Genomic DNA, 57,671 nt, shown 5'->3' with positions numbered 1-57,671 from the left:
CAGGTTACGCAGGAGCATCCTGTTAAAGAACAGCCTACTGCAACTGGCGACGGTTATGCGGATTATGTCTTGTGGGATGAAGCGCATAAACCGCTGGCGGTGGTGGAAGCAAAAAAAACCAGCGTCAATGCCGAGCAGGGGCGAGTTCAGGCCCGGTTGTATGCGGACTGGCTGGAAAAAGAATATGGTCAGCGCCCGGTTATCTTCTACACCAACGGCTACGACATTTGGCTGTGGGACGACCATAAAACTCATGGTTATCCCCCGCGTCGGGTATTTGGCTTCTACAGCAAGGAAAGCCTGCAATATCTTATTCAGCAGCGAGAAACCCGTCTGCCACTGAACAGTGTGCCGCACGTTAAAGATAACGAAGGTAAGGCCGTTGCCGGACGTTTGTATCAGCTTGAAACCATTGCCCGCGTCAGCGAACGGTTTACCAATAAGTATCGACAATCGTTAATTGTACAGGCTACCGGTACAGGTAAAACCCGCGTGGCAATTGCACTAAGCAAACTGATGATTGATGCCCGCTGGGTAAAACGTGTCCTGTTTCTTTGCGACCGCAAAGAGCTACGTAAACAGGCGGCGAATGCCTTTAATCAGTTCACCAATGAGCCGCTGTATGTGGTCGGTAAATCTAAAAAAGCAGACAGGCAGAACGCCAGGATCTATATCGCCACCTATCCCGGCATGATGAAAATCATGGATCATTTTGATGTTGGTTATTTCGATCTGATCATTGCCGACGAATCCCATCGTTCTATCTACAACGTCTACGGCGATCTGTTTAAGTATTTTGATGCCCTCCAGATTGGCCTGACAGCCACGCCAATCGACATGGTGAGTAAAACCACTTTCGGCCTGTTTGGTTGTGAAGGACGTATCCCTACCGCCAACTACAGCCTGGAAGATGCCATCGCCGATAACAATCTGGTTCCCTATGAGGTTGTCACGCACACCACAGAATTCCTGCGCGAAGGCATCAAACGGGAGAAATTAAGCGACGCACAAATCCGCGAACTTGAAGAACAGGGTATCGATCCTAATACGCTGGAATTTGATGGCAAGGCGCTGGATGAGGCAATTTATAACAAAGACACCAACCGCTATATCCTGCGTAACCTGATGGAAAATGGCCTGAAAGATCGGGACGGCCAACTGCCAGGTAAAACCATCATTTTCGCCCGTAACCACAAACACGCGCTGCTGTTGAATGAATTGTTCGACGATATGTACCCGCAGTTTGCCGGACGCTTCTGCCAGGTCATCGACAACTACGATCCCCGCGCCGAGCAACTGATTGACGATTTTAAAGGGCTGGATGAAAGCACCAACAAAGAGCTGACCATCGCTATCTCTGTTGACATGCTTGATACCGGTATTGATGTTCCGGAAATTGTGAATCTGGTCTTTGCCAAGCCGGTCAAATCGAAAGTGAAGTTCTGGCAGATGATTGGCCGTGGCACGCGCCTCTGTTCGGGACTCTACGGCTACGATGAAAATGGCAAACCGCTGGATAAACAGAAATTCCGCATCTTCGATCACTGGGGCAACTTTGAGTATCACGAGCTGCATACTGAAGAGGCCGAAGTCACAGCTACTAAATCGCTGGCACAAAAACGCTTCGAAGCGTGGGTTATGCTGGGGGCCGCTGCGCAGCGTAAGTTCGACAAACAGGCGGTGGATTTAGTCGCTCACCAGCTCCGCGAGCAAATCAACGCGCTGGATGAAAAGTCGATTGCCGTGCAGGAAAAGTGGCAGCAAAAAGCGCAGTACAGCGATGAAAAAGTGCTGCGCCAGCTTTCCCCGAAAACACAGCAGGATCTGCTATCTGTCCTGGCCCCTCTGATGCAGTGGCTGGACGTTCGCGGGCAAAGCGATGCCATGCGCTTTGATATGGATATTCTGGCGGCGCAAACTGCCCGTTATACCAACCCGGAAGAGTTGGATGTGCTCTGGCCGGTCATCATCGAGAAAGTGGAACGTCTGCCGCCGCATCTGACTCAGGTGCAGCAACAGGGACAACGGATTAATCAACTTCGTGATTTAGGCTGGTGGAAGCAAGCCAGCCTGGAAGAGCTGGAGGATATCCGCATTCATCTGCGCGGTATAATGCACCTGATGGAGAAAGATGCGACGCCAAAATTTGGTTCGATACAGGTGGATATTACCGAAGATGCAAACCTAATCCAGACGGAAACCCGCAAAACCAACATCCGCTCAATTGATTTCAAACTGTATCGTCAGCAGGTTCAGGGAGCGCTGGAGCCGCTGTTCCAGCAAAATCCGGTGCTGAAGAAAATCCGCAACGGCGAGCCGGTGACGCAAAGCGAGCTGGATGAACTGGCTAAGCTGGTGCTGATCCAGAACCCTAACGTTGATATCCGGGCGCTGAAAGAGTTCTACCCGCAAGCGACCGCCAGCCTGGATAAACTTTTGCGTACCATTATCGGGATGGACAGCGATGCGGTTGAAGTGCGTTTTGCCCAGTTCGCCGCTGACAACAGCCTGACCAGCCAGCAACTGCGCTTCCTGTCATTGCTGAAAAACCACATCCGCGATTACGGCACCATTGAAATGCGGCAACTTTTTGAACAGCCGTTTACGCATATCCACAACGAAGGCGTTACTGGCGTATTCCCGGATCTAGAGCAGATCGTCCGGTTGCAAAAGATAGTCGAAGAGCTGGGTGTTGTGACCGACGCAGCGACGGTATAATACACACATGACAAGCCCCGGCAGCGGGGCTTTTATATTTATAACAGGGTATAGGCGTTAACAATGATCACCGGTGACTTAAAAAGTAAAATCGACGGGCTGTGGGAAGATTTCTGGGTGGGTGGTATCACAAACCCGCTGACCGTTATCGAGCAGATCACCTACCTGATGTACTCCAGGATGCTGGATACCCAGGAACAACGGGACGAGAAGCGTAAGCAAATCGCAGGCGTTGATTTTAAACCACGCTTTGCGCCTGAGCAGCAGGAGTTCCGCTTCAGCCACTACAGCAACCTTGGCTCGGACGAGATGATGGAAGTTGTGCGCGACGGCGTGTTCCAGCATTTCCGTCAGCTTGGGCAAGCTGAAGATACGAAAGTGACGTTGCTGGGCAACTTTATGAAAGATGCTCGCCTGGAGATTGTTAAACCGTCACTGCTGACCAAAGCCGTGGAGGTGATCAAAAACCTGCCGCTGGATCGTGGCGACACCAAAGGCGATCTCTACGAATACTTGTTAAGCAAGCTGACCACCGCCGGGATCAACGGTCAGTTCCGCACGCCACGCCACATTATCCGCACAATGGTTGAAATGATGGAGCCAAACCCGGCACGTGGTGAAACGATCTGCGATCCGGCCTGTGGTACGGGCGGTTTTCTGGCAACCAGTTATGAGTACCTGCTGGAGAAATACAGTTCACTGGAGTCCATTCATACCGAGATTGGCACCAACGAACGCGGCGAATTAGAAGAGCAAAAAATCTTTACCGGCGATCTGCTGACGCCGTGGCGTGACCATGTGGATAACAACATGTTCCACGGTTACGACTTTGATACCACCATGCTGCGTATTGCCGCCATGAACCTGATTATGCACGGAGTTGAAGAGCCGGATATTCATTATCAGGACACCATGAGCCAGAGTTTCAGTACCAACTTCCCGCAGGCCAGTAAAAACGCATTCAACCTGATTCTGGCGAACCCGCCGTTTACTGGTTCTCTGGATGAGGAAGATATCGACTCCACGCTGTCGGCGATGGTGAAAACCAAGAAAACCGAGCTGCTGTTCCTGGCGCGTATTCTGCAAATGTTAAAAGTGGGCGGGCGCAGTGCCACTATCGTGCCGCAGGGCGTATTGTTTGGTTCCAGCAAGGCGCACCAGTCGCTGCGTAAAACGCTGGTGGAAGATAACCAACTGGAAGCGGTGATCAACCTGCCTTCCGGCGTATTTAAACCTTACGCGGGTGTAGCGACGGCGATCCTGATCTTTACCAAAGGCGGCCAGACGGATGAGGTCTGGTTCTACGATCTACAAAACGACGGCTACAGCCTGGATGACAAGCGTAACCCAATAAAATACAACGATTTGCCGCATTTATTAGCGAGCTGGAAGCATTACCGTATTTTGCGAGGGCTACCAGTTGATAATTTTATGGGCGAGAGATCAGCCTCGTTGCTTAAGCAGCAATATCCGGAAGGGATTGATGCTGGTGTTGATTTTAAAGATCGCACTCAGGCGGCGTTTGTAGTACCGAAAGAGGATATTGCGGCGCAGAAATACGATCTCTCTATTAATCGTTATAAAGAGGTGGTGTATCAGGCTGAGGTATATGAAGATCCGAAGGTGATACTAAAGCGGTTAAAAGATTTGGAAAAAGAAATTCTGGCGGATTTGGATGAGCTGGAGGGGATGCTGTGATTGACAGTAAATTAGTAGAATTTGTCGAGAAAGATTTTTGTAGTGTTGTAAAAGACCTTACTTCAGGAAATCCTAAGATAGGAAGTAAAGATTACCTTACAGAAGGAAGATTTCCAATAATTGATCAAGGAAGCAACTTTTGCAGTGGTTATACAAACTCTAAAGAGCTTTTATGTAATATAGAGCTACCATGTATCATTTTTGGAGATCATACCAGAGTATTAAAGTATGTTGATACCCCATTTGCTCTTGGAGCTGATGGGGTAAAAGTTCTGAAGCCAATAAAGGGATTAAGCGAAAAATATCTTTTTTATTTTTTAAAAAATTTAGATATTCCGTCAGCGGGATATAGTAGGCACTTTAAATTCCTGAAAGAAAATAATATTAAGTATCCGTTACAGCTAAGTGAGCAAAAACGTATCGTATCTATTCTTGATAAAGCCGATGGTATACGCCAAAAACGCGAGCAAGCTATTAAACTGGCTGATGATTTTTTACGTGCTACGTTTTTGGATATGTTTGGCGATCCTGTTGAAAACCCAAAAAAATTAAAAAAATCCCCTATTACTGAATTGGCTGATATCATCACAGGATTTGCATTCAAAAGTAATGATTACGTTGGTGATTCATCAGAATCGGTACGGCTTTGCAGAGGGGCAAATACGCTTACGGGGTATTTAGATTGGGCTGATACAAAATTCTGGCCAAAAAATAAACTAGAAAAACTAGATAACTATTTAATTAAGGCAGGTGATATTATCCTTGCTATGGACCGTCCGTGGATATCCAATGGGTTAAAAGTATGCATATTTCCTGAAAGTCAGCGAGAAACGTACTTAGTTCAGCGTGTAGCTAGGTTACGTCCTCGCAGTGAATCTTATGTAAATTATATTTATAGTTGCATTAAATCGCCTGCTTTCGAAAACCATTGCTGCCCAACAGAAACAACGGTGCCACATATATCTCCAGTTGAACTTAAAAACTTTGAAGTTTTAATTCCACCCGACAAACTCATGGATAAATTCCATTCGATTGCATCAACAATCAATAATAGCTTAAATAAAATGGCATCAGGCGATATTAGTAGCGACGCTCTTTTATCTAAGTTAAGTCAGCAGGCTTTTTCAGGACATCTTAAGAGGTAAGTACATATGGACTTATTTGACCTGTTAACAATTAAATTTACCTTTCCCGCGAAAGCTGCACCTGCAAGAAAAGTGGGTCGGAATTTAGTTCATAAGTTACTTTGCCGCTCAACAACAGTATCGGCTCAAGTCAGAAATGCAAGTTTCCCAGGATATTTTGAACTTGTTACGGGTCTAAAGCCTCCTCTAGACTATATCTATTTGAAAGATCCAAATTCCAGAGGGAAATGCTCAGATGGTGTAGCTTCTCTTAAAGCTAAGGAACCATTTACATTCGAAAAATGGCGAGAAGATACTGAATTAATCTGGGAGCAATTTCCAGAGCAGGTATTTAGCACTTCACCTGATGAAATTAATGAACAATGGCATCATCAATTTCAGTTTAGAGAAGACGATCCAGAGCGCCATTATCCAGGTCTTAGAAAACCCCAACTGGGTGCACTTCATGCAATCGCAGGCTATTTCGCTACTGATTTGCAGGTAGAACCAGCTACCGTCGTACTGCCCACTGGAACGGGAAAAACGGAAACAATGCTGGCTACCATGATATACCAGCGATGCGAGCGAATTTTGCTCATAGTCCCATCTGACTCCCTCCGAACACAAATATCCAAAAAGTTCATAGATTTAGGATATTTACCAGAGCTAACAGTCGTTCCGCCTAACATTGCACTCCCTAATGTAGCTATTATTAAGAAGGGAATTCAGGTAGCGGAAGAGGCTAAGCAATTAGCTTTAGAATCAAACGTCTTGGTTGCTACGACCAGCGTTTTGTCTGCCTGCTCCGAAGCAGCATTAAATACACTTTGCGAGTCGTGTAGCCATCTTTTTGTTGATGAGGCTCATCATATCTCAGCCTCATCATGGCAGACAATTCGTGAACGATTTAAAGACAAACGTGTTGTGCAGTTTACAGCTACCCCCTTTAGGAATGATAAGAAGTCCCTTGGTGGAAAAATTATCTATAACTACACGATGGGGGAAGCCCAACGAGCTGGCTATTTTACAAATGTAAATTTGCTGCCTGTAGAAGAGTATTACTCTGACCTTATGGATCACGCAATCGCAGATACAGCCGTTGGTCAACTGCGCATAGACTTAAATAATGGCCTTGATCATTTGATTATGGCCCGTACCAGCAATAAGCAGCGAGCAGAACAAATATTTACTATTTATCAGAATATTGTACCGAATTTTAATCCAATCGTTGTTCATTCTGATTATCCTAAAACGGAAATAAAAAAACGTCTTAATAAATTATTATCAAGACAATCAAGAATCGTTATTTGCGTAGACATGTTGGGAGAAGGTTATGATCTACCCAACCTGAAAATTGCAGCTTTACATGATCATCATAAGTCTCTTGCAGTAACTTTGCAGTTCATTGGCCGTTTTACTCGTGTCAATAAAGCACAGAAAATCGGTCAAGCCAGTGTAGTCATGAATGTTGCAGACCCTAATGTTGAAGGTGAATTACAGCATCTATATTCAACAGATGCCGATTGGGATAACGTATTAAGACGACTCTCTGAAGGACGAATTGCCAGGGAGATTAGGTTGCAAGAGGTCGTGGATGCCTTAAAAAGGAAAGGTGATTTACACGATCAGATTTCTCTCTGGAATATTGAGCCAAGTTGTTCTGTCATGTTATTTAAAACGTACTGTGACAATTGGGAGCCTGAAAGATACAAGGAGAAACTGCCTAGATTCGATGAATCCTGGCATGCAATAGCTGAAGATGAGAATTTGCTTGTTGTGCTAGCTGTCCAGGCAACTTCAGTCCGATGGGGAAACTACAAAGATCTTAAAGATACCAATTATAAAATTCTAATTGCTCATTGGGATCAAGACAGATCCGCCTTGTTTGTATTCTCAAATGACTATAAAGCATTCCGAGTTGAGAATCTAGTCAGTACTATTTGTGATGATAAATTTGAAGTTGTCAGTGGTGAAAAAGTCTTTAATGTATTTAATGGTATTGAATATCCTTTGGCAAGAAATTTAGGCGCATCCCAAATTGGGGCAATCAGCTTTACTCAATACTTTGGCCCAAATGTCACTGAGGGGCTATCACTAATTGAAGCATCTCAATCAAGCTTAAGCAATATTGCTGCATTAGGTTATGAATCCGGAAACCGTGTAATCTGGGGATGCTCGCAACGCAGAGGTAAAGTCTGGTCACCACAAAAAGGTGGCAGCATTGCTGATTGGTGCAACTGGGTTAAGAAAGCCTGGGACAAGATTTTTAGTTCTGAACCGGATCCAAACAATCTTACGCGTAACTTTTTGCGTCCAGTCCCATTACTTGAACCCTATAATGAATATCCAATATCAGCTCAATGGGGTGAGTATTTGCTTACTGCGTTCGAAGATAAAGTTATTTTTCATTTTGATGCTGTATCTGCGCATTTATATTTAGTAGAGGTTAGGACTGCTGGAAAGTTTGACGATGGTAATGTACGACTCATTTTCTCTACAGATGAAACGTCATCTGAATATAAATTATCTCTCACGGGAAGTGCTACAGCAAAAGGTTATGCCTATCAGTTGATATCTGGCCCTGAAGTTTTTGTACAGCGTGGTGAATCTGAACCGGTATCACTATCAGAGTATATGGAAATTGATCCAGTAATGATTCATTACTCCGATGGTTCATTTTCATACAACGCTCATATAGTCCATGTAAGCCAAAATATTGGCCTTTATGACAAAGACGAAATTGTAGCTTTTGATTGGCAAGGAACTGATGTTCGAGTGGAATCAATGGGCTATACTCGTGATCCATCATCCATCCAATGGCGTTGGTACTGTGAAATTAAAGATAATTACGATGTCATTATTAATGATGATGGGAAAGGTGAGTCAGCAGATTTAGTGGGGTTGAGAATAGTTGATGACTGTATTGTTCTCTCCTTAATCCATTGCAAATATTCAGGTTCAGAAGAAGCAGGAGCCAGACTTAAAGACCTTTACGAAGTATGTGGGCAGGCACAGAGATGCATTCGTTGGAAACACTTGAATCTTTCCTATTTATACCACCACATTAAGCGTCGCGAGGAACAGTGGCGATCGCGTGGTCATTCTCGCTTTCTGAAAGGCACTATAAAAGACCTTGCTGCTATGAAAGAGCGCTCCAGAATCACACCTCTTAAATTCCAAGTTGTTATTGTTCAACCTGGGCTTAGAGTAAGTAAAATTAGTGAAGAAGGCCTTAAGCTACTTGGCAGCACGGCGCTGTTTATCAAAAAAACAACGATGGCAGATTTAGTTGTCATTGGTTCTAAATAAAATGGAAAAATGATGATGATCGACCTAAAGACTATAAAAAAAAGAATTGAGCATGCTATAAAACCGATGGAAAAAGCAGGAGTAGATGAATACTTCTGGGGAATCCGCTCGGAGGCAGGAGACTCTCTACCTCCCTATTACCTAGTATATTTTCTTTTAGTAGACTTGCTTGACTTTAATTTTAATGGCCCAGAGGAAAAGGTGGCCTTTTCAATACCTGTAAAAATAGAAAACACAACTCTCATTGTAGAATATAGAAAAATGGGGTTAGGCATTTTTATAAAAAATAAAAACGATGAGGATAAAGCAAAAGTTATTTTGAAATGTATACAATCTGGAGTTAAAGCAGGCACGGAATATTTTAATTATATTGCCGATGAAGCAGCCAAAACTTCTAACTTGAATGTTAATAATAATAGCAATGAGCTTTATGATCGCTTCTGCCATTTTTTTAATTGCTACGATAACATTAACAAACAAATTATAGGAATAGAAGCCAAACCAGAGGTACACGTACAAAACACCCCTACCTTAACTCTTGATAATAAGAATTCATTTTCCATTCAGACTAGTAATATTTTTGAAAATCATAATAAAATAGCTCATCTTCGTAAAGAGGCTATTTGGTATGCAATATCTGCTATAGAATCTTTTTTCAATTGGACGGAACATGTTTTCATTTTAATAGCAATTTTAAATGGAAAAATAAAAACAGGTGTTGATGTTTCTGATAAAATTGGAGAAGAGTGGAAAACAAAGTTTAAACTAGCTATCGATATTAACACTCCCGAAATAAAAGTTTTTTATGATCGTTTGATCATACTTAGACAGAAAATAAGAAATTTTGTTTCTCATGGCTCATTTGGAAAAGATGGACAAACATTGGAATTTCATTCTCCGGTTGGTGCTGTACCACTTTTGATGCCACATCGTCAAAACAAAGAACATTTTAAATTTGGGAACGGTGTTGATTTTGTTGCCCCTGAAGCTATGGAGCTATTACAGGAATTTGTAAAAAATATGTGGAGTGGTGATTTATTACCCGCTAAAATTTATATTGAGTCAGGAAATCCATTAATTCTTTCTTATGCGATTAACGGTAAGTATGCTAATGCGATGTCATCCGAGGATGACATGAACAATTTTGTCGAACATTTGACACGTATATTTGATGATGCCTCTAATATGGACTGGTGATGAATAAATAAAAATCGCTTTACTTCTCCTTAGATGAAGAGATAGTAAACACCACGTTCTTCGACTGACTATCCCCACGGACCATAGAGAGAAGTTTAAGAGAATTTGATGCAACGTCTGTACAAGAGAATATCCTCATAGCCCTATTAGGCATAAATATTCTATTCGATAGAGAGTAAATTATGATTCTATTATTTTATCCCTACATCATGCTTTGCTACAGTGCTGGATACGCTTTATTGCAAACTCTGGATGGGATGGGATTGATTAGTACCAACTTTATAGAATTGAGCACAGAGGGTGTTCTTTTAAGCAGTTACTGGTCTCCAAATAAAGTTGCTGTAGTCTTAGGCGGTTCTATTTTTGGGTTCTTTATTTTATTATTACCCTTTATTTTTTTGAGTTCATGGGTACTTGCCAGAAAAATGGGCTCATCATTTCCTTTGTGCTTCTTATAACCCCAGGACTACTATCACTGTGTCACCTTCTTCCTGTTATTCAGTGGTTGCCATTGACCTATGCAATAGGGGGGACAGGTGTAACGGGTAACGCAGCTGGACTCGCAAGTCTGAGTTTCATAGGACTATTGTGCGGATGGATATTGGCTATAATCATTAGTGATGTTTTTGCTACAGGAGAGAAATTCAGACAGTGGACAGATATTTCCCTCATCTTAACAGCAGTTGGTAACGGTATTTTCTGGGTATCAGACAGAGAGGTAGCTGTCGGTAAAACAGCATATGAGGAAACAATTACAGATATTAATGATGCAGCCAAATATCTTCTTGTTCAGGTGAAAGACTACAGCCGCATGTGTGACAATAGCGGGCTTTCCGAAATGTCATCTTATCAGTGGGCATCGTACATTCAAGAAACGCTAGAAAATATTGCCAGTACGAAATCATCTGTTATTGAATATGTAATGCCTGAAAACCTTGACACCTTTTACAGAATTCCTGAGTACTATAGCAATCAAGTATCTCCGGATAAAATCAGACAGGAATTTCAAAACTACAATAAAAAACTATGTCCAAATAAGTCTCTTTCAAAAGCAATAACACAATTGCCACCACCTTCCCGATGGTGCCAAACTCCCCCTCCAGCGTACTGTAATGCCATTCAAGAGGGGAAATTTAAAACAGGCATGTCAGACCGTTTCGCTGTCGCCAATGAATGTGTAATTACATCATTATTAATGTACCGCCAAGGTTTATTGAAAAAACAAGCTCGTTTATCCTTAAGTAAAATGCCCCTCATTATAGATGGATGTGATTTATTGCTATGTCTTTTTTTATTGGTGGGAAAATTGCCAATGTAATGACAAAAATAGGCAACTTAGAGAATCGTAGCATAACTGAAAAACATAGAGTTAAATTTATCCTTTTAAAAATACTTGGCTTTATTGTGCGTACATTAATAAGATGTATCGCCGCATCTCAAAAAATACTTGTTCCAACGACCAATTTTATCAAAAAATTAAAGAGAACAAAGCATGATACTAAAATAAAATAGTGACAAATGTTCAACTGCAAGGTTAATCTTGGTGTTACAAGGAATAAATAACAAGGGGTACTTTTCCCTGTACCCCTAGAGTTTAAGTTGGATGATACGTATGAATCTACTGTGGAAATTCACGCTAGTGGCAACAGCGTTTTGTACTCAGCCGTTTATACATTAGCACCCATAGTTAATTGAGCGTGAAGCTCAGTAATCTTATTGATTATCTACTTGTTGGAAGATCTCGCGGATCGCTCTTGCCGATGAAATCAGTGAGCATATTGCTCTTAGTGATAATGCCATTGGGAAAAATTACCAACCGGCTACCCCCTTAAGGCGTGTCGATTAACTTTAATTAAACGAATATGGCATTCAACTCACTCTCCATTACCCCGGTTGATCTTCGCATAGTCAAACGGCGTAATCGCTCTCTCCCGATTCGCATCCAGAAAGTCCGCCCACCACTGCAACATCAGCTTGCGCTCATCCAAGTGTTCCGCTTTATGGATATATGCCGCCCGCACCGAGTTACGTTCCATATGGCTCATCTGCCTTTCAACCGCATCCTTCGACCATAGTCCTGACTCAATTAACGAACTACAGGCCATTGTACGGAAGCCGTGGCCGCAAACCTCAATCTTAGTGTCATATCCCATCACCCGTAGCGCACTGTTTACGGTGTTTTCACTCATTGGCTTACGCGGATCATGATCGCCAATAAAGATCAGCTCATGTTCGCCACAGAACTGTTTTATCTGCTTCAGGATCGCCAGCGCCTGCTTTGAAAGCGGCACCAGATGAGGTTGTAAATAGACCCGTTTTAGTTCCATGCATTTTTTGAGATCCCGGCCAAATGATTGTGTTGCCGATATTCCTCCGGCGTCATATTGTTCAGTGATTCATGAGGGCGTTCACAGTTATATTCTGACACCCATCTTTCCGTGATTTCCCGCACTTCATTCAGCGTTCTGAACAGATAAAAATCGAGTATTTCTGTACGGTATGTTCGGTTAAAGCGCTCAATAAAAGCGTTCTGCGTCGGCTTACCCGGCTGAATAAACTCCAGTTTTACTGCATGTTGCTCTGCCCATTCATCCAGTGCAAGTGAGATAAATTCCGGACCATTATCCATGCGTAGCATGACCGGATAACCGCGATTTGCCGCGATCCTGTCGAGTACTCGGACCACGCGCGGAGCTGGCAGATTCAGATCGATTTCAATCGACAACGCCTCACGGTTAAAGTCATCAACGACATTGAACGTGCGAAAACGACGGCCACAGACCAGGGCATCATGCATAAAATCGACAGACCAGCTCTGGTTCAGCGCTTCTGGTGTTGCCAGTGGCGATGGATTACGCACTGGCATCCGTTGTTTGCCTTTACGGCGAAAATTCAGCTTCAGCAGACAATAAATACGATGGATCCTTTTGTGATTCCACGGGTATCCCTGCCGCCGCAGAACCTGGAAAAGTTTTGGAAAACCGTACCGTGGGTATCGCTCTGCCACTGCCTGCAACGCGACAATAACGGGTTCGTCACGCGTGGTATCCGGACGGTAATGGTAAACCGTTCTGCTCAGGTTCAGACTCCGGCAGGCCTGACGGATACTGAGTCCAAATGTCGTTATCAGATGAGTGACCAGCTCACGCTTAAAGGCTGGTTTTAAAGCTTTTTTTCGATAACGTCTTTCAGCGCCCGGTTCTCAAGGCTCAGGTCGGCAAACATCTGTTTGAGACGCCGATTCTCGTCCTCAAGATCCTTGATCTTTTTAATATCAGAAGCCTCCATGCCGCCGTATCTGGACTTCCAGTTGTAGTAGGTGGCTTCAGATATACCGGCCTCCCGGCAGACATCTTTAACAGTTCGTCCGGCTTCAACCGATTTAATTACGGCAATGATCTGATGCTCAGTAAAACGGGCTTTACGCATAGCGATCTCCTTTGTTGGCAGATTGATTATGCCGGAGGATCTCTAAATGTGAATGGCACGATTATGCGGGATACTTACAAGGTGTACGCATCTTTGATCCTCGCTGAGAATGTTTCACGCCGGGAATAGGCTCTCGCTCAGGCGGAATGGTCCACATTGACGTTTCAAAATCGAGCTCTGACCAGCGAGCAAAACGTAGCTCACTGGATCGAATAAAGATAAGCAGGGTAAGTTCAGTTGCCCAGCGGGTTAGCGGCCTGCCGGTATAGCCGTCTATTTTCTGGAGTAATTCAGGGATGCGCTTTAATTCCAGAGCCGGACGATGCTGTCGATTGCTGGAAGCAACCGCCCCCGCCATCTCTTGCGCCGGGTTATAATCAATTAGACCGCTTTGCACCGCATAACGCATGATGGCCGTGGTGCGCTGTTGAAGACGGGAAGCCACTTCAAGACGTCCAGATGTCTCTACGGCTTTAATGGGAATTAACAGATCGCGGGTACCCAGTTCAGTAATATTGCGAGTGCCAATTGCCGGGAAGATATTGTCCTCAAGGCTCCTTTTTACGCGATTAGCATGATCTTCCGACCATTTCTGATTGGTAATGAGCCACTCTCTGGCAACCTTCTCGAAAGTAATAATCTCTTTCGTCTGCTCTTCTTTCACAGCACGTTTATGCTCACGAGGATCGATACCAGCAGCTACCAGCTTTCTGGCTTCTTCCCTTTTCTTCCTGGCATCCGCCAGCGAAACATCCGGATAAACGCCGAACGCCATCAAATGCTGTTTACCGCCAAAACGGAAACGAAATCGCCAATACTTTGAGCCGTTAGGTTTTACAAGTAAGGACATGCCGTCGCCGTCAACAAGTGAATACTCTTTCTCCTCAGGTTTTGCAGAACGAACTTTAGTATCCGTTAGGGCCATAATGGGCCTCCTTCCATTGGTATCTCGTGAGTATACAAACAATATCGAATCGGCAAATATACTCATTAGTATACTCACAAGTTTGTTGATGTGGGTTGAGTTAGGTTGACTTCAGTTGAGGAGAAAATCGTGGAAAGCCTTGTGTGGCGCGGATTTTAGACATAAAAAAAGACCTCAATTGAGGTCCATTTACATACTTATGGTGCCGAAGGCCGGAATCGAACCGGCACGCCCGTGGGCGGTTGATTTTGAATCAACTGCGTCTACCAATTCCGCCACTCCGGCACAGAAGTGTGTTCTGGAAAACGTCGTTATTATACTTGCGGCACTCTGTGGTGCAACAACTATCACTGAGGCGGTTTGCTGAGTGGTTAAAAAGACGGCGTTTCAGCAGGATGCGGGATTTGTGCGGTGCCCGGAGGGTTCTGCTTTATTTCCGCACTGAATAATAATATTTTTTTATTTACCGCGATTGTGCCCCGGATGAATAGACATCAATACAATTGCTTATATAATCCTCTCCGGTTCCCGATAAATGTGAGGTGGGTATGGGCTTTGCCGGATGGGTTGCGACAGGTATTTTTATTGGTATCGTCATTGGTATCCTGTTACGTATCTTCAAAAAATAACTGACTTACAGTGTCATATTCCTGTGTCTGCATGGAAGGCTGTTGAATTATCATGAGTAAATTACACCGTCATATTGTGCGCCTGATGCCGTTATCGCTGCTGGCTATTGCGCTGTCCGCCTGTTCTTCGCAGCCGGAGAAACACAGTACAGCGTCTGCCGAACGTCCGCCGCTTGACTGGTCTATTGTTGAAAGCAATCCGGAAGCACTGAAGCTGGCACCACAACTGGTCGATGAGATCGGTGAGAAGATTTTCTCCGAAACCGATGCCCGCGGTATGTTTATGGTGGTGATTGATAATAACGAAGTTTTTCACCGCAGCTACGGCGAGACCCGTCCCGGAAATGGTATTAAGCCACGGACGGATTCGCTGATCCGCATTGCGTCCGTCAGTAAGCTGATGACCAGTGAAGTGATGGTAAAGATGGCGGATGATGGCCTGGTGAATCTCAATGATCCGCTGCAGAAATACAGTTATAAACAGTCCTCCGTGCCGTCCTATAACGGCAAGCCGATCCGCCTGTTCCACCTGGCAAGTCATACCAGTATTCTGCCGCGTGAGCAGCCCGGCGGGAAATGGGGTCGTCCGGTATTTACCTGGCCGAGCCGCGATCAGCGCTGGACCTGGCTGAAAACTGCCAAACTGACGGCCCAGCCGGGAACAGAAGCTGCGTATTCCAATCTGGCCTATGATTTACTGGCAGATGCCCTGGAAAAAGCCGGGAATCGTCCGTATACCGAGCTGTTCCGCCACTATGTGACACAACCGGCGGGTATGAAAGATACGACCTATAATCCGTCTGCCGCGCAGTGTAAGCGGCTGATGGTCGGGTTTAAACCGAGTGATTGTTACAGCACGCTGGCGGCTATCGGCAGCGGCGGTGTGTATTCCACCCCGGCGGATATGCAGAAGTGGATGCAGCGCTTCCTCTCTTCCGGCAATACACAGCGCAAAGCGACAGCCACCAAAGAGCAGACCATCTATTTTAAACGTGGGCACCTGAATGAGATCAAAGGGATGGATGTTGCCGGTGAGGCCGATGGTCTGGGTCTCGGCTGGGTGTATCTGGCACCGGTCGGGGATATTCCGGCGATTTATCAGAAAACCGGCGGCGGCGGCGGATTTAATACCTATATGGCGATGATACCGGAGAAAAATATCGGTGTGTTCGTGGTGATGACCCGCAAAGACGGCAGTAAATTCAGTCCGTTACCAAATGGTGTCAATGACCTGGTCCGCTCACTGGCAGATCTGCATACCCGTAATTACCTGTGATACAAAAGAACATGCCCGCATCAGGTGCGGGCATGCTCTGTATATGCAGTGCTGTTTCCTTACCCCTTCACACACACCACCTGACGCAGTGTATGCACAATTTCCACCAGCGATGACTGTGCGGTCATCACCGCATCAATATCTTTGTACGCCATCGGAATCTCATCAATCACATCGCTATCCTTACGGCACTCCACATGAGCGGTGGCGCGCTGCTGGTCTGCTACTGAGAAGCGTTTTTTTGCTTCGGTACGGCTCATCACGCGGCCTGCGCCGTGGCTGCACGAGCAGAAGCTTTCTTCGTTTCCGCATCCGCGCACAATGTAGCTTTTCGCCCCCATAGAGCCCGGGATGATCCCCATCTGCCCTTTTTGTGCCGATACAGCCCCTTTTCGTGTTACCAGCACTTCCTCACCAAAATGCTGTTCTTTCTGTACATAGTTATGGTGGCAGTTTACGGCTTCCTGCTGTGTGGTGAACGGTTTGGTAATTTCGCGGGACAGGGCTTCCAGCACGCGGTGCATCATCACTTCACGGTTATGACGGGCAAAATCCTGCGCCCAGCCGACTGCTTCCATATAATCGTTAAAATGCACGCTTCCTTCTTCGAAATATGCCAGGTCGCGATCCGGCAGATTGGCAATGTGCGTCTGCATATCTTTTTGTGCCAGCGAGATAAACAGGTTGCCGATGGCATTACCTACCCCGCGTGACCCGCTGTGCAGCATCACCCAGACAAAGTCCGCCTCATCCAGACACAGTTCAATAAAGTGGTTCCCGGTTCCCAGTGTTCCCAGATGTTTATAGTTGTTGGTGTTACGCAGTTTCGGGTATTTATCACAGATACGGCGGAACTGCTCGTCCAGCTGCATCCAGTGGTTATCAACAATATCCGGGACATTTTTCCAGGTTCCCTTATCCCGTCCGTGGCGTTCAGTAGTTCGTCCGTGTGGTACAGCCGCCTCAATGGCAAAGCGGATATTTTGCAGGCTGTCCGGCAGATCAGACGTAGTCAGCGAGGTTTTCACCGCAATCATTCCGCAGCCGATATCCACCCCGACAGCGGCCGGGATAATCGCGCCTTTGGTCGGGATAACACTGCCGATAGTCGATCCCTTACCGACATGCACATCCGGCATTACCGCCAGGTGTTTAAAAATAAAGGGCATTTTTGCTGTATTCTGCAATTGCAGCACTGCCTTCGGATCAACCGGCACACCGTTTGTCCACAACTTTACCGGCGCGCTGTTTTCCTGAATCAGTTCATTAAAATCACGATTTATCATTTTTACATTCCTTTCGTTTGGTACCGGTAGTATTGCGATAAGTGTGCCAGTTTTGTTTAATCAGAAAATATTCATTTATCCCCATGATATTTAGTGAATAATTTATTACATCTATTTTTAAGATAACATCCTGCCCTGAAATCCCGTATGCTGATTTTATCTTTTAATATCGTCTTTTATCCGGAAATATAAATCATGTCATCCGCAAAGAAAAACGTTGTGATTGGTGTTCTCGGCACGGTACTCGACCGGCGCGGCAAGAAAGCCAACCGCTGGCATAAATGGCGGCCGAGTATCGGGCTGTGTCAGCAGCCGGATCTGCATATTGACCGCTTCGAGCTGGTTTATCAGCCGGGTGATATGCAGACCGCAGGCCGGGTAAAAGAGGATATAGAGCAGGCCTCCCCGCAGACTGAAGTGATACTGCGAGAGGTGGATATTGCCGACCCGTGGGATTTTGAGCAGGTATATACCGCATTGCTGGATTTTGCCACTCACTACCCGTTTGATACTGAAAATGAAGAGTATCTGGTGCATATCACCACCGGCACCCATGTGGTGCAGATTTGCTGGTTCCTGCTGACCGAAGCCAGCTATCTGCCCGCGCGTCTTATCCAGACTGCCCCGCGCCATGATGCGCGGGATAAAGATCCTGCCGGGGTATATACCATTATTGATCTCGATCTCAGCCGCTATACACAGATCACCGGACGCTTTCAGAAAGAGCAGCAGGCACAGGTCGCGTTTCTGAAATCCGGCATCGCCACACGTAATGCCGGATTTAATACCATGATCGATAAAATCGAGCGTGTTGCTCTGCGCTCCGCCGCACCTGTTCTGCTGACCGGGCCGACCGGTGCCGGAAAATCATTCCTGGCACGGCGGATTTATGAACTGCGCCGCAGCCGCCATCAGGTAAAAGGGCGTTTTGTGGAGGTGAACTGCGCGACACTGCGCGGTGATAATGCCATGTCCGCCCTGTTCGGCCATGTGAAAGGGGCATTTACCGGAGCGGTTCAGGCGCGCGGCGGACTGCTGAAAGAGGCGGACGGCGGGATCCTGTTTCTGGATGAGATTGCCGAGCTGGGTACCGACGAACAGGCAATGCTGCTGAAAGCCATTGAGGAAAAACGCTTTTTCCCTTACGGCTCGGATCATGAAACAGAGAGTGATTTTTCTCTGATCGCCGGCACACACCGCAATCTGGCACAGCGGGTCAGCGAAGGGCTGTTTCGTGAGGATTTATACGCCCGCATCAATATGTGGACCTTTGCCCTGCCGGGGCTGGCGCAGCGGCGCGAGGATATTGAGCCGAACGTGGATTATGAGCTGGCAAAATACAGCCGCGACCAGCAGACCCGTGTCCGCTTTGATACCGACGCCAGGCAGCACTATCTCGCCTTTGCCTGCTCACCACAGGCTTTGTGGCGCGGTAATTTTCGTGAACTGAGTGCCTCTGTCACGCGGATGGCAACCTTTGCAGAGAACGGGCGGATCACCACCGCGCTGGTGCAGGAAGAAACCGGACGGCTGAAGAATCAGTGGCACAGCGCGGAAACAGCGGTGACGTTGCCTGCCGGGGTGAGTGAAATTGATTTATTTGATCGTCAGCAGCTGGAAACAGTAATTGCCGTCTGCCGCCGTTCACAGACACTTTCTGATGCCGGGCGCACACTGTTTGCTGTTTCCCGTCAGCAGAAGAAACAACCCAATGATGCCGACCGGCTGCGGAAGTATCTGGCCCGTTTTAATCTCAGCTGGGAACAGATTACCGGCTGCTGAAATGACAGAGCCGGTCAGCATACACTGACCGGCTCCGGATTCGGATGTCCGTAACTGCTTACTTACGTTTGATCAGCATATATAAACTGATCGCCAGGAACAGCAGGCTCGGCAGCAGTGCACCCAGCAACGGCGGGAACTTGTAGGTCAGGCTGAGAGAGCCGAAAATCTCATTGGAAACGTAGAACACGAATCCGCAGGCAATCCCCGTCACAACCCGCACGCCCATCGCTACCGAACGCAGCGGCCCGAAGATAAACGACAGCGCCATCAGCATCATGACTGCCACAGAAAGCGGTGCGAATACTTTTTTCCACAGGTTCAGCTGATAACGTCCCGAATCCTGCCCGCTCTGCTGTAAGTAATCAACATACTGATACAGCCCGCTTATTGACAATGCTTCCGGGTCCAGTGCGGCCACACTCAGTTTTTCCGGAGTCATCTGCGTCTGCCAGGTCATCGACAGTTTCTGCTCACCGGCAATCACATAGGTATCCTGCAGAATGGACTCCTGCACCTGACTCAGTGTCCAGGTATCGGAATCAGAATTGTAATCCGCCGCCGCCGCACTGAGGATGGATTTCAGTTTGTGGTCGTCGTTCATCCGGTACAGTGTGATGCCCTTAAGCTGGGTTTCGCTGTCAACGCGCTGGATATAGATAAAATCACTGCCGTCTTTGGCCCACATACCACGGTTGGTTGCCAGCAGAGACGCGCCGCTTGTTTTCTGTGCACGGTAGTTACGTGCCCACTGCTCACCGGACGGCGCGAGCCATTCACCGACAATCATGGTCAGGATCACCAGAGGGATAGCGGTTTTCATCACCGAACCCGCCACCTGGAGGCGGCTGTAACCGGAAGCCTGCATGACCACCAGCTCACTGCGGGTCGCCAGTGCGCCCAGTCCCATCAGTGCCCCGAGCAGTGCTGCCATCGGGAAGAAAATCTGAATATCCTTCGGGATACTCATGATGGTATACAGCCCGGCATCCCAGGTGGAGTATTCCCCCTGGCCGACTCTGCGCAGCTGATCGACAAATTTGATAATCCCGGATAATGACACCAGCATAAACAGGGTCATCATGATGGATTGCAGAATCGTCCGCCCGATGTAGCGGTCAAGAACAAGTACTTTAAACATCAGGCAACCCCCTGAACACGGGCAGAGCCAAAGCGCAGACGGCGGACGGCTGTGGTATTCCACAGATTCAGTACCACCGCGAGAGCCAGATAACTGAGATTAACCACCCACGGCCAGACCATCGGATCCAGCTTGCCCTTCTCGCCGCTTGAACGCAGCGAGCTTTGCAGCAGGAAGAAAATCAGATACAGCAGCATCGCCGGCAGCATACTCAGTACGCGCCCCTGACGCGGGTTTACCTCGGAGAGCGGTACTACCATCAGCGCCATCACCACCACGGAGAAAATCAGAGTCAGACGCCAGTGGAATTCCGCGCGGGCACCTTTATCTGTCTCTTTCCACAGTTCAGACAGCGTCATCTGCTGGTAGTTACTGTCACCGGTTTTTGCATCACGGTGATCAACAATCGCCTGATAATCGGTAAAATCCGTGATACGGAAATCACGCAGATATGCGGTTCCCTCATAACGGGTGCCTTTATCCAGTATCACCACCTGATTACCGTTCTCTTTTTCGGTCATATGACCGCCGTCCGCCACCACAATGGACGGACGCTGTTCGTTTCTCGCCCAGAGCTGGGCAATAAAGACATTACTGAACTTATTGCCGTCAACATCCCCGAGATAGAGCACCATACTGCCGTCATCAGAGACTTTAAACTGCCCGCCGACCATCGCGGTCACACCAGGGTTAGCTCTGACTTCCTCCAGGACCTTTTCCTGATACTGGGATGACCACGGCATCAGCCAGACCACGTTGACAGCAGCCACAACAGCGGTAAAGAACGCCAGGATCATAGCGGCTTTCACCAGCACATTATTACCCAGACCACAGGCATGCATCACGGTGATTTCGCTTTCGGTATAGAGCTTGCTGTAGGTCATCAGCAACCCGAGGAAGAGACTCAGCGGCAGAATGAGCTGCGCCATCTCCGGGATACCCAGCCCCAGCAGTGACACGACGAGTCCGGCCGGGATGCTGCCTTCAACGGCGGCACCCAGGACTTCAACCAATTTTTGACAAAAGAAGATAAGCAACAGGATAAACAGAATCGCAATCTGTGCTTTTAATGTTTCTCTTACCAGATATCTAATAATGATCACGCTTAATACGCCTGTGAAAACTTGTGTTTTTGCATGAAAATAGCTAACTTCGTTCTGTGTTGACTATTTGTGTGCATTATTTTGCCGGCCTGAGGATGATTCCGGTATCAGACTACGCTTTTTCCTTCCTTTCCGGAAAGAAACGGAATTTTCATGAGATTCAGGACTCATAAAGTGCGCACACAGCTTATCATAAACTGTTTATAATCGATGGTGCAGATTAGTGCGAACGCTACATTTTAGCGGCAGCAGTTGTCTTTGTCTTTAAGATTCAGGAGAGCGCATGGAGTTTAGTGTAAAAAGCGGCAGCCCGGAAAAGCAGCGCAGTGCTTGTATTGTGGTCGGGGTTTTCGAACCGCGTCGTCTGTCTCCTGTGGTGGAGCAGCTCGATAAAATCAGCGACGGCTACATCAGTGCTCTGCTGCGCCGCGGCGAGCTGGAGGGCAAGGTCGGGCAGTCTCTGCTTCTGCACCATGTCCCTAATGTCCTGTCCGAGCGTATCCTGTTAATCGGCTGCGGGAAAGAACGTGAACTGGATGAACGCCAGTACAAACAGATTATCCGGACGACCATCAATACCCTGAATGAAACCGGGTCAATGGAAGCCGTCTGTTTTCTGACCGAGTTACATGTCAAAGGCCGCAATAACTACTGGAAAGTCCGGCAGGCGGTTGAAACAGCCAAAGAATCTCTCTATGTCTTTGATCAGCTGAAGAGTAACAAAACCGAATTACGCCGTCCGCTGCGCAAGCTGGTCTTCAATGTACCGACCCGCCGCGAACTGCCGACCGGCGAGAAAGCTATCAGCCACGGTCTGGCGATTGCCGCCGGTATCAAAGCTGCGAAAGATCTGGCCAATATGCCGCCGAACATCTGTAATGCCGCTTATCTGGCATCTCAGGCACGTCAGCTGGCAGACAGCAACTCTCCGGTGCTCAGTACCCGTGTCATCGGCGAAGAGCAAATGAAAGAGCTGGGCATGCTGGCGTATCTGGCCGTCGGCCAGGGGTCACGCAATGAATCCCTGATGTCGGTGATTGAATATAAAGGTAATCCGGATCCGGAAGCACGTCCGATCGTGTTAGTCGGCAAAGGCCTGACCTTTGACTCCGGCGGTATTTCCATCAAACCGGCTGACAGCATGGATGAGATGAAATACGACATGTGCGGCGCGGCAACCGTTTACGGCGTGATGCGCGTGGTGGCTGAGCTGGGTCTGCCGCTCAATGTGATCGGGATTCTCGCGGGCTGTGAAAACATGCCGGGCGGCAATGCCTATCGTCCCGGGGATATCCTCACCACCATGTCCGGCCAGACGGTGGAAGTGCTCAATACCGATGCGGAAGGCCGCCTGGTACTGTGTGACACCCTGACCTACGCCGAGCGTTTTGATCCGGAAACCGTGATCGACATCGCCACACTGACCGGTGCCTGCATGGTTGCACTCGGTAACCACTTCAGCGGCCTGATGGCAAACCACAATCCGCTGGCACACGAGTTACTGAATGCCTCTGAACAGGCGGGTGACCGCGCATGGCGTCTGCCGCTGGCAGAAGAGTTCTACGAGCAGATCGAGTCCAATTTTGCGGATCTGGCAAACACCGGCGGCCGTCTCGGCGGCGCTATCACCGCGGGCTGCTTCCTGTCCCGTTTTGCCACCCGTTATAACTGGGCGCATCTGGATATCGCCGGAACCGCATGGCGCTCCGGAAAAAACAAAGGTGCGACAGGTCGTCCGGTTGCACTGCTGTCACAATTCCTGTTAAATCGTGCGGGTATCAGCACCGACGACTGACCGGAATTACCGGGCCTTTGCGGCCCGGAAAAAGCATAAAGGTAACGGGGGATTGTGCTATCCTGAGCAATCCCCTTTTCTGCTATCAGAGATATTATGAAAAACGCCACCTTCTACCTGATGGAACAGCCATCCCCTTTTGATGACCTTGAGGCCCACGAGTGGCTGACCTGTCATCTGGCGGGTGAAGCCTGGCGCAGCGGGAAACGGGTGCTTATCGCCTGTGAGTCACAACAGCAGGCGGAGAAACTGGACGAAGCCCTCTGGGCGCGGGAGCCCGATGCCTTTGTTCCGCATAATCTGGCCGGAGAAGGCCCGCGTTACGGCGCACCGGTTGAACTGTGCTGGCCGCAGAAACGCGGAAATTCCCCGCGTGATTTGCTGATAGCCCTGCTGCCGCAGTTCACAGATTTTGCGACAACCTTCCGTGAAGTGATAGACTTTGTGCCTATCGATGAACACTTAAAACAGTTGGCGCGCGAGCGATATAAAATCTATCGCAGCGTCGGCTTTACGATGACCATGGCCACGCCGCCAGCTTACTGATAAACAAAGATTAAAAATGGAAAAGACAACCGACAACCAACAGGCCTGCGAGCCGTCCCTGGATAAAACCTATAATCCAACGGAAATCGAAGGTCCTCTTTATACCCACTGGGAAAAAAGCGGCTATTTCAAACCGAACGGCAGAACAGACAAAGAAAGCTTCTGTATCGTGATCCCGCCGCCGAACGTCACCGGTAACCTGCATATGGGCCATGCTTTCCAGCAGACCATTATGGATACCATGATCCGCTACCAGCGCATGCAGGGTAAAAACACCCTGTGGCAGTCAGGGACTGACCACGCCGGTATCGCGACACAGATGGTTGTTGAGCGCAAAATCGCCGCAGAAGAAGGCAAAACCCGCCACGATTACGGCCGTGAAGGCTTTATCGATAAAATCTGGGAATGGAAAGCGGAATCCGGCGGTAATATCTCTAACCAGATGCGCCGTCTGGGTAACTCCGTGGACTGGGAGCGCGAGCGCTTCACCATGGACGACGGCCTGTCAGCTGCCGTAAAAGAGGCGTTTGTCCGCCTGTATAAAGATAACCTGATTTACCGTGGTAAACGTCTGGTGAACTGGGATCCGAAACTGCACACCGCAATTTCTGACCTGGAAGTGGAAAACCGTGATGTCAAAGGTTTCATGTGGCATATCCGTTATCCGCTGGCGGACGGCGCGAAAACCGCAGACGGTAAAGATTACCTGGTGGTCGCCACCACGCGTCCGGAAACCATGCTCGGTGATACCGGCGTGGCCGTTAACCCGGAAGATCCGCGTTACAAAGATCTGATCGGCAAAGAAATCATTCTGCCGATCGTCAACCGCCGCATTCCGATCCTCGGTGATGAACACGCGGATATGGAAAAAGGCACCGGTTGTGTGAAAATCACCCCGGCACATGACTTCAACGACTATGAAGTCGGTAAACGCCACCAGCTGACCATGATTAACATCATGGACTTCGACGGCAACATCCGTACCGAAGCCGAAGTGTTTGATACCAACGGCGAAGTGACTGACGCCTGCAGCAGTGAAATCCCGGCCGCATACCGTGGCATGGAGCGTTTCGCTGCCCGTAAAGCGATCGTCAAAGAGTTCGAAGAGCTCGGCCTGCTGGAAGAGATCAAACCGCACGACCTGACCGTACCTTACGGCGATCGCGGCGGCGTGGTTATCGAACCGATGCTGACCGACCAGTGGTATGTGCGCACTGCCCCGCTGGCAAAAGAAGCCATCAAAGCGGTGGAAGACGGTGATATTCAGTTCGTGCCGAAGCAGTACGAAAACATGTACTTCTCCTGGATGCGTGATATTCAGGACTGGTGTATCTCCCGTCAGCTGTGGTGGGGTCACCGTATCCCGGCCTGGTATGACAATCAGGGTAACGTGTATGTCGGCCGCGACGAAGACGAAGTCCGCCGCGAAAACAATATCCCGGCAATGGTTGAACTGCGCCAGGACGAAGACGTGCTGGATACCTGGTTCTCCTCCGGTCTGTGGACATTCTCCACCCTGGGCTGGCCGGAAAATACCCCGGAACTGAAAGCATTCCACCCGACCAGCGTGCTGGTCAGCGGCTTCGACATCATTTTCTTCTGGATCGCCCGCATGATCATGATGACCATGCACTTCATCAAAGATGAAAACGGCAAATCGCAGATCCCGTTCAAAACCATCTACATGACGGGCCTGATCCGTGATGAGGAAGGTCAGAAGATGTCGAAATCCAAAGGGAACGTCATTGACCCGCTGGATATGATCGACGGTATCTCTCTGCCTGAACTGCTGGAAAAACGCACCGGTAATATGATGCAGCCGCAGATGGCGGAGAAAATCGCCAAACGGACTGAAAAACAGTTCCCGGAAGGGATTGAAGCCCACGGTACCGATGCCCTGCGCTTTACCCTGGCGGCGCTGGCCTCTACCGGCCGCGATATCAACTGGGATATGAAACGTCTGTCCGGCTACCGCAACTTCTGTAACAAGCTGTGGAACGCCAGCCGTTTCGTGCTGATGAATACCGAAGAGAAAGACTGCGGTCAGAACGGCGGTGAGATGGAATTCTCCCTGGCCGACCGCTGGATACTCGCAGAATACAACAATACCGTGAAAGCATACCGCGAAGCGCTGGATACTTACCGCTTTGATATTGCATCCAATATTCTGTATGAATTCACCTGGAACCAATTCTGTGACTGGTATCTTGAGCTGTCCAAACCGGCCGTTCATAAAGGGACCGATGCACAGAAACGTGCGGCGCGTCATACCCTGATCACCGTGCTGGAATCCCTGCTGCGTCTCGCACACCCGATTATTCCGTTTATCACGGAAACTATCTGGCAGCGCGTGAAAGTTGTCACCGGCGCGGAAGGCGATACCATCATGCTGCAGCCGTTCCCGGAATATGATGCCTCTCTGAACGACGAACAGGCACTGCGTGACCTGGAGTGGATCAAAGAGACAATCGTTGCGGTACGTAATATTCGTGCTGAAATGAATATCGCACCAAGCAAGCCGCTGGAAGTGATGCTGCGCGGGGCAAGTGCTGATGCACAGCGCCGTGTTGCAGAAAACAGCAACTTCCTGAAAGCAATGGCGCGTCTGGAATCCGTCCGTGTGATGACCGAAGGCGAAATCGCACCGGTTTGTGTGACCAAGCTGGTGGAAGGCGCAGAAATCCTGATCCCGATGGCTGATCTTATCAATAAAGACGACGAACTGGCGCGTCTGGATAAAGAGCTGGAAAAAACGGAGAAAGAGATCGCGGCTATCGAAGGCAAACTGGCGAATGACGGCTTTGTCAGCCGTGCGCCGGAAGCCGTTGTGGCCAAAGAGCGCGAGCGTCTTGCGGCAAACCGCGAAGCGAAAGAAAAACTGATTGCTCAGAAAGCGACGATCGCTGCATTGTGATCCTGACCTTATGAGTTATAAAACCAGCCTCCGGGCTGGTTTTTTTATCTCTTATTTCGCCTGTTTACTTTGCGTGATAATTATTTATTATCATATTTATCGTTTCATACGATATCCACAGTAATCGCCCCTCAGGTTTATTCCCCCGGCTTTACTTTTCACAATAAAAATAATGAGATAATGATATCCATGACAAGCAGCACAACAGAAAACTACACCCTCCGTCTGATCCGTCCGGAAGATAACCCCGGTATCGCACAGGTTATCCGTGAAGTCTCTGCCGAACACGGCCTGACCGCAGACAAAGGCTTTGCGGTCGCTGACCCGATTCTTGATTCGTTATACGAGGTTTACAGCCAGCCGCGTGCTGCATACTGGGTCATTGAGATGGATGGGGAGATCCTCGGCGGCGGCGGCGTTTCCGGCCTTGCCGGTGGTGACGGGAAAACCGCTGAATTACAGAAAATGTATATCTCTTCCCGCCTGCGCGGCAAAGGTCTGGCGAAAAAAATCGCCCTTCAGGCGCTGGAATTTGCCGAAGCGGAAGGTTACAGCCAGTGCTACCTGGAAACCACCGCAGATCTTCAGGCCGCCATTAAGCTGTATGAAAAACTCGGGTTTATCTTCCTTGATGCCCCGCTGGGTGACACCGGCCACAGCGACTGTGAAGTCCGGATGCTGAAAGTCTTTACTGCCTGATCCCCTGACCGGCCGGATCCCGGTCGGTATCCGCCTTTCCGGTGAAAATTCCCGGCGCTTTTCTGATAGTTTCTCTCCGCTGTTTCTCTTACAGTCACTGCATATGTGATAAATATCACATTTTGTAACTGACAGACAGGAGATCAGGATGATCACTATTATTCAGGGAATGCATGACCTGCTGTATACCGCTGCACCACGGCAGACACCGGCCAGAGAGCCGATCTGCCGCGATGAGCAGACCGAAATACAGCAGCAGGGCCGGCAGGGAGAGAGTCGCAGCCCGCAACTCAGAACACAGCAAGGCCCGGTACTTTATCAGACCATTGAGGCGATGAAAGAGGCGGAAGATGATATCAATATTCAGGATATTGAATTTTTGGGCTGTGCACCGCTGCGTCCGGTGATACGCGACAGTCAGAGCGACCTGCGGCGTGAACGCGCTGCCCCGCTGAAGCCCCGCTTTTCCGTCACCGCCTGATATACAGACACAAAAAAACCTGCCGCGGCAGGTTTTTCAGTCATGGCAGATGATTAGTGTAACGGCGCCTCATCAGCATCGTCGTCATCATCTTCATCTTCGGCATCCGGGTCTTCGAAATAGGTGCCCCAGCCGTCGTAATCCACATCCATTTTTTCTGCCAGACGCGCCAGCTGCTCTACCTGAGCATCGATATGTTCCGCCGTCAGCCCGCATTCACTGATGATATCGCAACATAACACCACCTGGCCGCCTTCCACTTCCAGCTCCTCGGCATCTGTCACTTCATAACCCAGTTTGAAAGCTTCAACTGCCGCTTTTTCCAGCTTATCGTAATTCTCACTCGAAAAATGGTGTTCAATGGTGTATTGCGCATCAGGATCGCTGCCGTCTTCCAGCAGTTCTGCAATAATCGCACGGGTTTCTTCGCGCTGTTCTTCTAAAAACGCATCTAATTCTGACATGGCCATGTCCTCTGATAAGTGATACCCGCGCATTCTCCCACAGCCGCGCCAATTGAGCCACCCATAATAAAAAAGAATTTCCCGCCGGTGTTGCAATTGAATTTTTATTGATTTATGTTGAATATAAATTCATCGGAGATACGGATATGAACCCATTTTATCAACAGTCATTTTTGCGGTTGCTTGACTATAAACCTGCCGACATCGAAGAACTGCTCAATCTTTCTGCTTATCTGAAACATGCCAAAAAAACCGGCTCGGAACAGCCGCTGATGAAAGGCAAAAATATTGCGCTGATTTTTGAAAAAGACTCCACCCGGACCCGCTGTGCCTTTGAAGTGGGTGCTTACGATCAGGGCGCACAGGTGACATACCTGGGCTCATCCGGCAGCCAGATAGGCCATAAAGAGTCGATCAAGGATACCGCCAGAGTACTGGGCCGGATGTATGACGGCATACAGTTTCGCGGCTATTCCCAGAAATCCGCCGAAGCGCTGGCGCAATATTCCGGTGTTCCGGTCTGGAACGGGCTGACTGATGAGTTTCATCCGACACAGCTGATTGCGGATTTACTGACCATTCAGGAACATGTGAAAAAACCGCTGTCCGAAGTGAAATTTGCATATTTAGGCGATGCCCGTAATAACATGGGCAATACCATCGCTGAAATGGCTGCCGTAACCGGGATGGATGTCCGCCTGGTCGCGCCGGCCGGGTGTCAGCCATCAGAAGCCCTTATCGCGCAGTGCCGCAAAGCCGCTGAACTTACCGGCGGTAAAATCACCCTGACCGCCGATGTGGCAGAGGGCGTGAAAGATGCGGATGTGCTGTACACCGATGTGTGGGTCTCCATGGGCGAAGCGAAAGAAGTCTGGGCAGAGCGGATTAAACTGCTGACGCCGTATCAGGTGAATCAGGATGTGGTGGATAAAACGGGCAATCCGGATGTTATCTTTATGCACTGCCTGCCGGCGTTTCACGATACGGAAACCACCATGGGGCAATCCCTCGCGGAAGAGTATGGTTTTACCAGTGGTATTGAGGTCACCAACGATGTGTTTGAATCAAAACACAGTGTGGTATTTGACCAGGCAGAAAACCGGCTGCACTCCATCAAAGCAGTGATGGTTGCATCTCTTTCAAAAAACATACAATTTTAGATTCACCGGCAGCGTTGCATAAATTTCACGCAAAAAAGTGATACCAAACGCTTGCGTCCGCTTGCAGGTTACGTATAATGCCCCGCAATTTTGTCGGGAGGAAACAATGGTCATTGTGATTATCAGCACCGTAAAACCGGTGCCGGACAATGTGACATATCACGGACAGCCGCAGCGCGGCAATGTCTGCCATTCCCCCGTATTTATTTCAGAACCCCTCATTTGAGGGGTTTTTTTTTGCCTGGCCGAAACATGAGGAGACCCCAATGGCAAATCCGTTATACCTGCGCGATATCATCTCGATTAACGATCTCAGTCGTGATGAGCTGGAACTGGTATTAAACACTGCCGCGGCGCTGAAACAACGCCCTCAGCCTGAATTACTGAAGCAAAAGGTGATCGCCAGCTGCTTCTTCGAGGCCTCAACCCGCACGCGGCTCTCTTTTGAAACCGCCATTCAGCGCCTGGGCGCGTCTGTTGTCGGTTTTTCAGACAGCAGCAACACCTCGCTGGGCAAAAAAGGCGAAACCCTGGCGGACACCATGAGCGTGATCAGTCAGTACGCGGATGCCATCGTGATGCGCCACCCGCAGGAAGGGGCAGCGCGACTGGTGTCTGAGTTTTCCGGTAAGGTGCCGGTGATCAACGCCGGTGACGGTGCGAACCAGCATCCGACACAAACCCTGCTCGACCTGTTTACCATTCAGGAAACCCAGGGCCGCCTGGAAAACCTGCATATCGCCATGGTCGGTGACCTGAAATACGGCCGCACTGTACATTCACTGTCACAGGCACTGTCAAAATTCAGCGGCAACCACCTGCATTTTATTGCCCCGCAGGCACTGGCAATGCCGAATCACATTCTGCATATGCTGGATGAAAACGGCGTGGCGTACAGCGAACATCATTCTATTGATGAGGTACTTCCGCAGCTGGATGTGCTGTATATGACCCGCGTGCAGAAAGAGCGCCTCGACCCGTCGGAATACGCCAATGTCAAAGCTCAGTTTGTGCTGCGTGCGGCTGATCTGGCCAATGTGAAGACGAACCTGAAAGTGCTGCACCCGCTGCCGCGCATCGATGAGATAACCCCGGATGTGGATAAAACGCCTTACGCGTACTACTTCCAGCAGGCCGGTAACGGGATCTTTGCCCGTCAGGCACTGTTATCTCTGGTGTTAAACGAAACTTTCCCGGCTTAAGGAGCACATCATGACTCAGGATCATAAATTACTGGTTGAAGCCATCAAATGCGGCACCGTTATCGACCATATCCCGGCAAATGTGGGATTTAAACTGCTCTCCTTTTTCCGCCTGACTGAGACGGACAGCCGTATTACTATCGGGCTGAACCTGCCTTCCAACAATATGGGCCGTAAAGATTTGATTAAACTGGAAGATACCTTCCTGACACCGGAGCAGGCCAACCAGCTCGGTTTTTATGCTCCTAAAGCCACAATTAATATTATCGAAGATTATCAGGTGGTTAAAAAACTGCCGATTAACCTGCCGGAACGCATTGAAGGGGTGATTGTCTGCCCGAACGGCAACTGCATCAGTCACAATGAGCCGGTGGAAAGCAGCTTTACTGTTAAGTCCATTGCACAGGAAATTGTGTTAATCTGTAAGTACTGTGAGAAAGAATTTGATCACCACGCAATCATTAATAACCAATAAGATAGATCCAGGTCAGTTGTCCGGGAAAATCAGACGATTATAATGATGGCGTTTTTAAAAGCTTAACAGCAATAATCATCCTACAGGAGTCCGTAATGACTAAAGTAATCGCAACAGAAAACGCACCAGCAGCAATCGGCCCGTATGTACAGGCAGTAGACCTGGGTAACATGGTAATGACTTCAGGTCAGATCCCTGTTGATCCGAAAACAGGTGCAGTTGCTGACGATGTTAAAGCTCAGGCACGCCAGTCACTGAACAACATCAAAGCTATCATCGAACAGGCTGGTCTGAAAGTTACGGATATCGTGAAAACAACTGTTTTCGTTAAAGATCTGAACGACTTTGCTACTGTGAACGCAGAATACGCTGCTTTCTTTGATGAGCACAAAGCAGTATACCCTGCACGTTCTTGCGTTGAAGTTGCGCGTCTGCCAAAAGACGTTAAATTAGAAATCGAAGCAATCGCAGTCCGTAAATAATCACTGCGCTTTCTGAGAACGATAATGAAAACCCTGCCAGGTGCGGGGTTTTTTTATACCCGTAAATTTTCCAGAAGCTGATCAAAAGAGACTCTGACCTTTTCATAAGTGGCCTGCGGATCATCACTGTGCACAATCCACATCGCACATTCATACAGCCCGCCATTAATAAACAGTGCCAGCACATCCGGTGCCACCTGTTTTATCCATCCGGTTTCCATCAGGTGTGTCAGACGCCGGGTGATCCCCTGCACACAGGCCAGTTCGTGGGATTTGAGAATGGAAAAATCCAGTACCGAGGCCGCATCACGGAACATAATCCGCTGAACTTCCGGCTCCAGACTCATTGCCAGATAGCCCTGACAGCGGAATTTAAAAGCGGACCACTCATCAGCTTCATCTTTTTCTGCGGTATCCAGGCGCACATCGAGTTCACGATCCAGATCCTGCAGCACCGCCAGAAACAGCCCTTTTTTATCACCAAAGTGATGATACAGCGCCCCCCGGGTGAGACCCGCCTGAGCCGTCAGATCATCCATCACAGTCGCGGCGTACCCGGCCTTACCAAACTGCTGGCGTGCAGCACGGATAAGCTTGGTCCGCGTTTCTTCTATCATCTCTGCACGTGGCTTGTGGCTCATTTCATTACTCCTGCGGTCAGCTCTTTCAGCCGGGGATTATAGCACTTTTTTATTGACATACATTGCGTATGTCAATAGATTCACATACGCAATGTATGTTAATTGCATTACAGCCGGCTATCTCCGGCAGTTAAAAATTATATCCGTCTGTAATATAACGGATATCTGTGAGGTTGTTATGTTCAGCTCTTATCGCGTCATCTTTCAGCATCCCGGCACCAAAGCCTTTTCAGGGGCGGGATTTATCGCGCGGATGACCGTCTCCATGATGGGGATTGGGATCATTACTATGATTGCCCAATTGCGTGATTCTTTCTTTATGGCCGGGGTGACTGCGGCTGTTTATACCTTTTCGGCGGCATTCTGCGCCCCGCTGATCGCCCGGCTGGTGGATCGCTACGGACAGAGCCGGATCCTGCCGAAAACGCTGGTGATCAGTGTTCCTGCGACTGCCGCCCTGCTGTTATGTACGGTTTATGATGCTCCTGACTGGGCAATCTGGCTGTCTGCTGTTTTTGTCGGGGCGATCCCGAGCATGCCTGCCATGATCCGCTCCCGCTGGACACATATCTACAAAGGTGACCCGCGTTTACAGACCGCCTACTCCTTTGAGTCGGTGCTGGATGAAATCAGCTTTATTATCGGGCCGCCGCTGTCAGTCACGCTCTGTATCGCGCTGTTCCCGCAGGCAGGTCCGCTGGCGGCAATTATTTTTCTGGTAATCGGTACCGCGCTGGTGGTCTGCCAGAAACGAACTGAACCACCGGTGCACAAACGCGACGGGCTGGCAAAAGGCACCGTGCTGCGTCTGCCTGCGATTCAGCTGCTGATGGTGGTTCTGCTTGCGCTCGGGGTGATTGTCGGGACGGTGGATGTACTGGCTGTCGCTTTCGCCAATGCACAGGGGTATCCGGAGGGTGCCAGCTACGTTCTGTCTGTCTATGCTGCCGGTTCCTGTATCGCCGGGTTTATCTTCGGTGCTATCCGGCTGCCGTTCAGCTACACAAAACAGTTCGTCTTTACCGCCGCCGCCACACTGCTGACCACCCTGCCGCTGCTGCTGGTCACCAACCTGACCGGGCTGGGGCTGACCATGTTTGTCGCCGGTTTCTTCTTCTCACCGACCATGATCCTCGCTATCGGCTTTGTCGAGCGTGAAGCACCACCTAATATGCTGACAGAAGGCTTTACCTGGCTCATCACCGGGCTGGCGGTCGGTGTGGCACTCGGCTCTGCCGGAGTCGGTATGATCATTGATACTTACGGCATTGATGCCGGGTTCCTGCTGGCTATCGCTGCGGGGATCTGCGTACTGCTCACCGCCTGCATCGGTTATGTTTTCGTCTTCAAAGACGATAAAAACAGCGCTGATAAGTGACAGAAATAACTTTTAATATAATTTTCAGCAATCAAACCGCACATTTTTACACTTAACCGGAGTGTGCGGTTTGCCTGATGTCGCCAGAATTCTTTGACTTAAATCAATTTCAATCGCCTTATTCCGGAGGAAATCTATATCTAGTGCTATATAATACAAAGCACACTAGATATAGTATTTATTCACAGTGTTATCCACAACGCCATGAAGCCGCATTATGACAGGTTTTGCCCTGTGGATAACCAAACTGCCGGAGAGAAGCAAAGTGCACACTATCGTGATTAAGCGTGATGGATGTCAGGTAAATTTTGATGAATCACGCATCCGGGATGCCATTAAAAGAGCCGCCAAAGCCGCACGTGTTAATGATGATGACTACTGCTCTCAGGTTGCCTCCCGAGTAGCCTCTTTGCTGGGTGACCGGAAAAAGGTCGATATCGGTGAGATCCAGGACGCTGTCGAAAACCAGTTAATGTCCGGTGATTACAAAGAGTTAGCCAGAACCTACATCGAATACCGTCATGACCGTGACGTGGCGCGTGAACTGCGCGGCCGCCTGAATAACGAGATCCGCGGGCTGGTTGAACAGAGTGATATGTCCATTCTCAACGAGAATGCCAATAAAGACAGCAAGGTGATCCCGACACAGCGTGACCTGCTGGCGGGTATCGTTGCTAAGCACTACGCAAAACAGCACATTTTACCGCGTGATGTTGTAATTTCGCACGAACGCGGCGAAATTCACTATCACGATCTGGACTACGCGCCGTTCTTCCCGATGTTTAACTGTATGCTGATCGATTTAAAAGGCATGCTGACTCATGGCTTTAAAATGGGTAATGCCGAGATAGAACAGCCTAAGTCCATCTCCACCGCAACGGCGGTAACAGCACAGATTATTGCCCAGGTGGCCAGCCATATTTACGGCGGTACCACCATTAACCGTATCGACGAAATCCTCGCCCCGTTTGTCACGGCCAGCTATAACAAACATCTGAAAACTGCAAAAGAATGGCAGATTCCGGATGCGGAAGGCTACGCCAATGCCCGTACAGAAAAAGAGTGTTACGACGCCTTCCAGTCACTGGAATATGAAGTCAACACACTGCACACCGCCAACGGGCAGACACCGTTTGTCACCTTCGGCTTCGGGCTGGGCACCTCAAAAGAATCCCGCATGATCCAGCAGGCAATTTTACGTAACCGCATTGCCGGTCTGGGTAAAAATCACAAAACAGCGGTATTCCCGAAACTGGTTTTCGCCATTAAAAAAGGTCTGAACCACCAGTACGGCGATCCGAACTATGACATCAAACAGCTCGCATTAGAGTGCGCCAGCAAGCGGATGTATCCGGATATCCTGAACTACGACCAGGTAGTGAAAGTGACCGGCTCCTTTAAAACCCCGATGGGCTGCCGCAGCTTCCTCGGTGTCTATGAAGAGAACGGTGAAATGATCCACGACGGGCGTAACAACCTCGGGGTTATCAGTCTGAACCTGCCACGCATTGCCATTGAATCACAGGGCAGTGAAGCGGATTTCTGGTCACTGCTGGATGAGCGTCTGGTGCTTGCCAAAAAAGCCCTGATGACCCGTATCGCACGGCTGGAAAATGTCAAAGCCCGTGTCGCGCCGATCCTGTATATGGAAGGTGCCTGCGGCGTGCGTCTGAAAGCGGATGACTCCGTCACCGAAATCTTTAAAAACGGCCGCGCCTCGATTTCACTGGGTTACATCGGCATCCATGAAACTATCAATGCCCTGACCGGCACTGAAACGCACATGTATGACGACGAACAGCGCCGCGCCCTCGGTGTCGCCATCGTGGAACGTCTGCGTCGTGCAACCGACGAATGGAAAACCGAAACCGGCTACGGTTTCAGCCTCTACAGCACCCCGAGTGAAAACCTGTGTGACCGTTTCTGCCGCCTGGATACCGCCGAGTTCGGCATTATCCCGGGTGTGACTGACAAAGGCTACTACACCAACAGCTTCCACCTGGATGTGGAGAAGAAGGTCAATCCGTACGATAAACTGGATTTCGAAGCACCGTATCCGCCGCTGGCGAACGGCGGTTTCATCTGCTACGGCGAATACCCGAACCTCCAGCACAACCTGAAAGCACTGGAAGATGTCTGGGATTACAGCTACGACCGCGTTCCGTACTACGGAACCAACACACCGATTGATGAGTGTTATGAATGCGGGTTTGCCGGTGAATTTAACTGTACCAGCAAAGGCTTTGTCTGCCCGAAATGCGGCAACCACGATGCTTCCCGCGTCTCTGTCATCCGCCGTGTGTGCGGTTACCTCGGCAGCCCGGATGCCCGTCCGTTTAATGCCGGGAAGCAGGAAGAAGTGAAACGCCGTGTTAAGCACCTGAATAACGGACAATTAGGCTGAGTTGTGAATTATCATCAGTATTACCCCGTTGACGTGGTCAACGGGCCGGGTACACGCTGCACCCTGTTTGTTTCCGGCTGTGTTCATCAGTGCCGCGGCTGCTATAACCAGAGCACCTGGCGCACTGATTCCGGTGTGCCGTACACCCGGGAACTGGAAGATACGATTATCGCCGACCTCTGTGATACCCGCGTAAAACGTCAGGGGATCACACTGTCCGGCGGTGATCCGCTGCATCCGCACAATGTGCCGGAGATTCTGGCACTGGTGCAGCGCATCCGCCGCGAGTGCCCGCCGGAAAAAGATATCTGGATGTGGACAGGTTATAAACTGGATGAACTGAATGATGCCCAGCGGGAAGTCACTGAGTATATCAATGTGTTAGTCGACGGGAAATTTGTGCAGGATCTGCATGACCCGATGCTGATCTGGCGCGGCAGTGCAAATCAGGTTATTCACTATCTGCGCTGAACCGCGACCAGTGCAGTTTCTTTCCGAACCCCAGCGTATTATTCACCATCTTTATCTCATCCAGCCGCAACCCCCACAACGGGGTTTTGGCGGCGACAGCCACCGGAAAGTGGCGGCAGTAAACGGCTCTCGCCTGTTTTTCCTCTTCCGCTGACAACGCTGTCACCTCACCTCTGAACTGGATCCCGCGGATTTTTGCCACGGTAACCGTCTGTGCGGAAATGGTTCCCGCCACCAGCGGGTTCTGCTGCATCAGGGTGCCGTGCCGGGTATGAGGTTCAGTGAGGAAATAAAGCATCATTGCGCCGGTGTCCGCGACATAAAAGCAGGAAGCGCACCACAGGTCATCACCAGCAGTGGTACACAGCGTAACGACATGATTTTTCTTCAGATAAGACAGGATTGAATCGTGCGGTAATTCCATACAGTACCCCCAATAAAACCACACCGGCTGATAGAGTATATCATCCGGTGCTGGTTCAGACAGTCCCGTCATACGGGCTGTATTGTATGGCAAATCTCAGGGATTATTTATAGAGTTCTGCTGTACCGCCCATCAGGTTTTCACCACCGGCAGAGGTGATACGGAAAGAAGTTGCACCAGCTTCATCAGCTTTTTTGGATAAAGCAGCAGTCACGTCAGCCAGGGTATCAACGTCACTGACAGAAACAACACCGACAGGTGCCTGTGTGCTATGCTGAACTTCAGTTGCAGCAAAAGAACCAAATGAAACAGCACTTAACGCTAAAACAGCAGGGATGATTGCAGAAATTTTCATAATTTTATTCCTCAGAATATCGTTAGTATCATGAGACGTTTTTGTCTCTCTTTGTGATGTGAGTCATACTATGCGCTTTCCGGCGGAAAGAAAATTAGCTATTTTTGCCATACTTATTCAATTATTTTGATAATAAAAATTTTAATTAATCACCGGGAAGAACTATCATGTGAAATACTACTGATTAATTAGTTACTTGCGTGACTATTACCCGATTAAAATCAACAAAATATTCGCCTTTCATACAAACATAAAAAGGCACGATTAAACAAAAATGACGATATCATCAGACAAAAACACGTGGTTTCTTTACATAATCAGGACAGAATCCGGATATCTTTACACAGGAATCACCCGTGATGTCGCACAGCGCGTTGCGACACATCAGTCCGGAAAAGGTGCGAAATATCTGCGGGGGAAAACAGGGCTGCATGTGGTATATCAGGCCGCTCTGGCGGATCGCTCAATCGCATCAAAAGAAGAATACCGGGTCAAGCAACTGACAAAACAAAAAAAAGAAAGGCTGGTCAGTGACCAGCCCTCCGATTTGACGACATACCTTAACGGTAATGGTTATTCACAGCTGTCAAAATGATGTGAGAAATTAACCAGCCCGTGATAACGGTCTGCGGCATCATTTTCCAGCGGATAGATCAGGAAATACGGTGCGGTATCCGGCCATTTGCAGTGCAGATCAAACTCTGCTGCCGGTTTAAAACCCCACTTACCGTAGATCTCAGGATCGCCCAGCACCACAACCGCGCCGTAACCGAACTCATTGAGGCTGTCCAGCCCCTCATAAACCATCTGCTTCGCAATGCCCTGACCCCGGTAAGCCTCTGCCACCGCAAGCGGTGCCAGTCCGACCCACTGACAATCCTCGCCTTCCACATCCACGGGCGTGAAACCGGCGTAACCGACCACCTGACCTTCATCATCAGTGGCAACCACACCCAGGGTCAGCAGACCGTCTTCCCGCAGTGCATGCAGAAGATCGGCTTCGTTGTCACGCCCGAATGCGCTGCGCAGCAGTGCATCGATACCGGCAGCATCAACCGGAATTTCTGTGCGGATCAGCATGAGGTCACCACTGCCTGCGATTTATCCCCGTCTTCCGCCAGCCCGGCCTGAATAAACTCAGCCAGCTGCATTAATGCGCTGCGCAGCAGCGGCGGCATACCGTCGAGGTCAATCGAGTCCATCAGGTTTTTGACATACAGACCCAGCTCGGTATCCCCTTCAATACGCAGACGGCGCTGGAAGAACAGGGTATCCGGGTCCTCTTTGCGGGCCGCGATCAGCACCAGATCATTAGCATTACCGCTGAAGCTGACATCCTCCTGTTCATCCGCACTGACCACCAGACGGCCGTCACGGTTACTGATATACCAGTGAAGCGCCAGGTCACGGACTTCCACCTTCAGCCATTTATTTTCCAGAAAATCGAGATCGCCTTCTGTCAGCGCCTCTTCAAACTGACGCGCCAGAACCTGCTGAAGAACCTGTTTTTGCAGGGTAAACGGCGTTAATTTCAGCGGGAACCGCAATAACGCCGGCCCGTTGTGTACGAGCGAGGAACGAATTTTGGCAAACACCGTACTGACTCCTTAATCTGAATTACTGCGCCATTGTGCCAGAATCTGCAGAAATAACTCAGGATTCCGGTCAATTTTTCGTGTCATTGTTTCTATTATATACCCGATTTTCTTCCTGCCGCAGAGAACATCCCGCTTTTATATCCGCAAACCGGGTGATTTTTTGCGGTAAATGTTCACTAACCTGCCTCAGGTCAATACCTTTTTTAGCCTGCCATTTACAATTTCCGATCATTTTTATTATTCAGTCTGAGAGTCTCACCATGGAACTATTGTGTCCTGCCGGTAATTTACCCGCACTGAAAGCCGCCATTGATAATGGCGCAGATGCGGTTTATATCGGCCTGAAAGATGATACTAATGCCCGTCACTTCGCCGGTCTGAATTTTACTGAAAAGAAACTCGCCGAGGCGGTGGATTATGTTCACAGCCACCGGCGTCACCTGCATATCGCGATTAACACTTTTGCCCATCCGGACGGTTTCAGCCGCTGGCAGCGGGCGGTGGATATGGCCGCCCAACTGGGGGCGGACGCCCTGATCCTCGCGGATATCGCCATGCTGGAATATGCTGCGGAGCGTTATCCGCACATTGAGCGTCATGTCTCTGTACAGGCATCCGCTACCAATACCGAAGCTATCCGTTTCTATCAGCGCAACTTTGATGTGCACCGTATTGTGCTGCCGCGTGTGCTCTCTATCCATCAGGTAAAACAGCTGGCACGCACCAGCCCGGTGCCGCTGGAAGTCTTTGCTTTCGGCAGCCTGTGCATTATGGCGGAAGGCCGCTGCTACCTCTCCTCCTACCTGACCGGGGAATCCCCGAATACCGTCGGTGCCTGCTCTCCGGCACGGTTTGTCCGCTGGCAGGAGACCCCGCAGGGGCTGGAATCACGCCTGAATGATGTGCTGATTGACCGCTACGGCGCGGATGAGAACGCCGGTTACCCGACACTCTGCAAAGGCCGTTACTGCGTGGACAGCAAGCCTTACCATGCCCTGGAAGAGCCGACCAGCCTCAACACCCTGGAATTGCTGCCGGAACTGATGGCGGCGAATATCGCCTCAGTGAAAATTGAAGGCCGCCAGCGCAGCCCGGCCTATGTGACTGATGTGGCGAAAGTATGGCGTCAGGCGATTGACCGCTGCAAAGCCGATCCGGACAACTATACGCCGGATGCCGCGTGGATGCAGACCCTCGGCGGCATGTCAGAAGGACGCCAGACCACACTCGGTGCCTATCACCGCAAATGGCAGTAACGGAGAGAAAAACGATGCAATTTTCATTAGGTTCAGTCCTCTATTACTGGCCGAAAGCAACACTGGAACAGTTTTATCAGCAGGCAATGCAAAGCAGTGCGGATATTATTTATCTCGGCGAAACCGTGTGCAGCAAGCGCCGGGAAATGAAACCGGATGACTGGATAAATCTCGCTAAAACAGTTGCCGGAAGCGGCAAGCAGGTGGTTATCTCCACGCTGGCACTGTTACAGGCCCCGTCCGAGCTGAAAGAGATCGCCAAACTGGTGGATAACGGCGAATTTATGATCGAAGCCCATGATTTCGGTGTGATTAATATGCTGCACGAGCGCGGGCTGCCGTTTGTCGCCGGACACGGCCTGAACTGTTATAACGCCCCGGCGCTGAAAATTCTGCAAAAACAGGGGATGACACGCTGGTGCATGCCGGTGGAGCTGTCCCGTGACTGGCTGGTGAACCTGCTGAAGCAATGTGAAAAGCTGGGGATCCGCGACAAATTTGAAGTGGAAGTGATGAGTTACGGCCATCTGCCGCTGGCCTATTCCGCCCGCTGCTTCACTGCCCGTTCGGAAAACCGCGCCAAAGATGACTGCGAAACCTGCTGCATCAACTATCCGCAGGGGCGCAAAGTCCTCTCGCAGGAAAATCAGCAGGTCTTTGTCCTTAACGGGATCCAGACCCAGAGCGGTTACTGCTATAACCTCGGCAATGATCTGCGTTCCATGCATGGACTGGTGGATATCGTGCGGATCTCCCCGGATACACCGGACGATCTGGCGGTCATTGACCATTTCCGTCAGAATGAAACCGGCGCACAGCCGCTCGATCTGGCACAGGCACAAAACTGCAACGGCTACTGGCGTAAAGTGGCGGGCCTGGAACTGGTGGAATAACGGAAGGAAATAACCATGACTGATGTTTATGCCCGTTTAAAAGCACTGAATATTGAACTGCCGCCGGTCGTTGTACCGGATGCAAAATTTCAGCCGTACGTGATTTTTGATAACACCATTACCCTCTCCGGCCATTTATCCAAAACCGGGGAACAGTTAGACACCGGTAAGTTCGGGGCGGATCTGACCATTGAGCAGGGTGAGAAAATTGCCCGTCAGCTGGCTGTTAACCTGCTCGGGACACTGCAGGGCGCCGTTGGTGACCTGAATAAGATTAAAAAGATCATCAACCTGAACTGTATGATTAACGGTACACAGGATTTTACCGATCCCCATGTGGTGGCGAATGCCTGTTCACAGGTTTTTCATGATGTTTTCGGTGAGAAAGGCTATCACAGCCGCAATGCACTCACTGTGGCACAACTGCCGTTCGGCGCCTGTATGGAAATATCCCTGATCGCGGGTATTGAGTAACAAAACAGAACGGGCGCGATATTAGCGCGCCCGTTTTTACCGGCGTTATGCCTCACGTTGCGTACCTTGATCCTCTTTTCCCACAAAAACCGTGAGAACGGGATTTCCTTTATTTAACGGGCTCTGTTTTTCCGCCGGAATAACCGTCGCAGGGAATGCGTAATACGCCGTAATTCCCCGTCACGCAACATACCGATAAATACCCCGAGAAGCGTATAAATAATCCCGAGCACCAGCATCATAATAATATCGTTCTGCACGCTGCTGAACGGTAAATCCATCTGGTTGATACCTGCAATCGCTTTGGTCGCCCAGGTGGACGGCAGTGCGGAAGCAATAAACCGCACCCAGTCCGGCATAGCCTGTAACGGCCAGATGGTGCCTGACATATAAAAGACCGGTGTGGTGACAAAGGCCAGTGTCAGGTAAATCATCTCCACACTGCGCAGACATTCAGTAACCAGTTTGCCCAGTCCCAGTACTCCCAGCAGGAACGGGAATGTCAGCAGCCATAGTTCATACATCGGCGCTTCCTGGCGGTATCCCAGCACCCACGGCCACAGGGCAAAGAAGACCGTCGAGAGAAACAGCCAGATAGGCAGCAGCGCACTCAGTGCCCCCAGATACACCGCCAGCGGCGGTTTACCTTTCGGCGTACTGCGCACCGCGATACTGACACGGACACAGGCTATCAGCAGGGAGTGCTGTAATAACATGACCAGCAGACCGGGGAACACAATCGCCGCAAAGCTGACACCCGGGTTATACATAGCCACCGTTTCTGACTGTATCGGTGAAATAATCAGTGACGCCTGTTCCGGTGTATAGCCTGCATCCTGCAGAATACGGGTGTTATATCCCCCCAGCAATTCCTGATATGCCTTGCTCAGCTCCTGCTGGATCTGCCCGCTGGCGAGGCGGTTCGTCGCATCCCCGAATACCGGGACAGTGATATTTTTACCCCGGAGAATATTTCGCTCAAAATCAGTCGGAATAATAATGATGGCGAATAACTCGCGCATAATCATATCGCGCCGTGCCGTCTCCAGGTTGTCATAACCGTGCAGCTCCACTTTGGCGGTTGCATCCAGCTGCCGGATCAGTGAGCGGCTGGCTGCGGAGTGATCCTGGTCAATCACGGCGACAGGCAGATCCCACAAGACCGGCCGGACATACACCAGGCTCATCACACACAATGAAACCACCAGCAGCATCCACATCGGTTTTGCCAGCATTCCCAGCAGGACTTTCAGGAACGTCTGAAAATAGAGTTTCATACCGCACCTCCCTGCAATGCCAGCCGTTTCGGTAACCGGTTACGGACAAAAAAGGCATTGGCTACCGGATAAATCAGCAATAATGCACAGACATACAGAATATGCAGCAGCGACACTTCGCGCAGGAAGATATCAAACATCGCATTGAGTGCGTGAGTCAGCGGCTCAAGGTTAGAGATAATCCTGGCCGGCAGGATCATAGACAGCTCCGGCACCGCCATGCCGGAAAACGCCATGGCGATACTGACCAGCATACCAATCATACTGTAAGCCATCAGCGCATTGCTGGTGAAGGTGTAGAGCAGCAGGCCGATACTCTGTGCCGCCATCACATAAAAGAAGCCGATAAACAGCATATACAGCGGGTTACCCGCCACTTTGGCGCCGGAAAACGTCACCAGAGCAGCCAGTTCCACCATCAGCAGAGCGGTAAAAAACAGGGTATACGGTGCCAGTTTCCCCAGCACACCACTGAACAGCGGTTTAAGCGTCAGCAGCATGGTACCGCGCGACATACTGTAAATAGTCAGCGTGACAACAAATAACTGGAGCATATGGATGGTGGCGGCAAACTGCTGATAATAAATATAACTGCCGCTGGCGTTAAACAGGCTGTCGTATGACATAGTGACCTGTGCCAGTTTCGGCAGCGTTTTGCCCGTTTCTGATGCGAGGACAGTGCGGTACTGTGCATTCAGTTCCGCTATCAGCCCGCTGAAATCCTGAATCGCATAGCTGCCGGAGGCATAAAATAACCCGTTGTAATACATCCGGACTGTAGGCTGCTTTCCGGCCAGTACATCACTTTCAAAACGTTTCGGGATCATCAGGATCGCGTAATCTTCCGCACTGCCCATCCGCTCCAGTGCTGCCGAAGGATCATCCCGCGGCGTGATACTGGCGTGTGAAGCGGCATTCAGATTGCGCACCAGCGTCCGTGACAGCGGGCTGTGGTCATAATCCACCGCAGAGACCGGCAGATTCAGCAGTGTTCCCTCTGAAAAGTTCGCGCTGATCAGTGTGAATAAGATCAGCGGAAATAACCAGCTCAGCCAGTGGAACACCGGGCTGCGGATGGCCATCCGGGTTTCCTGTGTGAAGGCGTGGCGAAAGCTGTACCAGATAACCGGTATTCTCATCGTGACACCTTACTTATCCCGGCGCCACAGTGCACTCATGCCGGGTCTTAACCCGTCCACAGGTTGTGCCGGATAGAGACGCACCTCAAAGGTTTTCAGGTCAAAATCCCCGGTGGCGCGGGTGGCGCGTTTGGTGGCGTAATCGCCCATCGGGGCGATATAGCGGACTTCTGCCTCTATTTCCTGATTTTTCAGTGCCGGTACCGTCAGCGTGATTTTATCGCCTTTTTTCACATCCGCGAGAATATCCTCACGCAGGTTATAGACAAAATACGCTTCCGGCAGGCGGATAATCGTCACCAGCGGGCTGCCTGCATTAAACAGTTCCCCGATTTCAGCCGGAACCGGCCCGATCTCCCCGGTCACCGGCGCGGTAACCGTCAGTTCATCCTGCTGGACTTTTAATTCCGCCAGTTTCTGTTCTGCCTGGCGCAGTGCTGCTTCGTAACGCTGACGCTGCTCGGTGCGGTCGCCGTTTTTCGCCTGGTCGAGCTGTGCTCTGGCAGCCAGTACGCCCTGCTGCGCCACATCACGGGCACGGCGGGACTGATCAAGCTCGGTTTTTGACACATAACCTTTTCCGGCCATGCTGCTCATGCGCTGAAAATCACGCTGTGCATTCGCCAGCTCAGCCTGAGACTTCGCCAGCTGTGCAGCATAGTTACGCACGCTCTCTTCACGCGTGCCGTTCAGGGACTCGGTTAACTGCGCCTGAGCCTGATCGCGGGCAGCCACCAGCGAGGCGACCTGTGCTTCCAGCTCCGGGCTGGTCAGGCGAATCAGCGCCTGTCCCTGTTTAACGTCGTCACCGCGCTCAATCAGACGCTCAACAACACGTCCTTTGGCTTTCGAGGAGACAATTACCTCCGGTGCATCGACTTCACCCTGTAATAAAAGATACTGGTTGTGGGCACGAAAAAGTGCGGCCATCGCAATTAAGACCAGCATCAGCAGGATCAGATAGATTGTTCTTTTTTTCATTCTTGATTTCGGCCTTAACTATCACTTGTGAAACTATTCGAAATGAAATCATCTCGAATGAAATTGTTCTGGATAAAACGATGAAGAAAGGGGAAGGTTTCAGTATCACTGATTTCAACTGAAACCGTTAAGATATTTGTGCGCCAGATCACAGCATAATACCTTCAATCTTAGCCTCACACACCTGTTACACAACTATTTTTAATATAAAATCTCAGATAGTTACAAATAATTCTCCTCCGGCAAGTGATCCGACAGAAAAATGTATGACTACAACCTGATTTTCCTGCTGCTTCAGCAGATGTGTGTGTACCTGGTTATCGCCTGGGTGCTCAGCAAAACGCCGCTGGTGCTGCCGGTCTTACAGGTGACTGTCCGCCTGCCGCACAAGCTGATGTGCTACCTGATTTTCTCCGTTTTCTGTGTCATGGGCACCTATTTCGGACTGAATATCAATGATTCCATCGCCAACACACGGGCTATCGGCTCCGTACTCGGCGGGTTGCTCGGCGGGCCGTCTGTCGGGCTGCTGGTCGGTTTTACCGGCGGACTGCACCGCTATTCTCTCGGCGGGATGACGGCGTTCAGCTGTATGGTGTCCACTATTGTCGAGGGGCTTATCGGAGGCCTGGTTCACCGCTACTATATGAAGCGCGGGCAAATCAATAAGCTGTTTAATCCCTGGACAGCAGCCGGTGTGACCTTTGTTGCCGAACTGGCGCAGATGGCGATTATTCTGTTACTGGCACGGCCGTTTAATGAAGCGCTGAGTCTGGTGAAAGATATTGCCGCACCGATGATTATCGCCAATACCATCGGTGCCGCTATGTTTATCCGTATCCTGCTGGACAGACGCGCCATCTTTGAAAAATACACCAGTGCCTTTTCCGCCCAGGCTCTGAAACTGGCGATCAGTACAGACGGCGTGCTGCGCCAGGGATTTAACGAGACCAACAGCCGCCAGGTGGCACAGGTACTGTATGATGAGCTGAATGTCGCCGCCGTGGCTATCACGGACACAGAAAAACTGCTGGCGTTTATCGGTGTCGGGGCGGATCACCATCTGCCGGGCACGCCGATTGCCTCGCGTTACTCCCGGCAGGCTATTGCCCATAATGAGGTGGTCTATGCCGACGGTAACGAAACGCCGTACTGCTGTTCGATCAACCCGCACTGTAAACTCGGCTCTACGCTGGTTATCCCGCTGACCGGAGAGAATAAGCAGGTGGTCGGTACCATCAAACTGTATGAGGTGAAGAACCGCCTGTTCAGCTCCATTAACCGCACGCTGGGAGAAGGGATTGCCAGCCTGTTGTCGGCACAAATCCTGGCCGGGCAGTTTGAGCGAAGTAAGCAGTCACTACTGGAAACAGAGGTAAAATTGCTGCATGCCCAGGTAAACCCGCATTTTCTGTTTAATGCCCTCAATACCTTACAGGCAGTGATCCGCCGCGATGCGGAACAGGCACGGCATCTGGTGCAGAATCTCTCCACCTTTTTCCGTAAAAATTTAAAACGGCCGGGGGAGATAGCCACTCTCGCTGCCGAAATTGAGCATGTGAATGCTTACTTACAGATTGAAAAAGCCCGCTTCCGTGAACAACTCAGTGTGGATATCGCCATTCCGGATGCGCTGAAACAAGCCAGTCTGCCGGTCTTTTCGTTACAGCCCATTGTGGAAAATGCGATAAAACATGGTACATCACAGATATTTGAGCAGGGAAAAATTACCATAAGCGCACGGGCGGAGGGCAATACGCTTGTCATCCTGATTGCCGATAACGCCGGGCTGTATCAGCCGACCGGGATGAGTGACGGGCTCGGTATGGGGCTGGTCGATAAACGCATCAAAGTCCGCTATGGTAAACAATACGGTCTCAGTGTTCACTGCGAACCGGAAGTAAAAACAACCATTATTCTGACCTTACCCTTCGACTCACCGGCAGGTGCATCAGCACCGCCTGATAACTAAAAAAATGATAATGACACCATGAATGTTTTAATTGTTGATGATGAGCCACTGGCCCGGGAAAACCTGCGATTACTGCTCGATGCATACCCTGACATCCATATCCTGGGTGAATGCACCAACGCCATTGATGCCATCGGAAAAATTCACCGCCTGAAGCCGGACGTGGTGTTTCTGGATATTCAGATGCCCCGTGTCACCGGGCTGGAAATGGTTGGTATGCTCGATCCCGGCCACCGGCCTGCAATTGTCTTTCTCACCGCCTTTGAAGAGTACGCCTTACAGGCTTTTGAGGAGGATGCGTTTGATTATCTGCTCAAACCGGTGGAGAAAGAGCGCCTGGACAAAACCCTGAACCGGCTGCGCCAGGGGCAGATCCGCCCTGCTGAAACCCCGGAACAGACAGAACAGCTGCGCTACATCCCGTGCAGCGGGCACAACCGTATCTGGCTGATGCCGGTTGAGGATGTGGTGTATGTCAATTCCCGTATCAGCGGTGTGTTTGTGATGAGCGCACACGGCCAGGAAGGATTTACCGAGCTGACACTCCGCACTCTGGAAACCCGCACTCCGCTGCTGCGCTGCCACCGGCAGTATCTGGTCAATCTGACCCGCCTGCGGGAAATCCTGCTGGGCGATAACGGCCAGGCGGAACTGATCCTGAGTAACGACGAAACCATTCCGGTCAGCCGCCGCTACCTCAAACCCCTGAAGGAAGCCCTGGGGCTGATTTAATACCAAAGTCCGGACGCATAAAAAAAGCCCGGCAGGGATATCCCCGGCCGGGCTTTTTATGATTCAGAGAATCAATTATGCATCATTATTGGTACGACGGCGCGGTGCGGAGTTTCCGCCTTCTTCGCGGCGGAAGCTGCGACGCTCGCCCTGCGGACGGCGATCGCTGTTACCACGATCAGAACGCTCACCGTCACGACGGTTACCACCACCGAAACTGCGGCCACCGTTACCACCACGGTCATTACCACCGCTGCGGCGTTCACGGTTGAACGGCTTCGCATCACCGACTAATGTCATGTTCATTGGCTTGTTCATAACACGGGTACGGGTGAAGTGCTGTAACAGATCCGCCGGCATACCTTTCGGTAATTCGATAGTTGAGTGAGTATCAAACAGTTTGATGTTACCGATGTAACGGCTGTTGATATCACCTTCGTTAGCAATCGCGCCCACAATGTGACGGACTTCAACACCATCGGTACGGCCCACTTCAATGCGATACAGTTCCATATCACCCACGTCACGGCGTTCACGGCGCGGACGATCACCACGCTCAGGACGATCACCGAAACGGTCGTTGCGATCATTGCGGCGGCGATCATCACGATCGTTGAACTCACGGCGCGGACGACGCGGTGCATCAGGCGGCAGGATCAGTTTGCGCTCACCTTCTGCCATTTTCAGCAGAACAGCAGCCAGAGTTTCCATATCGATATCTGCGTCAGACTCATCGCTGTCTGCCGGAACCAGTTTTTTCAGCAGTGCACGATACTGATCCAGGTTGCTGCTTTCCATTTCTGCATGGATAGTGGCAGCAAATTTTTCCTGGCGGCGCTGGCTGATCATCTCTGCATCCGGTAATTCTACCTCAGGGATAGTCAATTTCATGGTGCGTTCAATGTTGCGCAGCAGGCGGCGTTCGCGGTTTTCGACGAACAGCAGAGCACGGCCCGCGCGGCCCGCACGACCGGTACGACCGATACGGTGAACATAAGATTCCGCATCCATCGGGATATCGTAGTTAACAACCAGGCTGATACGCTCAACGTCCAGACCACGGGCTGCAACGTCTGTTGCAATCAGGATATCCAGACGACCATCTTTCAGGCGCTCCAGCGTCTGCTCACGCAGTGCCTGGTTCATATCACCGTTCAGTGCTGCGCTGTTGTAGCCGTTACGCTCCAGGGTTTCAGCCACTTCCAGGGTCGCGTTTTTGGTACGGACGAAGATAATCGCCGCATCAAAATCTTCCGCTTCCAGGAAACGGACCAGTGCTTCGCTCTTACGTGCACCGTAAGCAGTCCAGTAGCTCTGGCTGATGTCCGGACGGGTGGTAACGCTGGTCTGAATGCGCACTTCCTGCGGATCTTTCATGAAACGACGGGTAATGCGGCGGATAGCTTCCGGCATAGTTGCAGAGAACAGTGCTGTCTGATGCTCTGCCGGGATCTGGCTCATGATGGTTTCAACGTCTTCGATGAAGCCCATGCGCAGCATTTCATCTGCTTCGTCCAGTACCAGACCTTTCAGGTTGGATAAATCCAGGGTGCCGCGTTTTAAGTGATCCAGCAGACGGCCCGGAGTCCCGACAACCACCTGTGGCCCCTGACGCAGAGCACGTAACTGGACGTCATAACGCTGACCGCCGTACAGGGCGACCACATTCACGTTACGCATATGTTTGGAGAAATCAGTACAGGCTTCCGCAACCTGGACCGCTAATTCGCGGGTCGGTGCCAGCACCAGAATCTGTGGCGCTCTCAGGTTCGGATCAATATTGTTCAGTAACGGCAGGCCGAATGCCGCCGTTTTACCACTACCTGTCTGTGCCATACCCAGGACATCACGTCCGGCAAGCAGGTGCGGAATACATTGTTGCTGGATCGGGGACGGCTTTTCGTAGCCCAGGTCGTCCAGTGCAGTCAAAATATCAGCTGATAAACCAATGTCAGCAAAAGAGATTTCAGTCTCAGTGGTCATGTAAAGGTGCCTCATACAAAATGGCGGCCAGTCTACACAACCCATCGGAAAGCATGTCGGTTGTTTTCATTTAAAAGTGTGAACTGGCTCAAATAAAATTATAAAACGAACAAAACATCCCCCCATCACTTTCGCGATGGTGAAAAATTAACGGGTTGAAGTGTGTTCGTCAGCTATTGTGGATCTGAATCCGTCAGGTCCTGTTCTTCATCACCTAACAGAGCTAATTCCAACAATGCGTAGCGGTGCTCAACGAAATTGTGTGCGTTGTTGGCAACCGTCAGCTTGAACAGCGTTTCAGCGCTGTCCGTATCCCCCAGACTCAGGTAGTATTTACCTAAATAGAAGTAGGTTTCACTGAGATGTTCAGCGAGCGAAGTGTTATCCGTTGAGAATTCCTTCAGCCGATCAAGCAGTGTCTTTTCACTGATGTCGCCGAGATAGAATTCAGCAATATTCCAGCCCCATTGTCCGCCTTTCGCCTGCTGATAGCGCTGACGTAAATCGGTCAGTGCTTTCTTCGGATCTATCTCTTTATCGACGAGATAAAGCCACAGCGAGCGGAACGGATCGTTTGGATCATCCTGATAAAACGCCAGCAAATCATCCCGCGCCACCGGATACCGGCCCCCGTAATACAGGGCAATACCGCGGTTCATACGCGCGTAGTTATAAGTTGGATCAAGCTCTAATACAGAATCATACGCTTCATAGGCAGCATCAAAGTTGCCTGCCTGCGTAAAATAAATGCCCAGGTAATTAAATATCTCCGGAATATCCGGACGCATTGATAACGCAACAGTAAAATCGTTACGTGCCAATGCACGCAATCCGAGGCTGTCGTACAACACACCACGCTGATAAAGCAGCTGGGCGTACTCGTCCTCAGTTAATGACCGGCTTGCCAGTATTTGTTCCATTCGGGCGAGGATCACTTCCTGCTGTAATGATGGTTGCAGGGGTACTGCAAGTAAATCCCCGGAGTGCCAGTTTTTACCGCTGCTGCATCCTGCGATAAAAATTATAGCCGCAATGCTCCACCAACGCAGAAAAAAATTCATTTCCTACTCCCGAAGTCAGATCCCTGAAAGGATAATCCTCTGACTGACAATAACCGAGTGCATTTTGCTTTTTTTGCCGAATGGCGCCCTTTTTACAGGACGCCACGACTTACGTCAAATTTTATTCAGCGTTATTTGCATCAGGGTTTGCATCCGAAGCCGGTGCAGCATCCTGACTGACTGCTTCTTTCATGCTCAGGCGGATACGACCCTGACGGTCGATTTCCAGTACCTTGACCGGTACTTCCTGACCCATTTCCAGATAATCTGATACTTTTTCAACGCGTTTGTCAGCGATCTGAGAAATATGCACCAGACCTTCTTTACCGCCGCCGATAGCCACGAAGGCACCGAAGTCAACGATACGGACAACTTTACCGTTATAGATACGGCCGACTTCCACTTCTGCGGTGATTTCTTCGATACGGCGGATAGCCATCTTCGCTTTATCGCCGTCAGTTGCAGCAATCTTCACAGTACCGTCATCTTCGATTTCGATAGTGGTGCCTGTTTCTTCGGTCAGGGCACGGATCACAGAACCGCCTTTACCGATAACGTCTTTGATTTTGTCCGGGTTGATGCGGATGGTGTGAATGCGCGGTGCAAACTCAGAGATATCAGCACGTGGTGAGTTGATAGCCTGTTCCATCACGCCCAGGATGTGCAGACGCGCACCTTTGGCCTGGTTCAGAGCCACCTGCATAATTTCGCTGGTGATACCTTCGATTTTGATATCCATCTGCAGGGCGCTGATACCGTCACGGCTGCCCGCAACTTTAAAGTCCATGTCGCCGAGGTGGTCTTCATCACCGAGGATATCAGACAGAACCACGAATTTGTCGCCTTCTTTCACCAGACCCATCGCGATACCGGCAACCGCTGATTTCACAGGAACACCTGCATCCATCAGTGCCAGAGATGCACCACAGACTGACGCCATAGAAGAAGAACCGTTGGATTCAGTAATTTCTGAAACCACACGCACGGTGTACGGGAATTCTTCCTGGGATGGCATCACTGCCAGCACACCACGTTTCGCCAGACGGCCGTGGCCGATTTCACGACGCTTCGGTGAACCGACCATACCGGTTTCACCCACGCAGTACGGAGGGAAGTTATAGTGGAACAGGAAGGTGTCAGTAATTTCACCCATTACCTGATCCAGAGTCTGTGCATCACGGGCAGTACCCAGAGTTGCTGTTACCAGCGCCTGAGTTTCACCACGGGTGAACAGAGAAGAACCGTGAGTACGCGGCAGAACACCGGTGCGGACATCCAGTGCGCGGACCATGTCTTTTTCACGGCCGTCGATACGCGGCTCGCCGTTCAGAACACGGGTACGGACAACAGATTTCTCAACCGCAGCCAGGATGTCGCTGATTTCGTGTTTCAGTTCGCCGGTCAGCTCTTCACCGCGTGCGGCAAATTCAGCTTCCAGAGCACTGATGGTTGCATCTTTAATGATATCAACCTGTGCGTAACGATCCTGTTTTTCAGTGATACGGTAAGCATCACCCAGCGCTTTTTCAGACAGTTCAGCAACGCGGTCACGCAGAGTCTGGTTAACAGGCTCCGGCTGCCAGTCCCACTTCGGCTTACCGGCTTCAGCGGCCAGTGCATTGATGTTTTCGATAACAATCTGCTGCTGCTCGTGACCGAACACGACCGCACCCAGCATTTGTTCTTCGGTCAGCAGCTGTGCTTCTGATTCAACCATCAGAACCGCACCTTTGGTACCGGCAACAACCAGATCCAGTTTGCTTACCGCTAATTCGTCAGTGGTCGGGTTCAGAACATACTGGTCATTGATGAAACCAACACGTGCCGCACCAATCGGACCGTTGAACGGAATACCGGACAGTGCCAGCGCCGCTGAGGCACCAATCATTGCCACGATATCAGGGTTAACCTGCGGGTTCACAGACACCACGGTTGCGATGATCTGAACTTCGTTCAGGAAACCTTCCGGAAACAGCGGACGTAACGGACGGTCAATCAGACGTGCGATCAGGGTTTCGCCTTCGCCGGGACGGCCTTCACGGCGGAAGAAGCTCCCCGGAATACGGCCGGCCGCGTAAGTACGCTCCTGATAGTTTACGGTCAGCGGGAAGAAGTCCTGGCCCGGTTTCATTTTTTTCTGGCCGACAACGGTAACGAATACCGCGGTGTCGTCCATGTTAACCATTACAGCTGCTGTCGCCTGACGGGCCATCATGCCGGTTTCGATAGTGACAGTGTGCTGACCATACTGGAATTTACGGATTGTCGGATTTAACAAAATAATATCCTTCTGGGTCTCTCACCCCGGCAGGGGTAAGTAGTGAAATGGTTCCTTCAGATACATCCTCGCGACTAATGACAACCTTTTCCTGCTGCCGGAAAGTGCTCTCATTAGCCGCGCGAATAGCTGTACCGAAGAATCGTTATTATTGCGGCAACAGCTCAGTGTGCCGCATTCAGAAGAAAAGGGGCCGTCGGCCCCTTTCCACTGAAACTTGTCTGAATTAGCGACGCAGGCCCAGACGCTCAAGAATTGAGGTATAGCTTGCTAAGTCTTTGCCTTTCAGATAGTTCAGGAGCTTACGACGCTGAGCAACCATACGCAGCAGACCACGACGGCTGTGGTGATCTTTTTTGTGCTCTGCAAAGTGACCCTGCAGGTGGTTGATCTGTGCAGTCAGCAGCGCGATCTGAACTTCGCTTGAACCGGTGTCGTTTTCGCCACGACCGAAATCAGCGACAATTTTCGCTTTCGCTTCAGTGCTTAGAGACATAATAGAACTCCAAATATACTTTGATTAATAAAAATGAGTGCCGATCTCTAATTCAGCATCTCAGGGAAATTGCCGCGTTATTCTACGCCGCCTGCGCCCTGAACGCAAGATGCGGCAATGCTTATTCCGTGTATTCCACAACAAGACGGCGCGGTGCCACCAGCCCGTCCTCACTGATCACCGCAAGGCCGATAAACTGCGCGTCATCACCCTGCGTTACACGGGTTAATGTCTCCGGTGCCAGGTCGTGCGGAGCCCGTACCGGCTGCCCCAGCTTAAAATACCCGGCAGTCACGTCCGTCAGATTTACCTGCGGAAAATGTGACACGGCGGTATCCATCGGCAGCAGCAGCGGATCCAGTGCGGTTTCAAGAGGAGCTTCAGACTCATCCGCCACACGGCGCATTTCCTGAAGCTGTTCCAGTGTCACCATCCGTTCTGCCGGATACGTGGCCACCTGCAGCCGGCGCAGCATAGTCACGTGAGCACCGCAACCGAGTTTCTCACCGAGATCATCAATGATAGTGCGGATATAGGTGCCTTTCGAGCAGTGAATTTCCAGCTCCAGTTCATCCCCTTCATGGCGGATAAACAGCAGTTCATACACCGTGATCGGGCGGGCTTCCCGCTCTATGGTGATGCCTTTGCGGGCATACTCATACAGCGGACGTCCCTGATGCTTGAGCGCGGAGTACATGGACGGCACCTGTAAGGTATCGCCCCTGAATGACTCCAGGGCAGCCGCAAGCTGTTCCGCCGTGAATGACAGCGGGCGCTCACTGATCACCTCACCCTGTGAGTCTGAGGTGTCCGTACGCTGCCCCAGGCGGGCAATCACGCGGTAACGCTTGTCGGAATCCAGCAGGAACTGTGAAAACTTGGTTGCTTCACCGAGGCAGACCGGCAGCATACCGGTCGCCAGCGGATCCAGCGCGCCGGTGTGACCGGCTTTGGCGGCATTAAACAGACGGCGGACCTTCTGCAATGCATCATTGGATGAAATGTCCTGCGGTTTATCCAGCAGGACAATGCCGTTGACATTACGGCCCCGACGACGGCGTGCCATCAGTTACCCTCTTTGTCGTCCGCAGATTTACGCATATCCTGGTCGTGTTTGATCACATCAGACACCAGGTTGGACATACGCATCCCTTCGACCAGAGAACTGTCATATTCAAATTTGAGTTCCGGAATAATGCGCAGACGCATCTCTTTCCCCAGCAGGGAACGGATATAGCCGGAAATATCATTTAAGACTTTGATACCTGTTTTCACCTGCTCTGAATTATGGTCTTCATCCATAAAGTTCAGAAAGGTCACAAATACCGTGGCATAGGCCATATCACGGGATAAATCCACACCGGATACCGTTGCCATCCCCACACGGGGATCTTTAATTTCACGCTGCAGGATAATCGCAATTTCTTTCTGAATTTCCTGTGAAACGCGCTGAGTACGGCTGAATTCTCTCGCCATAGTTTCTCTCCTGAAAATTCGGGGGGCCATAAGCCCCCCAATTATATCATGTTATGTCATACCGTCAGGTGATCAGATAGTTCGCTGAACTTCAATCACCTGGAAGACTTCAATCATGTCGCCCGGGCGGACATCATTGTAGTTCTTGACACCGATACCACACTCCATCCCGTTACGGACTTCAGCAACGTCATCTTTGAAGCGGCGCAGGGATTCCAGCTCACCTTCATAGATAACCACGTTGTCACGCAGAACGCGGATAGGGTTATTACGTTTGATAGTTCCTTCAGTCACCATACAACCGGCGATTGCACCGAATTTCGGTGAACGGAACACATCACGGACTTCTGCCAGACCCATGATTTCCTGTTTGAATTCCGGCGCCAGCATCCCGCTCATTGCCTGTTTGATTTCGTCAATCAGGCTGTAGATGACGGAATAGTAACGCAGGTCAACGCTTTCGCTTTCAATCAGGCGGCGTGCTGATGCATCCGCACGGACGTTAAAGCCGAGGATAATCGCGTTGGATGCCGCAGCCAGCGTGGCGTCAGTTTCAGTGATACCACCCACACCGGAACCGATGATTTTCACTTTGACTTCGTCAGTTGACAGTTTCATCAGTGAATCGGTGATAGCTTCACAGGTACCCTGAACATCTGTCTTCAGAACGATATTCAGTTCAGAAACCTTACCGCTTTCCATGTTAGCAAACATGTTTTCCAGTTTGGCTTTCTGCTGGCGTGCCAGTTTCACATCACGGAATTTACCCTGACGATAGAGTGCCACTTCACGGGCTTTCTTCTCGTCACGGACAACGGTCGCTTCATCACCGGCAGACGGTACGTTGGACAGACCCAGGATTTCCACCGGAATGGACGGACCCGCTTCGGTGATATCCTGACCCAGTTCGTTACGCATCGCACGGATACGGCCGTATTCAAAGCCGCACAGGACGATATCGCCTTTGTTCAGTGTACCGCTCTGTACCAGGATAGTGGCGACCGGACCACGGCCTTTATCGAGGTAAGATTCGATAACAACACCGCTTGCCATACCGGCACGCACTGCTTTCAGTTCGAGAACTTCAGCCTGCAGCAGGATAGCATCGAGCAGATCGTCGATACCGATACCTTTCTTGGCGGAAACGCTGATGAACTGAGTCTCACCGCCCCACTCTTCAGAGAGGATGCCGTACTGAGACAGTTCGTTACGTACGCGATCCGGGTCAGCTTCCGGTTTATCAATTTTGTTCACCGCAACCACAACCGGCACACCCGCTGCTTTCGCATGCTGGATAGCTTCGATAGTCTGCGGCATCACGCCATCGTCCGCTGCGACAACCAGAACAACGATATCCGTTGCCTGCGCACCACGGGCACGCATGGAGGTAAACGCGGCGTGTCCCGGAGTATCCAGGAACGTGATAGCGCCTTTATCGGTGGTCACATGGTAAGCACCGATGTGCTGGGTAATACCGCCCGCTTCGCCGGAGGCGACTTTGGTGGAACGGATATAGTCCAGTAATGAGGTTTTACCGTGGTCAACGTGACCCATGATGGTCACAACCGGTGCACGTGGTTCAGCCTGCGCTTCACCCATGTCACGGTCGTTCAGGATCGCTTCTTCCAGCTCGTTCTCACGGCGCAGGATAACTTTGTGACCCATTTCCTCGGCAACCAGCTGTGCGGTTTCCTGGTCAATCACCTGGTTGATAGTCGCCATAGCGCCCATCTTCATCATGGTTTTAATGACCTGAGAACCTTTCACCGCCATCTTGTTGGCTAATTCGCCGACAGTGATGGTTTCACCGATAACCACATCACGGCTAACCGCTGCAACCGGCTTGTTAAAGCTCTGCTGCAGTGAGCTGCCTTTACGCTGTTTCTTACCGCGCGGCAGTTGCGCACGGGCTTCTTCGCGATCGGCTTTCTCAGAATGACGGTTGTTTTTCTTCTGGCGGACGTTTTTCGCGCCACGGCCGCGGCCGCGGTTATCGCCTTCAACTTTCGCATCACTTTCATCTTCCGCTTCACGGGCGTGAGCAGAGGTGGTGGTGTGATAGTCCGCGCTTTCTGTTTCTTCGCTGACAGGAGCAGACCATTTCTCGCCGTTTTCTTCGGCCAGACGGCGCGCTTCTTCAGCTGCACGTTTCACTTCAGCTTCAAGTTTGCGCTGCTGTTCTTCTTCAGCTTTGCGTTTGATTTCAGCGGCTTCGGCTTCGCGGCGCACTTTTTCGCTGTTTTCCCGGGTATCAGCCGGGGCTGATTTCGCTTTATTTTCTTTCACGTTATTCTTTTCCGCTGCTTCACGCTTAGCCGGTTCTGCCGCTTGTTCAGTTACTTTCGCTGCTGCCGCTTCGCGTTTTGCCTTTTCTTCAGCCTCACGTTTGGCTTGCGCCTCTTGTTTAGCTTTTTCTTCGGCTTCACGACGGGCCTGCTCTTCAGCTTCGCGTCTTGCCTGCTCTTCCGCTTCACGCTGTGCCTGCTCTTCCGCGGCTTTTGCCTGTTCAGCGGCATCGCGGTTTACATATGTGCGTTTTTTGCGGAC

General features: G+C 50.3%; 47 protein-coding genes, 1 tRNA gene and 2 pseudogenes (2 of these 50 running past the window's edge). 26 read left to right on the top strand and 24 right to left on the bottom strand.

Annotated features, from left to right (window positions below; all coding sequences use genetic code 11):
- The 6 genes from ACSBQN_RS12375 to ACSBQN_RS12350 all read left to right on the top strand — a co-directional run.
- Positions 1–2,718: the 3' portion of a DEAD/DEAH box helicase family protein gene (locus ACSBQN_RS12375; RefSeq protein ID WP_289648769.1), read on the top strand. Its footprint begins 696 nt before the window's first position; the window shows 2,718 of its 3,414 coding nt (coding positions 697–3,414); its start codon lies beyond the left edge, outside the window; it ends in the stop codon at positions 2,716–2,718.
- A gap of 63 nt (positions 2,719–2,781) precedes the next feature.
- Entirely contained in the window at positions 2,782–4,416 is a 1,635-nt protein-coding gene (locus tag ACSBQN_RS12370) for a type I restriction-modification system subunit M (RefSeq protein WP_024474295.1), read from the top strand.
- On the top strand, positions 4,413–5,561 hold the full coding sequence (locus ACSBQN_RS12365) for a restriction endonuclease subunit S (protein WP_024474294.1): 1,149 nt from the start codon (positions 4,413–4,415) through the stop codon (positions 5,559–5,561). Before ACSBQN_RS12370 ends, ACSBQN_RS12365 begins: the two co-directional genes overlap by 4 nt.
- 6 nt (positions 5,562–5,567) lie before the next feature.
- Complete coding sequence (locus ACSBQN_RS12360) at positions 5,568–8,849, top strand: DEAD/DEAH box helicase (RefSeq protein WP_024474293.1); 3,282 nt, start codon at positions 5,568–5,570, stop codon at positions 8,847–8,849.
- Positions 8,850–8,858: 9 nt separating this feature from the next.
- A complete protein-coding gene (locus ACSBQN_RS12355) occupies positions 8,859–10,046 on the top strand; it encodes a hypothetical protein (protein WP_289648767.1) in 1,188 nt (395 codons plus the stop codon).
- Between the two features lie 601 nt (positions 10,047–10,647).
- Positions 10,648–11,364: a hypothetical protein gene (locus ACSBQN_RS12350; RefSeq protein WP_289648766.1), complete on the top strand. Its 717-nt coding sequence runs from the start codon at positions 10,648–10,650 to the stop codon at positions 11,362–11,364.
- Positions 11,365–11,920: 556 nt separating this feature from the next.
- Here the strand turns inward: ACSBQN_RS12350 and ACSBQN_RS12345 are convergent.
- From ACSBQN_RS12345 to ACSBQN_RS12330, 4 genes and pseudogenes are all read right to left on the bottom strand, one after another.
- Positions 11,921–12,346 (bottom strand): annotated as a pseudogene (locus tag ACSBQN_RS12345) (tyrosine-type recombinase/integrase); the annotation flags it as partial.
- 17 nt (positions 12,347–12,363) lie between these two features.
- A protein-coding gene (locus ACSBQN_RS12340) for an IS3 family transposase (RefSeq protein ID WP_214232466.1) occupies positions 12,364–13,475 on the bottom strand; the annotation gives its coding sequence in 2 pieces (ribosomal slippage) (positions 12,364–13,214 and positions 13,214–13,475; 1,113 coding nt in all).
- 67 nt (positions 13,476–13,542) lie between these two features.
- Positions 13,543–14,400: pseudogene (locus ACSBQN_RS12335) on the bottom strand (tyrosine-type recombinase/integrase); the annotation flags it as partial.
- Between the two features lie 200 nt (positions 14,401–14,600).
- Positions 14,601–14,685, bottom strand: a tRNA-Leu gene (locus ACSBQN_RS12330).
- A gap of 396 nt (positions 14,686–15,081) precedes the next feature.
- Between ACSBQN_RS12330 and ampH the strand changes: the two genes are divergently transcribed.
- Positions 15,082–16,305 (top strand): D-alanyl-D-alanine-carboxypeptidase/endopeptidase AmpH, encoded by a 1,224-nt coding sequence (ampH, locus tag ACSBQN_RS12325; protein WP_024474288.1) that lies wholly within the window; start codon positions 15,082–15,084, stop codon positions 16,303–16,305.
- A gap of 59 nt (positions 16,306–16,364) precedes the next feature.
- Here ampH and ACSBQN_RS12320 read toward each other — a convergent pair whose 3' ends face one another.
- The gene (locus ACSBQN_RS12320) at positions 16,365–17,591 is read right to left on the bottom strand and encodes an RtcB family protein (protein ID WP_024474287.1); all 1,227 of its coding nucleotides are present in this window, start codon (positions 17,589–17,591) and stop codon (positions 16,365–16,367) included.
- Between the two features lie 195 nt (positions 17,592–17,786).
- Here ACSBQN_RS12320 and rtcR point away from each other — a divergent pair, with 195 nt between their 5' ends.
- Positions 17,787–19,373, top strand: coding sequence for an RNA repair transcriptional activator RtcR (rtcR, locus tag ACSBQN_RS12315; protein WP_354633101.1), 1,587 nt, complete (start codon positions 17,787–17,789; stop codon positions 19,371–19,373).
- A 58-nt stretch (positions 19,374–19,431) separates the two neighbouring features.
- Here the strand turns inward: rtcR and lptG are convergent, their stop codons facing one another.
- Entirely contained in the window at positions 19,432–20,514 is a 1,083-nt protein-coding gene (gene lptG / locus ACSBQN_RS12310) for an LPS export ABC transporter permease LptG (RefSeq protein ID WP_004241419.1), read from the bottom strand.
- Positions 20,514–21,617, bottom strand: coding sequence for an LPS export ABC transporter permease LptF (lptF, locus tag ACSBQN_RS12305; RefSeq protein ID WP_024474285.1), 1,104 nt, complete (start codon positions 21,615–21,617; stop codon positions 20,514–20,516). The genes lptG and lptF overlap by 1 nt, the downstream gene beginning before the upstream one ends.
- Before the next feature lie 283 nt (positions 21,618–21,900).
- Between lptF and pepA the strand changes: the two genes are divergently transcribed.
- From pepA to ACSBQN_RS12280, 5 genes are all read left to right on the top strand, one after another.
- On the top strand, positions 21,901–23,412 hold the full coding sequence (gene pepA / locus ACSBQN_RS12300; protein WP_004234614.1) for a leucyl aminopeptidase: 1,512 nt from the start codon (positions 21,901–21,903) through the stop codon (positions 23,410–23,412).
- Between the two features lie 96 nt (positions 23,413–23,508).
- Positions 23,509–23,958, top strand: coding sequence for a DNA polymerase III subunit chi (locus ACSBQN_RS12295; RefSeq protein ID WP_004234612.1), 450 nt, complete (start codon positions 23,509–23,511; stop codon positions 23,956–23,958).
- A gap of 58 nt (positions 23,959–24,016) precedes the next feature.
- The gene (locus ACSBQN_RS12290) at positions 24,017–26,872 is read left to right on the top strand and encodes a valine--tRNA ligase (protein ID WP_152696702.1); all 2,856 of its coding nucleotides are present in this window, start codon (positions 24,017–24,019) and stop codon (positions 26,870–26,872) included.
- 189 nt (positions 26,873–27,061) lie between these two features.
- The gene (locus ACSBQN_RS12285; RefSeq protein WP_024474283.1) at positions 27,062–27,571 is read left to right on the top strand and encodes a GNAT family N-acetyltransferase; all 510 of its coding nucleotides are present in this window, start codon (positions 27,062–27,064) and stop codon (positions 27,569–27,571) included.
- Positions 27,572–27,719: 148 nt separating this feature from the next.
- The gene (locus tag ACSBQN_RS12280; protein WP_024474282.1) at positions 27,720–28,052 is read left to right on the top strand and encodes a hypothetical protein; all 333 of its coding nucleotides are present in this window, start codon (positions 27,720–27,722) and stop codon (positions 28,050–28,052) included.
- Positions 28,053–28,105: 53 nt separating this feature from the next.
- Here ACSBQN_RS12280 and rraB read toward each other — a convergent pair whose 3' ends face one another.
- A complete protein-coding gene (gene rraB, locus ACSBQN_RS12275; RefSeq protein WP_024474281.1) occupies positions 28,106–28,522 on the bottom strand; it encodes a ribonuclease E inhibitor RraB in 417 nt (138 codons plus the stop codon).
- Positions 28,523–28,662: 140 nt separating this feature from the next.
- On the opposite strand from rraB, the gene argF reads away from it, so the two are divergent.
- The 4 genes from argF (at position 28,663) to ridA (ending at position 31,835) form a co-directional block, all read left to right on the top strand.
- A complete protein-coding gene (gene argF, locus ACSBQN_RS12270; RefSeq protein WP_024474280.1) occupies positions 28,663–29,676 on the top strand; it encodes an ornithine carbamoyltransferase in 1,014 nt (337 codons plus the stop codon).
- A gap of 266 nt (positions 29,677–29,942) precedes the next feature.
- Positions 29,943–30,878, top strand: coding sequence for an aspartate carbamoyltransferase (pyrB, locus tag ACSBQN_RS12265; RefSeq protein ID WP_004234607.1), 936 nt, complete (start codon positions 29,943–29,945; stop codon positions 30,876–30,878).
- 10 nt (positions 30,879–30,888) lie between these two features.
- On the top strand, positions 30,889–31,353 hold the full coding sequence (pyrI, locus tag ACSBQN_RS12260) for an aspartate carbamoyltransferase regulatory subunit (protein ID WP_004234606.1): 465 nt from the start codon (positions 30,889–30,891) through the stop codon (positions 31,351–31,353).
- 95 nt (positions 31,354–31,448) lie between these two features.
- Entirely contained in the window at positions 31,449–31,835 is a 387-nt protein-coding gene (ridA, locus tag ACSBQN_RS12255) for a 2-iminobutanoate/2-iminopropanoate deaminase (RefSeq protein ID WP_004234600.1), read from the top strand.
- 53 nt (positions 31,836–31,888) lie between these two features.
- Here the strand turns inward: ridA and ACSBQN_RS12250 are convergent, their stop codons facing one another.
- Positions 31,889–32,476: a TetR/AcrR family transcriptional regulator gene (locus ACSBQN_RS12250; protein WP_004241409.1), complete on the bottom strand. Its 588-nt coding sequence runs from the start codon at positions 32,474–32,476 to the stop codon at positions 31,889–31,891.
- 178 nt (positions 32,477–32,654) lie between these two features.
- Here ACSBQN_RS12250 and ACSBQN_RS12245 point away from each other — a divergent pair, with 178 nt between their 5' ends.
- The 3 genes from ACSBQN_RS12245 to nrdG all read left to right on the top strand — a co-directional run bounded on the left by ACSBQN_RS12245 (position 32,655) and on the right by nrdG (position 36,729).
- Positions 32,655–33,854 (top strand): MFS transporter, encoded by a 1,200-nt coding sequence (locus ACSBQN_RS12245; protein ID WP_024474279.1) that lies wholly within the window; start codon positions 32,655–32,657, stop codon positions 33,852–33,854.
- Positions 33,855–34,071: 217 nt separating this feature from the next.
- Entirely contained in the window at positions 34,072–36,258 is a 2,187-nt protein-coding gene (gene nrdD / locus ACSBQN_RS12240; RefSeq protein WP_004234594.1) for an anaerobic ribonucleoside-triphosphate reductase, read from the top strand.
- A 3-nt stretch (positions 36,259–36,261) separates the two neighbouring features.
- Positions 36,262–36,729 (top strand): anaerobic ribonucleoside-triphosphate reductase-activating protein, encoded by a 468-nt coding sequence (gene nrdG / locus ACSBQN_RS12235; RefSeq protein ID WP_024474277.1) that lies wholly within the window; start codon positions 36,262–36,264, stop codon positions 36,727–36,729.
- Here the strand turns inward: nrdG and ACSBQN_RS12230 are convergent.
- Complete coding sequence (locus tag ACSBQN_RS12230; RefSeq protein WP_024474276.1) at positions 36,710–37,153, bottom strand: YhbP family protein; 444 nt, start codon at positions 37,151–37,153, stop codon at positions 36,710–36,712. The genes nrdG and ACSBQN_RS12230 overlap by 20 nt on opposite strands.
- Positions 37,154–37,256: 103 nt before the next feature.
- Positions 37,257–37,508 (bottom strand): YdgH/BhsA/McbA-like domain containing protein, encoded by a 252-nt coding sequence (locus ACSBQN_RS12225; protein WP_004241405.1) that lies wholly within the window; start codon positions 37,506–37,508, stop codon positions 37,257–37,259.
- 274 nt (positions 37,509–37,782) lie between these two features.
- On the opposite strand from ACSBQN_RS12225, the gene ACSBQN_RS12220 reads away from it, so the two are divergent.
- Positions 37,783–38,103, top strand: coding sequence for a GIY-YIG nuclease family protein (locus ACSBQN_RS12220; RefSeq protein WP_036409511.1), 321 nt, complete (start codon positions 37,783–37,785; stop codon positions 38,101–38,103).
- Here the strand turns inward: ACSBQN_RS12220 and ACSBQN_RS12215 are convergent.
- Complete coding sequence (locus ACSBQN_RS12215) at positions 38,082–38,588, bottom strand: GNAT family N-acetyltransferase (protein WP_004241403.1); 507 nt, start codon at positions 38,586–38,588, stop codon at positions 38,082–38,084. The two genes, ACSBQN_RS12220 and ACSBQN_RS12215, sit on opposite strands and share 22 nt — an antisense overlap.
- On the bottom strand, positions 38,582–39,103 hold the full coding sequence (gene ubiT / locus ACSBQN_RS12210) for a ubiquinone anaerobic biosynthesis accessory factor UbiT (protein WP_004241402.1): 522 nt from the start codon (positions 39,101–39,103) through the stop codon (positions 38,582–38,584). The genes ACSBQN_RS12215 and ubiT overlap by 7 nt, the downstream gene beginning before the upstream one ends.
- Before the next feature lie 263 nt (positions 39,104–39,366).
- Between ubiT and ubiU the strand changes: the two genes are divergently transcribed.
- Genes ubiU through ACSBQN_RS12195 form a run of 3 tightly spaced genes read left to right on the top strand, consistent with a single transcriptional unit; the run spans position 39,367 to position 41,729 of the window.
- Positions 39,367–40,362 carry a ubiquinone anaerobic biosynthesis protein UbiU gene (ubiU, locus tag ACSBQN_RS12205; protein ID WP_152696577.1) on the top strand — a complete coding sequence of 332 codons (996 nt, stop codon included), beginning with the start codon at positions 39,367–39,369 and terminating at the stop codon, positions 40,360–40,362.
- A gap of 14 nt (positions 40,363–40,376) precedes the next feature.
- On the top strand, positions 40,377–41,255 hold the full coding sequence (locus ACSBQN_RS12200; protein WP_354633099.1) for a U32 family peptidase: 879 nt from the start codon (positions 40,377–40,379) through the stop codon (positions 41,253–41,255).
- 15 nt (positions 41,256–41,270) lie between these two features.
- Positions 41,271–41,729 (top strand): RidA family protein, encoded by a 459-nt coding sequence (locus ACSBQN_RS12195; RefSeq protein ID WP_024474273.1) that lies wholly within the window; start codon positions 41,271–41,273, stop codon positions 41,727–41,729.
- Positions 41,730–41,842: 113 nt separating this feature from the next.
- Here the strand turns inward: ACSBQN_RS12195 and ACSBQN_RS12190 are convergent, their stop codons facing one another.
- Genes ACSBQN_RS12190 through ACSBQN_RS12180 form a run of 3 tightly spaced genes read right to left on the bottom strand, consistent with a single transcriptional unit; the run spans position 41,843 to position 45,126 of the window.
- The gene (locus ACSBQN_RS12190; RefSeq protein WP_024474272.1) at positions 41,843–43,006 is read right to left on the bottom strand and encodes an ABC transporter permease; all 1,164 of its coding nucleotides are present in this window, start codon (positions 43,004–43,006) and stop codon (positions 41,843–41,845) included.
- Positions 43,003–44,145 carry an ABC transporter permease gene (locus ACSBQN_RS12185; protein WP_004234577.1) on the bottom strand — a complete coding sequence of 381 codons (1,143 nt, stop codon included), beginning with the start codon at positions 44,143–44,145 and terminating at the stop codon, positions 43,003–43,005. The genes ACSBQN_RS12190 and ACSBQN_RS12185 overlap by 4 nt, the downstream gene beginning before the upstream one ends.
- A gap of 9 nt (positions 44,146–44,154) precedes the next feature.
- A complete protein-coding gene (locus tag ACSBQN_RS12180) occupies positions 44,155–45,126 on the bottom strand; it encodes an HlyD family secretion protein (protein ID WP_024474271.1) in 972 nt (323 codons plus the stop codon).
- Positions 45,127–45,388: 262 nt separating this feature from the next.
- Here ACSBQN_RS12180 and ACSBQN_RS12175 point away from each other — a divergent pair, with 262 nt between their 5' ends.
- Positions 45,389–47,098: a sensor histidine kinase gene (locus ACSBQN_RS12175; RefSeq protein WP_024474270.1), complete on the top strand. Its 1,710-nt coding sequence runs from the start codon at positions 45,389–45,391 to the stop codon at positions 47,096–47,098.
- Positions 47,099–47,116: 18 nt separating this feature from the next.
- Positions 47,117–47,830, top strand: coding sequence for a two-component system response regulator BtsR (gene btsR / locus ACSBQN_RS12170; protein ID WP_024474269.1), 714 nt, complete (start codon positions 47,117–47,119; stop codon positions 47,828–47,830).
- Between the two features lie 75 nt (positions 47,831–47,905).
- Here the strand turns inward: btsR and ACSBQN_RS12165 are convergent, their stop codons facing one another.
- From ACSBQN_RS12165 to infB, 8 genes are all read right to left on the bottom strand, one after another.
- Positions 47,906–49,813, bottom strand: coding sequence for a DEAD/DEAH family ATP-dependent RNA helicase (locus tag ACSBQN_RS12165; RefSeq protein WP_205515457.1), 1,908 nt, complete (start codon positions 49,811–49,813; stop codon positions 47,906–47,908).
- Positions 49,803–49,868, bottom strand: a complete 66-nt coding sequence (locus ACSBQN_RS12160) for a hypothetical protein (protein ID WP_225875391.1) — start codon at positions 49,866–49,868, stop codon at positions 49,803–49,805. Before ACSBQN_RS12160 ends, ACSBQN_RS12165 begins: the two co-directional genes overlap by 11 nt.
- A gap of 118 nt (positions 49,869–49,986) precedes the next feature.
- Positions 49,987–50,874 carry a lipoprotein NlpI gene (nlpI, locus tag ACSBQN_RS12155; RefSeq protein WP_004234572.1) on the bottom strand — a complete coding sequence of 296 codons (888 nt, stop codon included), beginning with the start codon at positions 50,872–50,874 and terminating at the stop codon, positions 49,987–49,989.
- Between the two features lie 121 nt (positions 50,875–50,995).
- A complete protein-coding gene (gene pnp / locus ACSBQN_RS12150; protein ID WP_354633098.1) occupies positions 50,996–53,152 on the bottom strand; it encodes a polyribonucleotide nucleotidyltransferase in 2,157 nt (718 codons plus the stop codon).
- A 226-nt stretch (positions 53,153–53,378) separates the two neighbouring features.
- On the bottom strand, positions 53,379–53,648 hold the full coding sequence (rpsO, locus tag ACSBQN_RS12145) for a 30S ribosomal protein S15 (RefSeq protein ID WP_004234569.1): 270 nt from the start codon (positions 53,646–53,648) through the stop codon (positions 53,379–53,381).
- A 121-nt stretch (positions 53,649–53,769) separates the two neighbouring features.
- Entirely contained in the window at positions 53,770–54,714 is a 945-nt protein-coding gene (gene truB, locus ACSBQN_RS12140) for a tRNA pseudouridine(55) synthase TruB (RefSeq protein WP_024474267.1), read from the bottom strand.
- On the bottom strand, positions 54,714–55,124 hold the full coding sequence (gene rbfA / locus ACSBQN_RS12135) for a 30S ribosome-binding factor RbfA (protein WP_004234563.1): 411 nt from the start codon (positions 55,122–55,124) through the stop codon (positions 54,714–54,716). The genes truB and rbfA overlap by 1 nt, the downstream gene beginning before the upstream one ends.
- Before the next feature lie 72 nt (positions 55,125–55,196).
- A protein-coding gene (gene infB, locus ACSBQN_RS12130; protein ID WP_024474266.1) for a translation initiation factor IF-2 crosses the window boundary here: on the bottom strand, positions 55,197–57,671 show its 3' portion. Its footprint extends 258 nt past the window's final position; 2,475 of the gene's 2,733 nt are visible here — the last part of the coding sequence; its start codon lies off the right edge, out of view; it ends in the stop codon at positions 55,197–55,199.

This window comes from Morganella sp. B601 (assembly GCF_051172335.1).
Lineage (GTDB): Bacteria > Pseudomonadota > Gammaproteobacteria > Enterobacterales > Enterobacteriaceae > Morganella > Morganella morganii.
The sequence above is the reverse complement of the archived record's forward strand: the minus strand, read 5'-3'. Positions and strand labels throughout refer to the sequence as shown.

Bases quoted from the DNA above. Each gene is read 5' to 3' on its own strand.
- argF (WP_024474280.1), top strand. From the start codon at position 28,663: ATGAACCCATTTTATCAACAGTCATTTTTGCGGTTGCTTGACTATAAA.
- rpsO (WP_004234569.1), bottom strand. From the start codon at position 53,648: ATGTCTCTAAGCACTGAAGCGAAAGCGAAAATTGTCGCTGATTTCGGT.
- pyrB (WP_004234607.1), top strand. From the start codon at position 29,943: ATGGCAAATCCGTTATACCTGCGCGATATCATCTCGATTAACGATCTC.
- nrdD (WP_004234594.1), top strand. From the start codon at position 34,072: ATGACAGGTTTTGCCCTGTGGATAACCAAACTGCCGGAGAGAAGCAAA.
- ACSBQN_RS12230 (WP_024474276.1), bottom strand. From the start codon at position 37,153: ATGGAATTACCGCACGATTCAATCCTGTCTTATCTGAAGAAAAATCAT.
- ACSBQN_RS12200 (WP_354633099.1), top strand. From the start codon at position 40,377: ATGCAATTTTCATTAGGTTCAGTCCTCTATTACTGGCCGAAAGCAACA.
- ACSBQN_RS12245 (WP_024474279.1), top strand. From the start codon at position 32,655: ATGTTCAGCTCTTATCGCGTCATCTTTCAGCATCCCGGCACCAAAGCC.
- ubiU (WP_152696577.1), top strand. From the start codon at position 39,367: ATGGAACTATTGTGTCCTGCCGGTAATTTACCCGCACTGAAAGCCGCC.
- rbfA (WP_004234563.1), bottom strand. From the start codon at position 55,124: ATGGCGAGAGAATTCAGCCGTACTCAGCGCGTTTCACAGGAAATTCAG.
- pyrI (WP_004234606.1), top strand. From the start codon at position 30,889: ATGACTCAGGATCATAAATTACTGGTTGAAGCCATCAAATGCGGCACC.
- ampH (WP_024474288.1), top strand. From the start codon at position 15,082: ATGAGTAAATTACACCGTCATATTGTGCGCCTGATGCCGTTATCGCTG.
- ACSBQN_RS12250 (WP_004241409.1), bottom strand. From the start codon at position 32,476: ATGAGCCACAAGCCACGTGCAGAGATGATAGAAGAAACGCGGACCAAG.
- ACSBQN_RS12215 (WP_004241403.1), bottom strand. From the start codon at position 38,588: ATGCTGATCCGCACAGAAATTCCGGTTGATGCTGCCGGTATCGATGCA.
- ACSBQN_RS12370 (WP_024474295.1), top strand. From the start codon at position 2,782: ATGATCACCGGTGACTTAAAAAGTAAAATCGACGGGCTGTGGGAAGAT.
- rraB (WP_024474281.1), bottom strand. From the start codon at position 28,522: ATGGCCATGTCAGAATTAGATGCGTTTTTAGAAGAACAGCGCGAAGAA.
- nlpI (WP_004234572.1), bottom strand. From the start codon at position 50,874: ATGAATTTTTTTCTGCGTTGGTGGAGCATTGCGGCTATAATTTTTATC.
- ACSBQN_RS12360 (WP_024474293.1), top strand. From the start codon at position 5,568: ATGGACTTATTTGACCTGTTAACAATTAAATTTACCTTTCCCGCGAAA.
- ridA (WP_004234600.1), top strand. From the start codon at position 31,449: ATGACTAAAGTAATCGCAACAGAAAACGCACCAGCAGCAATCGGCCCG.
- ACSBQN_RS12165 (WP_205515457.1), bottom strand. From the start codon at position 49,813: ATGACCACTGAGACTGAAATCTCTTTTGCTGACATTGGTTTATCAGCT.
- ACSBQN_RS12280 (WP_024474282.1), top strand. From the start codon at position 27,720: ATGATCACTATTATTCAGGGAATGCATGACCTGCTGTATACCGCTGCA.
- ACSBQN_RS12320 (WP_024474287.1), bottom strand. From the start codon at position 17,591: ATGATAAATCGTGATTTTAATGAACTGATTCAGGAAAACAGCGCGCCG.
- lptG (WP_004241419.1), bottom strand. From the start codon at position 20,514: ATGTTTAAAGTACTTGTTCTTGACCGCTACATCGGGCGGACGATTCTG.
- ACSBQN_RS12195 (WP_024474273.1), top strand. From the start codon at position 41,271: ATGACTGATGTTTATGCCCGTTTAAAAGCACTGAATATTGAACTGCCG.
- truB (WP_024474267.1), bottom strand. From the start codon at position 54,714: ATGGCACGCCGTCGTCGGGGCCGTAATGTCAACGGCATTGTCCTGCTG.
- ACSBQN_RS12185 (WP_004234577.1), bottom strand. From the start codon at position 44,145: ATGAGAATACCGGTTATCTGGTACAGCTTTCGCCACGCCTTCACACAG.
- ACSBQN_RS12190 (WP_024474272.1), bottom strand. From the start codon at position 43,006: ATGAAACTCTATTTTCAGACGTTCCTGAAAGTCCTGCTGGGAATGCTG.
- ACSBQN_RS12355 (WP_289648767.1), top strand. From the start codon at position 8,859: ATGATGATGATCGACCTAAAGACTATAAAAAAAAGAATTGAGCATGCT.
- ACSBQN_RS12285 (WP_024474283.1), top strand. From the start codon at position 27,062: ATGACAAGCAGCACAACAGAAAACTACACCCTCCGTCTGATCCGTCCG.
- btsR (WP_024474269.1), top strand. From the start codon at position 47,117: ATGAATGTTTTAATTGTTGATGATGAGCCACTGGCCCGGGAAAACCTG.
- pepA (WP_004234614.1), top strand. From the start codon at position 21,901: ATGGAGTTTAGTGTAAAAAGCGGCAGCCCGGAAAAGCAGCGCAGTGCT.
- ACSBQN_RS12180 (WP_024474271.1), bottom strand. From the start codon at position 45,126: ATGAAAAAAAGAACAATCTATCTGATCCTGCTGATGCTGGTCTTAATT.
- ACSBQN_RS12175 (WP_024474270.1), top strand. From the start codon at position 45,389: ATGTATGACTACAACCTGATTTTCCTGCTGCTTCAGCAGATGTGTGTG.
- ACSBQN_RS12295 (WP_004234612.1), top strand. From the start codon at position 23,509: ATGAAAAACGCCACCTTCTACCTGATGGAACAGCCATCCCCTTTTGAT.
- rtcR (WP_354633101.1), top strand. From the start codon at position 17,787: ATGTCATCCGCAAAGAAAAACGTTGTGATTGGTGTTCTCGGCACGGTA.
- ACSBQN_RS12225 (WP_004241405.1), bottom strand. From the start codon at position 37,508: ATGAAAATTTCTGCAATCATCCCTGCTGTTTTAGCGTTAAGTGCTGTT.
- ACSBQN_RS12220 (WP_036409511.1), top strand. From the start codon at position 37,783: ATGACGATATCATCAGACAAAAACACGTGGTTTCTTTACATAATCAGG.